The organism is Okeania sp. SIO1H4 (assembly GCF_010672695.1).
Taxonomy (GTDB): domain Bacteria; phylum Cyanobacteriota; class Cyanobacteriia; order Cyanobacteriales; family Microcoleaceae; genus Okeania; species Okeania hirsuta.
This window is the reverse complement of sequence record NZ_JAAHGB010000001.1, coordinates 57,672-115,342: the sequence shown is the minus strand read 5'-3', so window position 1 is coordinate 115,342 and position 57,671 is coordinate 57,672. Positions and strand designations below refer to the sequence as shown.

Annotated in this window: 52 protein-coding genes and 3 pseudogenes (1 of these 55 only partly in view); 24 read left to right on the top strand and 31 right to left on the bottom strand. The window is 37.2% G+C overall.

Features of this window, described 5'->3' with window-relative positions:
* Nucleotides 1-660 carry the 5' portion of a hypothetical protein gene (locus F6K06_RS00535; RefSeq protein ID WP_124144281.1) on the bottom strand. The gene continues 531 nt to the left of window position 1, outside the view, so the window shows 660 of its 1,191 coding nt (coding positions 1-660); it begins with the start codon at nucleotides 658-660; its stop codon lies off the left edge, out of view.
* Nucleotides 657-1,157, bottom strand: coding sequence for a DUF4365 domain-containing protein (locus F6K06_RS00530; RefSeq protein ID WP_287245153.1), 501 nt, complete (start codon nucleotides 1,155-1,157; stop codon nucleotides 657-659). The genes F6K06_RS00535 and F6K06_RS00530 overlap by 4 nt, the downstream gene beginning before the upstream one ends.
* 307 nt (nucleotides 1,158-1,464) lie before the next feature.
* Between F6K06_RS00530 and F6K06_RS00525 the strand changes: the two are divergent.
* Nucleotides 1,465-2,226, top strand: a pseudogene (locus tag F6K06_RS00525) (TdeIII family type II restriction endonuclease).
* A 163-nt stretch (nucleotides 2,227-2,389) separates the two neighbouring features.
* Here the strand turns inward: F6K06_RS00525 and F6K06_RS00520 are convergent.
* Together F6K06_RS00520 and F6K06_RS00515 are read right to left on the bottom strand one after the other, a co-directional pair.
* Nucleotides 2,390-3,778: a DNA cytosine methyltransferase gene (locus tag F6K06_RS00520; RefSeq protein WP_124144278.1), complete on the bottom strand. Its 1,389-nt coding sequence runs from the start codon at nucleotides 3,776-3,778 to the stop codon at nucleotides 2,390-2,392.
* A gap of 702 nt (nucleotides 3,779-4,480) precedes the next feature.
* On the bottom strand, nucleotides 4,481-6,115 hold the full coding sequence (locus F6K06_RS00515; protein ID WP_287239412.1) for a Ppx/GppA phosphatase family protein: 1,635 nt from the start codon (nucleotides 6,113-6,115) through the stop codon (nucleotides 4,481-4,483).
* A 165-nt stretch (nucleotides 6,116-6,280) separates the two neighbouring features.
* On the opposite strand from F6K06_RS00515, the gene F6K06_RS00510 reads away from it, so the two are divergent.
* Nucleotides 6,281-7,165, top strand: coding sequence for a 4-hydroxybenzoate solanesyltransferase (locus F6K06_RS00510; protein ID WP_124145537.1), 885 nt, complete (start codon nucleotides 6,281-6,283; stop codon nucleotides 7,163-7,165).
* A 67-nt stretch (nucleotides 7,166-7,232) separates the two neighbouring features.
* Here F6K06_RS00510 and F6K06_RS00505 read toward each other — a convergent pair whose 3' ends face one another.
* From F6K06_RS00505 to F6K06_RS00490, 4 genes are read right to left on the bottom strand one after another with little or no spacing between them, the layout of a single operon-like run.
* Nucleotides 7,233-7,373 (bottom strand): hypothetical protein, encoded by a 141-nt coding sequence (locus tag F6K06_RS00505; RefSeq protein ID WP_161564581.1) that lies wholly within the window; start codon nucleotides 7,371-7,373, stop codon nucleotides 7,233-7,235.
* Between the two features lie 49 nt (nucleotides 7,374-7,422).
* Nucleotides 7,423-8,412 (bottom strand): hypothetical protein, encoded by a 990-nt coding sequence (locus F6K06_RS00500; RefSeq protein WP_124145536.1) that lies wholly within the window; start codon nucleotides 8,410-8,412, stop codon nucleotides 7,423-7,425.
* A gap of 31 nt (nucleotides 8,413-8,443) precedes the next feature.
* Nucleotides 8,444-10,231 (bottom strand): hypothetical protein, encoded by a 1,788-nt coding sequence (locus F6K06_RS00495; protein WP_287239411.1) that lies wholly within the window; start codon nucleotides 10,229-10,231, stop codon nucleotides 8,444-8,446.
* Nucleotides 10,209-12,791 carry a LamG domain-containing protein gene (locus F6K06_RS00490; protein ID WP_287239409.1) on the bottom strand — a complete coding sequence of 861 codons (2,583 nt, stop codon included), beginning with the start codon at nucleotides 12,789-12,791 and terminating at the stop codon, nucleotides 10,209-10,211. Before F6K06_RS00490 ends, F6K06_RS00495 begins: the two co-directional genes overlap by 23 nt.
* A gap of 318 nt (nucleotides 12,792-13,109) precedes the next feature.
* Between F6K06_RS00490 and F6K06_RS00485 the strand changes: the two genes are divergently transcribed.
* Complete coding sequence (locus tag F6K06_RS00485) at nucleotides 13,110-14,312, top strand: RNA-guided endonuclease TnpB family protein (RefSeq protein ID WP_287239407.1); 1,203 nt, start codon at nucleotides 13,110-13,112, stop codon at nucleotides 14,310-14,312.
* Nucleotides 14,313-14,368: 56 nt separating this feature from the next.
* On the top strand, nucleotides 14,369-18,700 hold the full coding sequence (locus F6K06_RS00480; protein ID WP_287239404.1) for an SDR family NAD(P)-dependent oxidoreductase: 4,332 nt from the start codon (nucleotides 14,369-14,371) through the stop codon (nucleotides 18,698-18,700).
* 235 nt (nucleotides 18,701-18,935) lie between these two features.
* Here F6K06_RS00480 and F6K06_RS00475 read toward each other — a convergent pair whose 3' ends face one another.
* Entirely contained in the window at nucleotides 18,936-19,112 is a 177-nt protein-coding gene (locus F6K06_RS00475) for a hypothetical protein (protein ID WP_287308790.1), read from the bottom strand.
* Nucleotides 19,113-19,176: 64 nt separating this feature from the next.
* Between F6K06_RS00475 and F6K06_RS00470 the strand changes: the two genes are divergently transcribed.
* The 3 genes from F6K06_RS00470 to F6K06_RS00460 all read left to right on the top strand — a co-directional run bounded on the left by F6K06_RS00470 (nucleotide 19,177) and on the right by F6K06_RS00460 (nucleotide 25,909).
* Nucleotides 19,177-25,101, top strand: coding sequence for a non-ribosomal peptide synthetase (locus tag F6K06_RS00470; protein WP_287239401.1), 5,925 nt, complete (start codon nucleotides 19,177-19,179; stop codon nucleotides 25,099-25,101).
* Between the two features lie 93 nt (nucleotides 25,102-25,194).
* Entirely contained in the window at nucleotides 25,195-25,737 is a 543-nt protein-coding gene (locus F6K06_RS00465; RefSeq protein WP_287239399.1) for a hypothetical protein, read from the top strand.
* On the top strand, nucleotides 25,718-25,909 hold the full coding sequence (locus F6K06_RS00460; protein WP_124145531.1) for a hypothetical protein: 192 nt from the start codon (nucleotides 25,718-25,720) through the stop codon (nucleotides 25,907-25,909). The genes F6K06_RS00465 and F6K06_RS00460 overlap by 20 nt, the downstream gene beginning before the upstream one ends.
* Before the next feature lie 4 nt (nucleotides 25,910-25,913).
* On the opposite strand, the gene F6K06_RS00455 is transcribed toward F6K06_RS00460, so the two are convergent.
* From F6K06_RS00455 to F6K06_RS00435, 5 genes are all read right to left on the bottom strand, one after another.
* Nucleotides 25,914-26,081: a hypothetical protein gene (locus F6K06_RS00455; RefSeq protein WP_161564580.1), complete on the bottom strand. Its 168-nt coding sequence runs from the start codon at nucleotides 26,079-26,081 to the stop codon at nucleotides 25,914-25,916.
* Nucleotides 26,050-27,075, bottom strand: a complete 1,026-nt coding sequence (locus tag F6K06_RS00450) for an ABC transporter permease (protein WP_124145530.1) — start codon at nucleotides 27,073-27,075, stop codon at nucleotides 26,050-26,052. The genes F6K06_RS00455 and F6K06_RS00450 overlap by 32 nt, the downstream gene beginning before the upstream one ends.
* A 302-nt stretch (nucleotides 27,076-27,377) precedes the next feature.
* A complete protein-coding gene (gene folP / locus F6K06_RS00445; RefSeq protein WP_124145497.1) occupies nucleotides 27,378-28,241 on the bottom strand; it encodes a dihydropteroate synthase in 864 nt (287 codons plus the stop codon).
* Between the two features lie 558 nt (nucleotides 28,242-28,799).
* Nucleotides 28,800-29,525, bottom strand: coding sequence for a triose-phosphate isomerase (gene tpiA / locus F6K06_RS00440; protein WP_124145496.1), 726 nt, complete (start codon nucleotides 29,523-29,525; stop codon nucleotides 28,800-28,802).
* Nucleotides 29,526-29,799: 274 nt separating this feature from the next.
* Nucleotides 29,800-29,985, bottom strand: coding sequence for a PCP reductase family protein (locus F6K06_RS00435; protein ID WP_124145495.1), 186 nt, complete (start codon nucleotides 29,983-29,985; stop codon nucleotides 29,800-29,802).
* 737 nt (nucleotides 29,986-30,722) lie between these two features.
* Here F6K06_RS00435 and F6K06_RS00430 point away from each other — a divergent pair.
* Both F6K06_RS00430 and F6K06_RS00425 read left to right on the top strand, forming a co-directional pair.
* Entirely contained in the window at nucleotides 30,723-32,297 is a 1,575-nt protein-coding gene (locus F6K06_RS00430; protein ID WP_124145500.1) for a peptide ligase PGM1-related protein, read from the top strand.
* 60 nt (nucleotides 32,298-32,357) lie between these two features.
* The gene (locus F6K06_RS00425; RefSeq protein WP_124145494.1) at nucleotides 32,358-32,693 is read left to right on the top strand and encodes a hypothetical protein; all 336 of its coding nucleotides are present in this window, start codon (nucleotides 32,358-32,360) and stop codon (nucleotides 32,691-32,693) included.
* Nucleotides 32,694-32,717: 24 nt separating this feature from the next.
* On the opposite strand, the gene F6K06_RS00420 is transcribed toward F6K06_RS00425, so the two are convergent.
* The 3 genes from F6K06_RS00420 to F6K06_RS00410 all read right to left on the bottom strand — a co-directional run bounded on the left by F6K06_RS00420 (nucleotide 32,718) and on the right by F6K06_RS00410 (nucleotide 35,759).
* Nucleotides 32,718-33,296: a TIGR04376 family protein gene (locus F6K06_RS00420; RefSeq protein ID WP_124154835.1), complete on the bottom strand. Its 579-nt coding sequence runs from the start codon at nucleotides 33,294-33,296 to the stop codon at nucleotides 32,718-32,720.
* A 331-nt stretch (nucleotides 33,297-33,627) separates the two neighbouring features.
* A complete protein-coding gene (locus F6K06_RS00415) occupies nucleotides 33,628-34,995 on the bottom strand; it encodes a hypothetical protein (protein WP_124154836.1) in 1,368 nt (455 codons plus the stop codon).
* A 602-nt stretch (nucleotides 34,996-35,597) separates the two neighbouring features.
* Nucleotides 35,598-35,759 carry a hypothetical protein gene (locus F6K06_RS00410; RefSeq protein ID WP_240038994.1) on the bottom strand — a complete coding sequence of 54 codons (162 nt, stop codon included), beginning with the start codon at nucleotides 35,757-35,759 and terminating at the stop codon, nucleotides 35,598-35,600.
* A gap of 222 nt (nucleotides 35,760-35,981) precedes the next feature.
* On the opposite strand from F6K06_RS00410, the gene F6K06_RS00405 reads away from it, so the two are divergent.
* Nucleotides 35,982-36,203: a hypothetical protein gene (locus tag F6K06_RS00405; protein WP_124145490.1), complete on the top strand. Its 222-nt coding sequence runs from the start codon at nucleotides 35,982-35,984 to the stop codon at nucleotides 36,201-36,203.
* Nucleotides 36,204-36,270: 67 nt separating this feature from the next.
* A pseudogene (locus F6K06_RS00400) lies at nucleotides 36,271-36,756 on the top strand (DUF29 domain-containing protein).
* A gap of 119 nt (nucleotides 36,757-36,875) precedes the next feature.
* On the opposite strand, the gene F6K06_RS00395 reads toward F6K06_RS00400, so the two are convergent.
* Both F6K06_RS00395 and F6K06_RS00390 read right to left on the bottom strand, forming a co-directional pair.
* Entirely contained in the window at nucleotides 36,876-37,184 is a 309-nt protein-coding gene (locus F6K06_RS00395; RefSeq protein ID WP_124145489.1) for a type II toxin-antitoxin system RelE/ParE family toxin, read from the bottom strand.
* Between the two features lie 55 nt (nucleotides 37,185-37,239).
* Entirely contained in the window at nucleotides 37,240-37,452 is a 213-nt protein-coding gene (locus F6K06_RS00390) for a type II toxin-antitoxin system ParD family antitoxin (protein WP_240038993.1), read from the bottom strand.
* 272 nt (nucleotides 37,453-37,724) lie between these two features.
* On the opposite strand from F6K06_RS00390, the gene F6K06_RS00385 reads away from it, so the two are divergent.
* Entirely contained in the window at nucleotides 37,725-38,300 is a 576-nt protein-coding gene (locus F6K06_RS00385; RefSeq protein ID WP_124145488.1) for a Uma2 family endonuclease, read from the top strand.
* An 89-nt stretch (nucleotides 38,301-38,389) separates the two neighbouring features.
* Nucleotides 38,390-38,836: a DUF29 domain-containing protein gene (locus F6K06_RS00380; protein WP_124145487.1), complete on the top strand. Its 447-nt coding sequence runs from the start codon at nucleotides 38,390-38,392 to the stop codon at nucleotides 38,834-38,836.
* Between the two features lie 333 nt (nucleotides 38,837-39,169).
* Here F6K06_RS00380 and F6K06_RS00375 read toward each other — a convergent pair whose 3' ends face one another.
* The 4 genes from F6K06_RS00375 to F6K06_RS00360 all read right to left on the bottom strand — a co-directional run bounded on the left by F6K06_RS00375 (nucleotide 39,170) and on the right by F6K06_RS00360 (nucleotide 40,481).
* Nucleotides 39,170-39,361, bottom strand: coding sequence for a DUF6887 family protein (locus tag F6K06_RS00375; protein ID WP_124145486.1), 192 nt, complete (start codon nucleotides 39,359-39,361; stop codon nucleotides 39,170-39,172).
* The gene (locus tag F6K06_RS00370) at nucleotides 39,358-39,810 is read right to left on the bottom strand and encodes a hypothetical protein (protein WP_124145485.1); all 453 of its coding nucleotides are present in this window, start codon (nucleotides 39,808-39,810) and stop codon (nucleotides 39,358-39,360) included. Before F6K06_RS00370 ends, F6K06_RS00375 begins: the two co-directional genes overlap by 4 nt.
* 16 nt (nucleotides 39,811-39,826) lie before the next feature.
* Complete coding sequence (locus F6K06_RS00365) at nucleotides 39,827-40,177, bottom strand: hypothetical protein (protein ID WP_124145484.1); 351 nt, start codon at nucleotides 40,175-40,177, stop codon at nucleotides 39,827-39,829.
* Nucleotides 40,178-40,271: 94 nt separating this feature from the next.
* Nucleotides 40,272-40,481 (bottom strand): hypothetical protein, encoded by a 210-nt coding sequence (locus tag F6K06_RS00360; protein ID WP_124145483.1) that lies wholly within the window; start codon nucleotides 40,479-40,481, stop codon nucleotides 40,272-40,274.
* An 86-nt stretch (nucleotides 40,482-40,567) separates the two neighbouring features.
* Here F6K06_RS00360 and F6K06_RS00355 point away from each other — a divergent pair, with 86 nt between their 5' ends.
* Nucleotides 40,568-40,789 (top strand): hypothetical protein, encoded by a 222-nt coding sequence (locus F6K06_RS00355; RefSeq protein WP_124145481.1) that lies wholly within the window; start codon nucleotides 40,568-40,570, stop codon nucleotides 40,787-40,789.
* A gap of 171 nt (nucleotides 40,790-40,960) precedes the next feature.
* Nucleotides 40,961-41,083 carry a DUF29 family protein gene (locus F6K06_RS33665; RefSeq protein WP_205127400.1) on the top strand — a complete coding sequence of 41 codons (123 nt, stop codon included), beginning with the start codon at nucleotides 40,961-40,963 and terminating at the stop codon, nucleotides 41,081-41,083.
* A 594-nt stretch (nucleotides 41,084-41,677) separates the two neighbouring features.
* On the opposite strand, the gene F6K06_RS00350 is transcribed toward F6K06_RS33665, so the two are convergent.
* Nucleotides 41,678-41,950, bottom strand: coding sequence for a hypothetical protein (locus tag F6K06_RS00350; protein WP_124145480.1), 273 nt, complete (start codon nucleotides 41,948-41,950; stop codon nucleotides 41,678-41,680).
* Nucleotides 41,951-42,225: 275 nt separating this feature from the next.
* On the bottom strand, nucleotides 42,226-44,130 hold the full coding sequence (gene mnmG / locus F6K06_RS00345) for a tRNA uridine-5-carboxymethylaminomethyl(34) synthesis enzyme MnmG (RefSeq protein WP_287239379.1): 1,905 nt from the start codon (nucleotides 44,128-44,130) through the stop codon (nucleotides 42,226-42,228).
* Nucleotides 44,131-44,698: 568 nt separating this feature from the next.
* Here mnmG and F6K06_RS00340 point away from each other — a divergent pair.
* Nucleotides 44,699-45,625: a hypothetical protein gene (locus F6K06_RS00340; protein ID WP_287239377.1), complete on the top strand. Its 927-nt coding sequence runs from the start codon at nucleotides 44,699-44,701 to the stop codon at nucleotides 45,623-45,625.
* Complete coding sequence (locus tag F6K06_RS00335) at nucleotides 45,607-46,353, top strand: HIRAN domain-containing protein (RefSeq protein ID WP_287239375.1); 747 nt, start codon at nucleotides 45,607-45,609, stop codon at nucleotides 46,351-46,353. Before F6K06_RS00340 ends, F6K06_RS00335 begins: the two co-directional genes overlap by 19 nt.
* 87 nt (nucleotides 46,354-46,440) lie before the next feature.
* Here the strand turns inward: F6K06_RS00335 and F6K06_RS00330 are convergent, their stop codons facing one another.
* On the bottom strand, nucleotides 46,441-47,211 hold the full coding sequence (locus tag F6K06_RS00330) for a lectin-like protein (protein WP_124145476.1): 771 nt from the start codon (nucleotides 47,209-47,211) through the stop codon (nucleotides 46,441-46,443).
* A 90-nt stretch (nucleotides 47,212-47,301) separates the two neighbouring features.
* On the opposite strand from F6K06_RS00330, the gene F6K06_RS00325 reads away from it, so the two are divergent.
* The gene (locus F6K06_RS00325; protein WP_161564576.1) at nucleotides 47,302-47,472 is read left to right on the top strand and encodes a hypothetical protein; all 171 of its coding nucleotides are present in this window, start codon (nucleotides 47,302-47,304) and stop codon (nucleotides 47,470-47,472) included.
* Between the two features lie 118 nt (nucleotides 47,473-47,590).
* On the opposite strand, the gene F6K06_RS00320 is transcribed toward F6K06_RS00325, so the two are convergent.
* The 4 genes and pseudogenes from F6K06_RS00320 to F6K06_RS00305 all read right to left on the bottom strand — a co-directional run.
* Entirely contained in the window at nucleotides 47,591-49,060 is a 1,470-nt protein-coding gene (locus F6K06_RS00320) for a hypothetical protein (protein WP_287239370.1), read from the bottom strand.
* A gap of 91 nt (nucleotides 49,061-49,151) precedes the next feature.
* Nucleotides 49,152-49,679: a DUF29 family protein gene (locus F6K06_RS00315; protein WP_124145474.1), complete on the bottom strand. Its 528-nt coding sequence runs from the start codon at nucleotides 49,677-49,679 to the stop codon at nucleotides 49,152-49,154.
* Nucleotides 49,680-49,715: 36 nt separating this feature from the next.
* Complete coding sequence (locus F6K06_RS00310) at nucleotides 49,716-50,243, bottom strand: DUF29 family protein (protein WP_124145473.1); 528 nt, start codon at nucleotides 50,241-50,243, stop codon at nucleotides 49,716-49,718.
* A 128-nt stretch (nucleotides 50,244-50,371) separates the two neighbouring features.
* Nucleotides 50,372-50,545: pseudogene (locus F6K06_RS00305) on the bottom strand (UPF0175 family protein); the annotation flags it as partial.
* 354 nt (nucleotides 50,546-50,899) lie between these two features.
* Here F6K06_RS00305 and F6K06_RS00300 point away from each other — a divergent pair.
* From F6K06_RS00300 to F6K06_RS00275, 6 genes are all read left to right on the top strand, one after another.
* Nucleotides 50,900-51,115, top strand: a complete 216-nt coding sequence (locus F6K06_RS00300; RefSeq protein WP_124145472.1) for an element excision factor XisH family protein — start codon at nucleotides 50,900-50,902, stop codon at nucleotides 51,113-51,115.
* Between the two features lie 5 nt (nucleotides 51,116-51,120).
* The gene (locus F6K06_RS00295; RefSeq protein ID WP_275670390.1) at nucleotides 51,121-51,393 is read left to right on the top strand and encodes an element excision factor XisH family protein; all 273 of its coding nucleotides are present in this window, start codon (nucleotides 51,121-51,123) and stop codon (nucleotides 51,391-51,393) included.
* Complete coding sequence (locus tag F6K06_RS00290) at nucleotides 51,363-51,698, top strand: XisI protein (protein WP_124145470.1); 336 nt, start codon at nucleotides 51,363-51,365, stop codon at nucleotides 51,696-51,698. The genes F6K06_RS00295 and F6K06_RS00290 overlap by 31 nt, the downstream gene beginning before the upstream one ends.
* 190 nt (nucleotides 51,699-51,888) lie before the next feature.
* Complete coding sequence (locus F6K06_RS00285; RefSeq protein WP_240038991.1) at nucleotides 51,889-54,999, top strand: phospholipid carrier-dependent glycosyltransferase; 3,111 nt, start codon at nucleotides 51,889-51,891, stop codon at nucleotides 54,997-54,999.
* Nucleotides 55,000-55,359: 360 nt separating this feature from the next.
* A complete protein-coding gene (locus tag F6K06_RS00280; RefSeq protein WP_124145469.1) occupies nucleotides 55,360-55,599 on the top strand; it encodes a photosystem II protein, Psb35-related in 240 nt (79 codons plus the stop codon).
* A gap of 383 nt (nucleotides 55,600-55,982) precedes the next feature.
* A complete protein-coding gene (locus F6K06_RS00275; RefSeq protein WP_124145469.1) occupies nucleotides 55,983-56,222 on the top strand; it encodes a photosystem II protein, Psb35-related in 240 nt (79 codons plus the stop codon).
* Between the two features lie 450 nt (nucleotides 56,223-56,672).
* Here the strand turns inward: F6K06_RS00275 and F6K06_RS00270 are convergent, their stop codons facing one another.
* A complete protein-coding gene (locus tag F6K06_RS00270) occupies nucleotides 56,673-57,632 on the bottom strand; it encodes a DNA polymerase III subunit delta' (protein ID WP_192901137.1) in 960 nt (319 codons plus the stop codon).
* Between the last annotated feature and the right edge of the window lie 39 nt (nucleotides 57,633-57,671).

The window sequence follows — 57,671 nt, the reverse complement described above, 5'->3', positions numbered from 1 at the left end:
TACAATTTCTACTAGCTGTTCCCCCTCCTCTATATTTTCAGGAAAATTATTAGTTATCTCTAAAGCATTAAATAGTTTTTTGATAACTTGTCTTTCAAAATTATCAGACAAAGGGTCGGAAACTGGGGATATTATTTTAATAATGTAACTACCTGGTTCAGTTTGACCTATTCGTAATCTTTCCATATAGTCTGTAACTTTTTTAGACCTGCCTCCTTGAAAAAAAGGTCTAGGATTAACAACCGAAGATGAAATAGAATACATCAATTGTTTAGTTGAATCAAAAAGTCTAATTCCATCATCTAAATGAATAGTATTATCTGTTAGATCGGGATAGTCAACTCTAATTCTAATAATATCTAAATTAATATTATTGATTTCATTTATAATCTCAATTATGGGGCGATTTTCTACAATAGATAGGGTGTGCAAAACTTCACTAATCCGAATAGCATAATCTTGAAGACTAGACTGTAAAGGTAGTAAAATTTCATAGTAGTTATCTTCATTATCTTCCTCTGAATGTAGAATCCAAATAGAAGCTTTGTCAGATATTTTTATTTCCTGATTCCATCCTTTTAAATTTAGATAACTAGAAACATATTTGGGATTAATTTCTTTTAGAAAATTAGGATTTCTAATAATTTCTTTTCTGGTCATGGCGCATCTCCTGATGCTACAATTTCCATTAATTGTGATAATTTATTAACAGTAAGACGATTCTTTTGTGGAATGTTAACTCTAACTGTTGTATTATTATCGGTAGGAGGTTTTCCTCTCAAAGATATCCAATAAGCACAATATTTTAAGATAGTTTGTTCATCAGATTGTGTGAGCAAACTCTCAGGAAGGCGAGGAACTACTACCACTACTAAAATACGAGGAACTAATACATTCTCTGGAATTAACTCATTATAGTTTTTTACTTTTAAATCATATTTAATTCCTTCTGAATTTATGGGATTATCTCTTAAAAGACACTTTAATTGTAACTCAATACGAGGAGAGCGAATAGTGCCATTACCTCCTCGTTTATGGATTGACCAATCAATACTATCATCATCTACATCTGGTTTAGATAGACTATATCCAGCAACCGTTGCAACTGCTCTCAAATAAGCATTACTAAATTGCTCTTGTTGCTGTGTAATGTGCATTCTACCACATCTCCTATTATTTCTTTGCTTCCTTATTTTTTATCTCCCATCAAATTATATCCTGATAATGTCAATATTTTATTTTTGTATGTGGGTATTAGGGGCATTTGTGTTAATAAGGAAAAGGCTATAAGTGTGATTCATTAATTGATAATTGATAATTACCTCTCCCTAAAAGGGAGAGGATTGATGTTCTAAGGAAAAAATTTATTTTTTTCCCCTTGAAAGGGGAGGCTTTTAACCTCAATTATTTAATTAATAATTATTAATTATTAATTACCCGGTAAATTTAGCAGATTCATTAATAATGGAATATTTAACTAAAATCAAAATTAAAGATTTAGTACAAAATGTGATTGAGACAAAGTTAAATAGATACTGGGGTGAAACTGACTATAAGCCATTTTTTGAAGCATTATTTGGTGAAGCAGTAATTATACAAACTTCAATATTACATTCTTTTTATACATCATTTGGTATGTCTGTATATGAACCTATTGCTAAAATATTAGCTGAAAATGCTGGCTATGAAGCGCAAACTCAATATGATTTATTAGGTGAGATAGATGCTCAAACAGAAAATATGATTAATGAATTATGTCAGAGTAATACCCCTCCTGATAAAGTACGAGAAATTGAAAAAATCAAGCAATCTATTAAAGAGGCAAAACCAAGGCAAGATAAAGATTCTCGTCTAGATATTTTTATTTATAAACCAAATACAAATGAAGAGCTATACATTGATATAACTACTGCAAAACCTAACAAAAAAGAATTTGGTGCATTAAGAAGAAAAATGCTCCGTTGGTGTGGATTAAGGTTTAGTCAATAGAAACAAGCAAAGATCAAAACTTATATTGCTATTCCCTACAATCCTTATCATCCTCGCCCCTATGCTCGATGGACTGCTAATGAATGTGATGTAAAAAATGAGCTATTAATTCAAGAAAATTTTTGGAATGAATGTGCAGGGGAAGAGGTATATGAAGACTTATTAAACATTTTTAGAGAAGTTGGAGTTGAGATGAAATCAAAGATTGACCAATGGATTAAGTCAAAATCTAGGTAAAAGAGGGGTTTCAATAATTGATAATTGATAATTGATAATTACCTCTCCCTAAAACGGATTGGATTGAATAAAAGGAAAAATTTTTTTGTTTCTCCACGGCGAGTGAGAGGCTTTATACCTTGATTTTTCGGTAAGCTTTTATATTTATCATTATGAAGTTAATCTAATTAACAAAACCTAGCAACTCCAGTAAAGACTTAGCTAAATAATAAACAACTGGAATAGATACAGCATTGCCGAATTGTTTCTTAGCAATATTCTCCTTACTATGCAGTCTAAACCAACTAGGAAAACCTTGTAACTTAGCACAGTCTTTTGCAGTTATATACCTATACTTTTTCTTCTGATAAATTTCCTTGATAAATAAAGACTTATACTCCTCTGGAGTTTCCCCATTAATAGAAACCGTAGCTATACAATCTTTTGTACCTGTAGCAGTTAGGGTAGGCACAATCTCTGAATGAGGCAAAAATATTCTATATATGCCATTAATTCCTGATGAATTTTTAGAGTTGACAAATTCATAACCCTGTTCCGCAACATAACGAATAATTTTCTTCTCAACCAATCTGTTCAATTCTTGAATTTGCAAATTATCTATTAATTCAGATAAATCTGCAAAAGATAAAGGATTACCATCTTTTTTACCATACTTTTTTTTGCGTCTATTTTTGAGAATAGTTCCACAAATCAACTTTTCCCTTTTAGTTGTCTGAATAATATCCCAAGAATGAATAGTTGTATGACCATTTCTCGTATCACAAAAAACAAAAAAATCATTCAACTCATCATTTTTCTGAAATTTATTTCTAGAGACTGGAATACTACCATTAAACAAAACATCTGGTGACAATTTTGCCTTTTGAATATCAAAATTAGCCTCCAGACCATCAATAACTTGAAACAGTTTAGTTTGAATATTCAATGGTTCAGGAAAATCGAAACAATCTATATCTAAATCTTTCCTAATCCCGACAATAAAAACTCGTTCTCTATTTTGAGGCAATCCAAAATCAGCAGAATTAAGTAACTTGTAATAGACACGATAACCAATCTTTTCAAACTGCTGAATAATTAATTCAAATGACTTTTGATTAACCGGACTAATTAACCCTCGAACATTTTCAAAAATAAAAGCTTCAGGTTGATTTTCCTCCACAACTCTAATCGTATCAAACCAAAGTTTTCCTCTACGATCGTCAAAGCCTCTTAACTTTCCAGCTACAGACCAAGGTTGACAAGGAACTCCACCAACTATCAAATTTATCTGCCAAGGCAGCTTAGAAATTTTAGTAATATCTCCCAGATATTTTTCATCATTATTGATATATCCATTCAGAAAGTTTTGCTGATAAACCTTCATCGCATCAGAGTCAATTTCTGAATATCCTAAACATTTTCCTCCTAATTCTTCTAGAGGAATTCTAAATCCGCCAATGCCAGCAAATAAATCTATAAAAGTGAACCGATGTTCATGCATTTGTAAATTAATAGGTTTATCAATATTAAAAAAGCTTAATTGTTTTGAGGAATGAATAATCTGACCAGACATGAATCAATTTTTATGATTATTACTAGGATTAGCATCATAAGCAATTATCTTCAGTTGAGATTTTGAATAATTTTGATATTCCCCAGGCTAAAGCACAGGGGATTCTTAAGGAATCCAAAACTGGATTCTTAAAGGCACGATCAAACTGCCTCTACTGACTTCTTTAAGGGAAAACCCTAAAGTTGCCGCTACTTTTTTGAGGATATTAGCTGCGCCATTACAATCGGCATTAACTAACAAACCCTTTTGAGTTTGATAGAGTCCTCGTTGTCTTGATGCAGTCGCTCATGGGGGAAACCCCCAAGGTAAGGATTCAGGTATAATGGCGATCGCAGTGTGAATTCTCAGAAGAAAAATTCAAGACTCACGGTTCCCTTGACAAAAAAACAAACCTTGGTAAAGTAAAAGCATGAGTCAATCACAGCGCCCAGTAAATCGTAAACGCCTCAACCAGTTGTCAAAGGAAGAACTGGTAGAAATGTTGTTGACTCAACAAAAACTGATAGAGAATCACCGTCCAGCATGCCTTACACCTCTTACCTCCCGCGCATTCTATCGACCTCCCCACCCCGCCCCCCATCTCACCATCTCCCCATCTCCCAACACTCCCCTACTCCCCCAATCACCATCTCCCCATCTCCCCATCTCCCCATCTCCCCATCCCCCCACACTCCCCATCTCCCCACACTCCCCTGCCTAAAACTATACAGATACCATCACAGGTTCCAACTTTGCTATCAACTTCAAAGCAAACTCTTGTTCAAACGCCTCCTTCTTATAATCTAAATTCCACAACTCCAAAGCACAGTCATCTTTAGGGTTAGCTGGCCGTAACCACATATAAAATTCCTGCTTATCTTGGTTGAATTCACATTTCACGTCAGCGATCGCTCCTTTTTGTCGTCGGTCTAAAGCGATCGCTAACCGCAACAACGCACTCAACTGAGATACCATCTGTTGATATTTTTTTGGTAAATTTTGATAATTTTCGTGCTTTTTCTTCGGTAAACTCTTACGGTGATAACGAGCCAAATTAGCAATTACTTCAATCTCAATCTCACTATAACCCAATAATTCTCCATTCCTAATCAAATAATAAGAATGTTTATGGTGGGATGAATGACTCACATATAAACCACAGTTATGCAAAATTCCGGCTGCCCATAATAACTCTCGTTCATCATTCCCCCACTCATGTAGCACTCCTTTAGTTTCGTCAAATAAATTTAGTCCCCAAGAAGCAACCCGCTCGCTACATTCCAAATTGACTTGATATTTTTGAGCAATTTTTAGAGTATTACGCTGGCGAATAGAACTTTGGAAACGGAGGCGGTCGTATATCAAACTATGATTCAACATCCAGTCAACTATTACTCCCTCGCGCAAACTACGTTCGCAAACAGTTATTGACTCCATTCCCAATAAACTCATTGCCTCTTGTAATACTAAAGCACCTGCTAAAATAATTTCCGAGCGCTTCTGTGACATACCCGGTAACTCTTGCCGTTCGGAGACTGATAACTTTTTCAACTTATTAACTAACCCTTCCAACTCAGCTAAACTAAACTGATAACCTGCTAGGGAAGTTGGCGCATTGGCGAATTTTTCACAAGCATGAATATTCGCCAACGCTTCAATGGTGCCAGAAGTACCCACTAACTGTGGTTTTTCACCTTCCTGGATATTAGCTAATAACTCCTCTGTCGGACGTTCCAATAAACCCCTAACGTAAGCTCGCAGATAGGCAAATTCTATTTTGCTAATGGGGTCAGTAGTAACAAATTCTTTGGTCAAACGTACTGCACCTACCTTTGTACTGCTCAGAGTCCGTGGTGCATTACCGTCACCTAATATTAACTCTGTGGAACCCCCACCGATATCAATAATGACATGGGGTTTGTTGTTAAACTCCATTGCTGAAAGCACCCCGAGATAAATCCGGCGAGCTTCTTCTTGACCAGAGATTAAGTTAACATACAAGTCTAACTCATCAGCAATTTTATTGAGAAAAACTGTGCCATTGGGTGCTTCTCTTACAGCACTGGTAGCTACAGCAATAATTTGCTCCGCATTGGCACTTTTAGCAATTTTTTGGAAGCGCTCTAAGGTAGCGATCGCTCTATTCATAATTTCTGCTTTCAAATTACCATTTGCTTCACAGTCTCCGAGTCTTACCGTTTCTTTGTCTCGGTCAATAATTGTAAAAGCGGGTAAAGAGGGGTCTATTTTGACTACTACTAAATGTAGAGAGTTAGTACCCATATCTATCGCTGCCAAGATCCGTTCTCGGTTTTCCGATATCAAGGGTATTTTTACTAAAGGAACTGATGTAACCATATTTTATAAATGTGTTCAAATTTAACAAGTTGCCTAAATTTTAGATTAAATAATGTCATCTGTGTCATTACGATCAAAAATATGTAAAATGGCCATTTGTCCTTGACAAAATACCTTCATTTAAGGTATAAATATGTCCAGAATCTACAATCCAAAGTCATAACAATGTTGACCAAATCTCATCCTCCTCAATCAGAATCAACCTTGATGAAAGTAATCAAGCTTCTGAGATGGGATAAACCAGCCGGACGCTTAATTTTAATGATTCCTGCTCTATGGGCTATATTTTTGGCCACTGATGCCATGCCACCCTTACCATTAGTCGGAGTAATTATTGTAGGAACTCTGGCCACCAGTGCAGCAGGTTGTGTAATTAACGATTTGTGGGACAGGGATATTGACCCAGAAGTGGAGAGAACTCGCGATCGCCCCCTGGCCTCCCGTGCTTTGACTATTCAAACAGGTATTGTCATTGCTATTATTGCTTTTGCCTGTGCTGGAGTTATAGCACTTGATCTCAACCGACTCAGTTTTTGGCTATCCGTAGCAGCAATTCCGGTAATTATTTGTTATCCCCTGGCCAAGCGATTTTTTCCAGTACCTCAGTTAGTATTATCTATTGCTTGGGGTTTTGCCGTATTAATTAGTTGGAGTGCTGCAGTAGCTGAGTTGGACACTTCTACCTGGATTTTGTGGGGCGCTACTATTGTTTGGACTTTGGGTTTTGATACGGTTTATGCCATGAGCGATCGGGAGGATGACCGACTTTTAGGGGTTAATTCGAGCGCTCTATTTTTTGGTGAATATGCAGCTAATGCTGTAGCTATATTTTTCTTTTTGACTGCCGTTTTATTGGGAGTATTAGGAGTAGAAATGGAGCTACATTTTGGCTTTTGGATAGCTCTTGGTATTGCTACAGTTTTCTGGTCTATTCAATATGGAAAATTACGGCAAGAGGAAATTTTAAAACCCTACGGTCAGATATTTAGACAAAATGTTTGGATTGGTTTTATATTATTGGCTGGTATGATTACGGGTTTAATATTTTAAGGAAGGAAGAAGGAAGAGGGAAGAAGGAAGAAGGCATCCCCCCTTGTCCCCCAGGGCTGTTTCATTCTCAATAGACACGGGGACGCGGGGACGCGGGGAGGCGGAGACACGATGAAGTTGAGCGATCGCCCTCTGCAATAAACAAACTCATGGTCTCAACCGGAGTTTGATGAAGGCGATCGCTATTCACACCATAACAATGGGTCAAAAATTCGTTTTTGTCCTCTTTCTAGAATGCCAATTTCTGTATCTTTAACTTAGTTTTGTGGTAAATTCAGAAAATCCTCCATAATTTGGAAGAAATCTAAACCCCCGTGATTCTCTACTTTGTACAGATCCCCCATGATTTCAATAACCTTCTCATTCTGATTTTTCATATCTTCTGACTTATTCAAGTCTAACTCCATTGAGGGAATAATTGAGTCTTTAAAAAGTGATTTTATGTCCTCATAATCATCTCCGCTCATGTCATTTATCAACGGTAATAATACATCTATTATCTCCTTTTTCGCATCATTTGCATCTTGAGTTGGATATCTCTTTTGCTTCAAAGCTCCTACTTTAGTCTTCATTTCCGATATAGTGTCATCGTTGACTGTAGCGAGATGCTTGTTAGATTTAAAGTAATTATCACAGTGTGTCAAAACGTCTCTTAAATCTTTAGGTAAAAAGCCGATCGCTATATTTTGCCCGCCACTTTCTGGGAACAAGTTTTTTTGGTTATTTTGAAGATATGTGGAAACAGCTCTTAACTTATCACCTAAGGTGTTTCCTCTATACTTTATTCCTTTATTGTTAATAAATGTATCTACATCAGTTTCTATAGTTTTGGGATTATCGTTAATGTATGCCGTAAAAGCATCAAGAAGTAAATGAGAAGGAATAATGTGCCGTCGATGGTCTCCTACCTTGACTGGTATATCATCGCGTGTTCTCTGAGTAAATGCTGGCCGACCTTCATAATACCATATTCCTCTACTGTCTTGTAGAAATGCAAATGGTTTCTGACGAGGGACGTTATGTCCCTTTTTCTTCCACAAAGCTTGGAAAGCTTGTTTAACTATAGTTTTTTTAGTTGTATGAACTAACTGGTTTTTATGGGTTGCTCCTATTATAGCTTTTTGTTGATTAGCAAAATTCTTAGGATTTCTACTTCGTGTTTGCATAATAATTAATTCTTCAAATTCATTAACACTTTTTCGGCGTTCTTGGTATAGTAGTGGATAAGTTTTGTAGGAACCTTCCATAGAAAGTTCCTACATTCTTTTTTCGAGATGTCTATTGATTTTCCAGCAAAGATTTTAGCTCTGTAAGTTTACCTCGAATATCTGCAAGTTCACCTTGTATACTTTGATTTTTCCCTTCTAGGGAATCAAAGTAATTAACGATTTCTGCAGTTATTTGATCCGGATCTTGTTGCTTACGAATATCCCGACCAAAGCCCATTAGTGCTGGACGTTCTACATAAGTAACTCGGTGTAGCACTCGCCAAGTTTTATTAGCTTTGCCCCTCGCTTGACGCAAAGCACGAGCTTCTTCATCGTTACTAGCAAGCCATTCGGGGTCAACTACATAGTCAAAGAAATCATTAAAGTTTTTGGTACTACCTTCCAGGTAAAAACTCATAAAGCGATAGCGGTCTACCTTTTCCCCTGGCCGAATAGGGTAGTCATCGGCATCGGTAACTCCAATGCTTTCTACACCACTTAAATCCACATATAACTGAAAACCTGTGCTACGACTTTCAGTTTTAGTCATAGTTTGGGTCATCTTGACAGTAGCTTGAGCAGTTAATTCAACTGCCGCCCCAAAAAAACCAAAGTTACCCTCTAAACCTAAACCGGCGTAGAGATCGAATGAACCACCAATAGTATGTTCTGCAGTATTAGCAAAACTCTGTGCCTCTGTCCGCAACCCGCCATCAGCATCCCAAACGTAATTGTTAACTATATTACGCTTTCCAGCTCGAATTTGGATACTTTCCATTTTCCGTTGCCAACCAGCAAAACTATCTGTGGCATGGACTCTCGAATCCTGATCTTGAATTCTGGAGCTAATTTCTGCCTGTTTCTGTTGAGCAGCATCTGACTGCTCCAAAGCACCAGACCTTGCTTCCTCTTCCCGCTGTTTTTGTTCTGCTGCTTCTTGCTCTTTTCTCTCCTCCTCAGTCATATTCTCATCAGGTTTATCTTCTTCCCGCTCCAGAGATATTTCTGATGGCGCTTCTCCTTTGCTTGCTTCTCGTTCCAAGGATGCTTCATCCACAAGCAGTGCGTTAAATTGAGCAAAATATGACTCTCGCCGTTTATCTTCATTCTCAATCTTTTGTTTGAGGTCGTAAGCTTCCTGGAGACGATAGTAACTAGCGGGATATAGAGAACCATATTGATCCCGCATTTCCGGGACATGGCGGAAGAAGCGATCGCTACTAGCGCTAGAACCTGTCATCCCATCCAAGCTACCGTTCATAGTATAAGTTGGATTAATCAAGAACGTAATAGTATTAATATCTGGTGGAATACCATCCACAGGTTGCACTTGATAACCAATCATTTTCTTCGTGCGTTTGAGGCGAGTAATAAACACATCTGCTAAACTCGAAACCACCAAAGCATAACCGACATTTTTGGGTATAAAACGCTGACCTAAATGGGGAAATTGGATACCTTTTTCATAGTTACCCCGTAGTTCCAAGCGATCGGTCATAGTTATGGATGAGCTAGAGCTAATACTGGTTTGATTCAAGAAATTGTAACTGAGGTCAAGATTACCTTTGAAACCTGCTCGTATATCTGATGCTTTTGTCATCACTCCAAAACCAGCGTATGAGACGTTGCTGGCTCCCATAAACAGATTAATTGATGCCCCCAAACCAACTTCTTGGTAACGATTCCAGCTAAATGCTACATCTTCGGACATACCTAATTCTACAGAGGTTGCATTGTTGTAGTCTATCTTAACACTCAAGTTTTCGCTCGGTATTGGTGGCGCTCCTTCGATATAGCCTAGAAGAGTGGGTGCAAACTGAGCATTACCTATCCACTTAAGTTCTAAGAATATCAGCAATTTCAAAAGCACGCATCATTGCTACCATATAAGGTACAGTAACGCGACAAGTTGCTTGATACCAGTTATTGCCTAATGACACAAAGTCACTGTCAGCTCCAGAAAACGTCATCTTTTGCTCGGCACTGCGACTTGTTTTACCCCAATAGGAGAAACTGAACAATTTATTACCATTGACATTATTGGGGTTAACATGAGGATCGGTCTTAAATTCAAAAGTTTCTACATAGGTTGCTCCAGCAGTAACTGCCACCAAATCATCATTGCTGTACTTAACTACTTGAGTAGTATTATCTCCTAAAGTGCGACTCAGAGTAATCGCACTCACAAAAGCATCCCCATGTACGATTCCATCATTTCCGTAGGCAGAAAAATCAACTACTTTTCTGTCTTTAGTAATCGCCCCTAAGCGCCAATAACCTACTAAATCTACTTCTCGTCCAGTTAGCTGTAGGTACATACTGTCTTTAATTTCCTGAACAGTACGAACTTTATCCCAAATTTGTACATCAGCAATTTTGCCAACAAAAGACTTGCCAATCTCAAATTCTGGTTGCCAATTTTCTGGTGTATTGGGTAATGCTGCAAATTCTCCAGGAGTTCCTACCTGCTGACCATTTTTACAAAGAGTTAAAGTTGTACTGTTACTTGCACCATCAGAAGCAATCACACCAGCATAATGCACCCATTGATTTGTGGGGAGCGTTGCTGTATCAGTGACTTGTTTATTACTATTACCTATTCTAGCTTTCAGAGTCACAGTACCATTATTAATCAATAGTTGGAAGCATTGTTCTTTTTCCCAAACAATAATTTGTTCTCCACTACTTGTCTGTGATACATAAACCCAAGCTGAAATCGTATAACCGAAAGCAAATTCTGTAGATGGAGGCGTTAACTCAATAGCAGGAATAGCAATTTTCTGATCCCCACCATTAAACATCACACCCCGACGCTTTCTGGATTTCAATTTCAGATTGACTGCTTCCCCTGATTGCCAACTAATACCGTTAACAACAAAATTTTCTACGTCAAGCTTCTGAATAGCTAAAGTTCTATTATAGTCACTGGTATTAATAATTTGAACTTCATCCCCATCTTCCAGACCATGATTAAAAGCTGTTATTCTCAGTCTTTGATTTTCTACCCTTTCAAAAGCAGTGATGGCACCATCAAAAATTAAACCTGTTTCTGCTTCTGGCACTACTTCCCAACGACCAATGTCTCCATCAACATAGCTAGTCTCAATTTCAAAGGTATCTTCGTCAATGGCAGTAGCTACATAATGGCCATCATAACTTTGAGTATCCGTGATTTCAATAATGTCACCAGTGATTAAATCCGCTGCTTCAGGAGAGGTAATCTGAACTGTATCTTCATCTCCTCTATTTATTGCAGTAATTGTACCCTGGGGCGGTGGTGTGGAATCACCTATTCCTTTAATTTCATCCAGGGTATTTAAGGGTAACAATAGATCGCGACTATTGCTCCTGAGAATAGTCTGGGAGTCTGGGTTTTCATCAATCTCTGCCAAAGTGCCATCTGCTGCTACTGCAAAACTCAAAGCTGCAACATTTCCCTGTTTTGTGGGAATTGCCAACATGATCTTGGTGGCATTTTTCAACAACTGCATTCCTTCCCTGGTTTGCTGCTCCCGTTGGATATCGTATTTGGTGGCAGAAAAACCGTCAGCTACCTCAACGTTATTAATATCTAAAGTCCGATGAATAATCCCAGGAATAGAACGAGGTACTAATGCATTCTTGGCTTCTCGTTTCTGCTCTAATATTGTATAGTCCTTAATATCAAATAATCCCTCTTCAGAAGCGCCAATTGTTGTCAACTCTATCTTCTGAGTTTGAGAATTGTAAGCAAAAATATGCCAACGGTATTTTTCATGTTCGTTAGTTGGTAACAAGACTACGGAAAACCAGCCTTTGTCAAGATTTGTAATTAGGCTCAATTCCGTAGTTGGTTCATAAAATGGCTCGCCATCAGCATCTCGAAAGTCCAAAGAGTCAATATTTGCTAACCCACCATTTGCTTTTTTCCTCATGCTCTCAATGGGTTGATATTTTTTCCGAGAGCGTTTAAACCGCACATCTAACTTCCGCACTAGCTGATTAGTCATGCCATCGAGGACAAAACGGTCTACTAATAAAGTATTAGGAGTAGTTTCGGTGGCATTAGCTTTCGACTGACGAAAAACATAAATGTGTTCCATCCCAGAAACTAATTGTACTGGTGCAACCGCAGATTCATTCAGAGTTCTGTAGCGAGAACGCAGAATAAATTTATTGGGGTCATCTTGATGAGTTAATTCTGCGGTTTCTTTGTCTATTACGGACTGGTCATCCTCTGCTTCATCAGGAAATTCCAGTTCTTGCCAATCTTCCCATCCCGTGCGTTGGTCTTCGGGAGTATTGAGGTAAGAGTCTTCAAAGCCATCCTGCTTAATGGTGTAGAAAATCTTGCCGTTAGCATCGGTCGCAATAACTACTACTTTGCCTTCATGGGCAATAGTGTTAATGAATTCCAGCTTTTCTTGGAGTAATAGCATTAATCTGCCGTTCTAAGTATTAAAATTATTGGTTGGACTTATGGCTTTAGCGATCGCAATTGGTCCAAACTAAAACCCGATAAGAGCAAGAGTATAATCAAATAATTAAAACATCAAAAAGTTAACATTTTTTTAATTTTCTAGCCATCATCCCAGTCATATCATGTGCGGTTGAATACTTATAAAAAAACGACTTCCCCAAAATAATGCTATACTTACCAAAAAATTGGGTTTAAAGCCTCGCCCATAAGCGGGCGACTTTTTAGTTGTTTTTTTTAAATAAATATGTTATCGTGCTGTTTAGTTTAGATAGGAATTATGAAAGCTAGATTTAAGTATCGTATCTATCCAACACCGGGACAAAAATACCGATTAGCAAAGCTATTTGGTTGTGTCCGTGTGGTTTGGAATGATAGCCTAGCTTGTTGTCAAGAAAAATATAGATCGGGAGAAAAGAAACCCACAAATTCTCAACTACAAAAACAGTTTATCACTCAATCGAAAAAGACTGAAGACAGAGAATGGTTATCAGAAGTTTCTGCTATACCATTGCAGCAATCTTTAAATGATTTAAACCAAGCTTATCAAAACTTTTTCAAATCAACTAAAGGTCAACAGAAAGGTAGATCTATTAAACCTCCTAAATTTAAAAGTAGAAAGTCAAAGCAAACTGCTAGGTTGACAAAGGGAGGGTTTAAAGTTGGTCAACACAAAGTTTATTTAGCCAAGATAGGAAAGCTAAAAATAGTCTGGTCAAGAGAGTTACCTGCTGCTCCATCATCAGTAACAGTAATCAAAGATTCCGCTCATAGATATTTCTTGAGTTTTGTAGTAGAAATACAACCAGAAGTATTACCTAAAACTGATAATTCAGTAGGTATAGATTTAGGTATTAAAACCTTTGCTACATTTAGTGACGGTACAAAGATTGATGCACCAAAACCACTCAAAAAACGAATTAAGAAGTATCAAAAGTTAAGTAAGTCATTATCTCATAAAACTAAAGGCTCTAAAAGGTATGAAAAAGCCAGGATTAGAGTAGCTAAATTCCATGCCAAACTGAAAGATACAAGAGCTGATTTTCTACATAAATTATCTACTAAAATAATTCGTGAAAACCAAACAGTTGTTTTAGAAGATTTGAATGTTTCTGGCATGGTGAAAAACCGTAAATTATCCAGAGCCATATCAGATTTAGGTTGGAGACAATTTAGGACGCTGTTAGAAGGAAAAGCTGAAAAATACGGTCGTGATTTTAGAGTAATTAGCAAGTGGGAACCAACATCACAAAAGTGTTCATGTTGTGGATTCAAGGGTGGAAAGTTAGACCTTTCAGTAAGGGAGTGGGAATGTCTCAACTGTGGTACAAAACACGACCGTGATGAAAATGCAGCAATAAATATATTGGTCGCGGGCGGGCAGTCCGAGACAAAAAACGGACGCGGAGGCAAGCGTAAGACTAGCGCCAAGCTTGCAGCAGCCTGTGAGGTGTCAACCCGCCGAGGAGCTAGGGCTCGGTAGGAATCCCCGTGCCTTTAGGCCGGGGAGGATGTCAAGCAGCATAAAAACAGAAAATTATGCACGAATCAAACAACACCAAAACAGACAAATGTATCCATCAGTTATTTGAAGAGCAGGTTGATAAAGCCCCAGATGCAGATGCAGATGCATTTAAACAACAACTAGAAATAGTCGGAACCAAACAACGGCAGACATGGATTAAAGGGAAGCGAATAGAACTAGCCAACATAGAAACAGCTCTATTATCAGTCTCCGGAGTAGAACAAGCTTATGTATTAGCTCATCAAACCTTATTAGTAGCTTATGTCGTATTAGCCGGAGTCTGGAACCCGAAACAATTACACTCCCACATCCAACAGCAGTTACCCCCATACATGATCCCAAAAGCTTATGTTCCCCTGTCGAGCTTACCCTTAACTGACAAAGGAAAAGTAGACGAAGTAGCGTTGGCACGTTTTCCAGTAATTGACGATAACGTAGTACAACAATGGGAAACACAACTCAAAGCAGTGCCAGAAATAGAACAAGTAGCAGTGGTAGTGCAACAGAAAACACTAAAGTTGCCACCATTGCATATATCAGACTTGCTGCTATCAGAACAAATCACACTTCCTAATAATGCTGCAACTCCTGTAGCAGAAAAGTCAGTTCCCACAACAGAATTACAAACCCAATCAACATCAGGAAAACCAGCTATCAGTGCAGGAGAAGCAATCAAGTGGTCGCAAAATGCACCAACTACTTTAGCACAAGTATTAGAACGAGCAGCTCAAAATCAGGGGGATACAAATCTGATATATATTCAGTCAGATGGAGAAGCGATCGCTCAAACCTATAGTGAGTTGTGGGTAGAAGCTCAAAGAATATTAGGTGGGTTGAGACAGTTAGGATTGAAACCTCAAGATAAAGTAATCTTTCAGTTAGAATCAAATCAAGATTTTATCAGTGCATTTTGGGGTTGTTTGTTGGGAGGGTTTGTACCTGTACCAGTATCAGTACCCCCTAGTTATGACCAATCTCATAGTAGTCTGACAAAACTGGAAAATACTTGGCAAATGTTAGGACAACCTTTGATACTCACAGATAGGAAATTAGTATCATCTGTGCGTGGGTGGTCGCAACGTCTGAATTTAGGTAGGTCTGTGGTTGAAACTTTGGAACAGTTACGAGGTTTTGCACCAGATACAAATATTTATAAAAGTCAACCACAAGACCTAGCAGTTTTGCTGTTAACTTCTGGCAGCACTGGGATACCTAAAGCAGTAATGCAGGAAAACAGCAAGCTATTGAGTATGTCTGCTGGTACAATTGCCATGAACCAATTTTCTAGTCAGGATGTGACTTTGAATTGGATGCCGATAGATCATGTGGGAGCATTGGTATTTCTGAGTATTATGGCAGTTGACCTAGGATGTCAGCAGATTCATGTACCGACACAATTGATATTGCAAAATCCACTCAAGTGGTTAGATTTAATTGACTGTTATCAAGCTACAATTAGCTGGGCACCAAATTTTGCATTTACTATGATTGGCGATCGCGCAGAAGAGGTTAAACAACGACACTGGAATTTGTCTTCCATGAGATTTTTAGTAAATGCAGGAGAAGCAATAGTTACTAAAACTGCTAGAAACTTTCTCCAACTTTTAAATTCTTATGGTTTATCGACAACAGCTATTCATCCAGCTTTCGGAATGTGCGAGACTTGTTCGGGGATTACATGGTCTAATAGTTTTTCTCTTGAATCATCATCTGATGAAGATAAGTTTGTTGAACTTGGTCAACCAATTGCGGGTACTTGTTTGAGAATTGTTGATGCAAATCAACAAGTAGTTGGTGAAGGAGTTGTTGGCTTTTTACAGGTAAAAGGTGCATCAGTCACATCAGGTTACTATCAAAATCCAACAGCAAATAAAGAAGTTTTTACAGTAGATGGTTGGTTTAATACGGGAGATTTAGGGTTTCTCAAGAATGGAAGTTTAACTATTACCGGACGACAAAAAGATGTAATTATTATCAACGGTTTAAACTACTATAGCCATGAAATAGAATCGGTGGTAGAGGAATTACCAGAAATAGAAGTTTCTTACACCGCAGCTTGTGCTGTGCGAGAAGCTAATAGTAATACGGATAAATTAGCGATATTTTTCAATAGTGAAAAAAACGAAGATAGAGAGTTATTATTTTTATTGAAAAATATTAGAGAACAGGTGATAAAACGTATGGGAATTAATCCAGATTATTTAATTCCTCTAGACAAAGACTTAATTCCCAAAACTTCTATTGGTAAGATTAAACGAACTCAACTCAGTCAAAAATTTGCCACAGGAGAATTCAAAGAAATTTTAAAGCGGGTAGATTTAATTACCGAAAATAACAACACAATTCCTGATTGGTTTTATCAAAAAATATGGGGACGAAAACAAGAAAATTATCAACCACAAAAATTAGCAAAAATCGGAGTAATTTTAGTATTTTTAGATGAATTAGGATTAGGTCAACAGTTTTGCCAAAAGTTAGAAAAAAATTCTCACCCTTATGTGGAAATAGAATTAGGAGAAACTTTTCAAAAAGTTAGTAATAATCACTATATAATTGCTCCATATATTCAAGAAAATTATCAAAAATTGTACGAATCTTTAGCAGCAGAAAATATCAAAATTGGAGCAATTATTCACCTGTGGCATTATGATAAATATACTGGAAAAATTACTGACACAGAAATTATAGAAACAGCACAACAAACAGGTATTTACAGTCTCTTATTCCTGCTACAAACTTTCGGTAATCAAAACCAAAATTATCCACTCCGACTGTTGTATGTTGCCAATAATAGTCAGTCTCTAAATCCCCAAGAAGCAATTTCCTATCAAAAAGCAACAGTACCAGGTTTACTAAAAACTATTCCCCAGGAAAACCCCCAGTGGCAATGTCGGCATCTAGACTTACCACAAAACTCATTAGAAGTCAATAGCGATCGCATCCTTCAGGAATTAACTATTGATGCTAAAGATTCAGAAGTTGCTTATCGAGATGGAGAGCGTTGGGTATCAGCTTTGGAGAAAATTGACCTACCTTCAAAACCTAAACAACCGTTACCATTCAAAGCAGGAGGAACTTACCTTATTAGTGGAGGTTTAGGAGGAATTGGTGTTGAAATTGCTAAGTATCTCCTGGAACATTATCAGGCTAAAGTGTTGTTATTAGGGCGAACTTCTTTACCAGATAGTAAAAGTTGGGAAAGTTATTTACAGCAAGGAGGTAAACTAGCAGAGAAAATCAAAGGTTACCAACAATTACAAAAATTAGATGGTGAGGTGATTTACCAAGGGATAGATATTGCAAATCAAAAAGCAGTGCAGGAGGTAGTACAGCAAACCTTGTCTGGATGGAACACTCAACAACTGGATGGGGTGATTCATCTAGCAGGGTTGATGCAAGAGCGTTTGCTGATAGAGGAAACACCAGAAAGTTTAGCTGAGGTGTTACGGCCTAAATTATTAGGAACTTGGGTATTACATCAATTGCCAGAATTGCAACCAAAGAGTTTGTTTATCAACTTTTCCTCTATTAATGGTTTCTTTGGTGGCACAACGGTGGGAGCTTATGCAGCAGCTAATAGTTTCTTGGATGCTTTCTGTTACTATCAACGCGATCGGGGTCAGTTACAGAGCTATTGTTTAGCTTGGAGTATGTGGGATGAAATGGGGATGAGTCGGGGTTATCAGATGAAGCAGTTAACTCAAGCTAAGGGATATTTAGCTGTGGGATTATCTCAAGGTATGTCTTCACTATTAGCTAGTTTATGCTACGACCAACCATACTTAATGGTGGGTTTGGATGGTAGTAATCTTAATATCAGAAGGTTGACTTCTACTTCGGATACTCTGCAACAATTAACAGCTTACTTTACGACTAACGATAAGGGTAAACCAAATGTGAGTGTTCTGGAGCGTCAGGTACAGGATGCGGTGGGTAAACCTAGTAGTTGTGCTGTAGTGGAGTTGGCAGAAATACCTTTAACTAAGGAAGGGGAAATTGATATAGATTTACTTTCTCAGAGTAATTTGGGTCGCTCTACTCAAGAAAGAGTGAAACCTAGAAATGAGACTGAGCGTCAAATTGCTCAAATTTGGCAGGATGTGTTAGGGGTGTCCCAGGTAGGAGTTGATGATAATTTCTTTGAGCTGGGAGGTAATTCTCTATTGGCAACTCAGGTTATTTCTCGCTTGCGACAGACTTTTGAGAAGGAACTCAACTTAAAGCTTTTATTTGAGTATCCGACTATTACTGGTATAGCTCAAAACCTGGAACTGTTGCGTCAAGTTGCTCAAAATGAAACTATATTAACTTCTGAAACAGAAGAAAAGGAGAGGTTTTTGTTATAGACATCCCCAAAAATTAAAAATAAAATCGGCGTTGGTGAAGCGCGTGTATGATATTAATGTTCATTACTCAGGAGTCAGGAGGGAAGAAAGAAGAAGGAACCTCGAGTAGAAGGAGAAAGTTTTTTGTTTGCTGACGCACAACGCACCTTAACGCGGAGCGCGGAACGGACTTCTATCGCACTCTTATCGGGACATGATATCATACCTCAAATCACCAATGCCATAAAATCAATTATCATACATAAATTATCAATTGTATCATGTCCGGATAATTAGTGATGAAAAAATATTCTCTTCTTCTTTCCTCTTTTTCTTCCCTCCTGTAGGGGCGAACGGCCCTACTCGGTCCTCCTGACTCGGTCCTCCTGACTCGGTCCTCCTGACTCGGTCCTCCTCTCTCGTTATTTATCACTATTCAACCGGACATAATATTATTTCCCCCTATTCCCTTATTCCCTTTTTTATGGAGATGTCTTATGAAAATAGTTGAGTTTATATCTTATCTACAAAATCTAGGTATCAAACTTTGGATAGAACAAGAGCAACTAGGGTGTGATGCTCCAAAGGGAGTAATGACACCAGAGTTGAAACAGAATTTAATCGCCTGTAAAACAGAAATTATAGAGTTTTTGCGTCAGGGATATAAAACTCAAGAACAGTTTATTAAACCAGTTTCTAGAGATGGCAAATTACCTTTATCCTTTGCTCAGGAAAGGTTATGGTTTTTGAACCAGCTATTTCCTAATAATCCAACTTATAATTTACCAATTGTTCTGACTATAGACGGTACTTTAAATATTCTCGCCTTGGAGAAAAGTCTGAACGCAATTATCCAACGCCATGAAACTTTGCGGACTACCTTTTCCGATCTCGATGGAAAACCCGTACAGATAGTTGCTCCGGTAACTGACTTGAAACTGCCAGTGGTAGACTTGCAAAATAACTACTCGCCCCAGGAACAGTCAGAAAAAGTTCAACAGCTAATCAGACAGGAAGCAATGGCACTGTTTGACCTAGCTAAGGGACCGATGCTACGAGTTACTTTGTTGCGACTTGACTCAGAACGTTATGTGCTGCTGATAACAATGCACCACATTATGTGCGATCTGTGGTCTTTAGGGATTTTAGTTAAAGAGCTATCTAGTTTCTATGCAGCTTTTTCTCAGGGAAAAACCTCTGTTTTACCAGAACTACCTATCCAGTATGCAGACTTTGCTCACTGGCAACGAGAATGGTTTGCTGGAGAGGTGCTGGAAAAACAATTGAATTACTGGAAAAAACAACTGACTGGAGTTTCCCCAGTTCTGAAACTTCCTACAGACTACCCCCATCCTGCTAAACCTACATTTAAGGGTGGGAGCAAGTCTTTTCAAATAGGTCTAGATTTGACTAGAAAACTAAGACAGTTAAGTCAAGAGTCAGAAAGTACATTATTTATGACTCTGTTATCTGCATTTTTTGTTTTATTATCCCGTTACAGCGGTCAATTAGATTTAGTAGTAGGTTCTCCTATTGCCAATCGCAATCGAGGGGAAATTGAATCATTGATTGGTATGTTTGTCAATACCCTTGTGTTACGAGCTGACTTGTCAGATAATCCCACTTTCCAAGAATTATTAAATCAAGTAAGAGAAACTACCTTAGAAGCATACGCTCACCAGGATTTCCCATTTGAGAAGCTAGTAGAGCAGCTAAAGATAGAGAGAAATTTAAGTCATAACCCTTTAGTACAGGTGGCGATCGCTCTCCAGAATACTAAAATGGAATCTTGGAATTTACCCGGTTTAAGGGTAAGTCAAATGTTGGATTCTGATTTCACCAGATTTGATTTGGAAGTTCAGTTGATGGAAGTTTCATCAGGTTTAGAAGTTTATTGTAACTACAGCACAGATATTTTTGAGTCAGACACAATAGACCGGATGATCAAGCATTTCCAGGTTTTGTTAGAAGCAGTGGTGACTCATCCAGAACAAAGGGTATTGCAATTGCCAATAATGACACAACCAGAGCTAAACCAAATACTGGTGGAATGGAACGATACCAAAAGAGATTATCCAAAAGACAAATGTATCCATCAGTTATTTGAAGAGCAAGTAGAGAAAACACCAGATGCAGTGGCAGTAATATTTGAGGAGCAGCAACTTACCTACTTCGAGTTAAATTGTCAAGCTAATCAATTAGCACATTACCTACAAAGTTTGGGTGTCAAACCAGAAGTATTAGTGGGTATTTGTGTAGAGCGTTCAGTAGAAATGGTAATTGGTTTGTTAGGTATCCTCAAAGCAGGTGGAGCTTATGTACCATTAGACACCAGTTATCCAGCAGCACGTTTGAGTTATATCTTGGAAGATGCGGCAGTACCAATATTAGTGACAACTAAATCGGTTTTATCAGATTTGCCACAACATTCAGCTCAAGTAGTTTGTTTGGATAGTGATTTAGAAACACTCCGTTCATCTCAAGAAAATACAGTTAACGAAGTCAGAAGTCAGAAGTCAGAAGTCAGAAGTTGTTTTGGTAACGGGGATTTGAGCAGCTCTCCAAAAACGTTTCACCGATCAATGCGGGGTTTTAGACCTAATTATTTTGATAATCCTGCTATTGGAGTAACTCCTGAAAATTTGGCTTATGTAATTTATACTTCAGGTTCAACAGGACAACCAAAGGGAGTATTAATTTCCCATCAAAATGTCACCCGCTTATTCCGCACAACTGAATCAATTTACAATTTCAATGCTCACGACTGCTCGACATTATTCCATTCCTACGCTTTTGATTTCTCTGTGTGGGAACTGTGGAGCGCTCTGCTGTATGGTGGTCGCCTTGTAATTGTGCCGTACTGGGTTAGTCGTTCTCCCAGAGAATTTTACGATCTGTTAGTCCAACATCAGGTTACTGTCCTGAGTCAAACTCCATCTGCATTCGCTCAACTAATTCAAGTTGATCGAGACTATAGTGTTGATGCTCTCAAACTACGATATATCATCTTCGGGGGGGAAGCTCTACAGATAAAAACTCTTGCCCCATGGTTTGAGCGTCATGGCGATCGATTCCCTCAGTTAATCAATATGTATGGTATTACCGAGACAACAGTCCATGTCACATACCAAATATTGACCAGAGAGAACATAGAACAAGTTAGTAGTCCAATTGGAAAAGCTTTAAGCGATCTGAAAATTTATATCCTCGATCGCTATTTACAACCAGTACCCATAGGAGTAGCAGGAGAACTACATATCAGTGGTGCAGGTTTAGCACGAGGATATCTAAACAAACCAGAATTAACAGCAGAAAGATTCATACCTAACCCTTTTGAAAACAACTCAAAACTTTATAAGACGGGAGACTTAGGTAGATATTTACCCGATGGAAATATAGAATATATTGGTCGCATCGACAACCAGGTAAAAGTGCGAGGATACCGTATTGAAACGGGAGAAATAGAATCGAATCTCACTCAACATCCTAGTGTTAAACAAATAGTGGTATTAGCAAGAGAAGATAACTCTGGTAATAAAAGTCTAGTCGCTTATCTCGTGCTAGAAAGTGAAACTCCAGAACTATCGCAGACAGAATCAATAGGAAAATTGAAACATTATCTGAAACAACGGTTGCCCGAGTATATGATACCAAGTTGGTTTGTAGTCTTGCCACAACTGCCACTGACTCCCAATGGCAAAGTAGATCGTAAGGCATTACCTGTACCAAATGTAGCCAGTAGTGTGTCAACGGAGTATGTCGCTCCCCAGACAGAGACACAGAAAGTATTAGCAGAGATTTGGAAAGCAGTTTTGGGAATAGAAAAGGTAGGAATACATGATCACTTCTTTGATTTGGGTGGTCATTCTTTGATGGCAACTCAGGTTGTGTCTCGGGTGCGACAAACCTTTAATATAGAGTTACCCCTCACAAAGTTATTTGAAAATTCCGAACTGGTGAGTCTGTCTCAGGAAATAGAGGTATATTTAGCTCAAAGTCAACGTATAGAAACAGTAGCCATTCAACCAAGAGATAAAAATGAAAACCCCCCACCCTTATCATACCCACAACAAAGGCTATGGTTTATTGAAAAAATGGATTTGAGTAGCAACGCTTACAATCAGCCATTAACTCTACATCTAGTAGGTAAAGTAGATTATGTCGCTCTACAAAAAAGTATCAACCAAATTATTGCTCGCCATGAAACCCTGAGAACTACTTTCAGTGAAATCAATGGTACACCAGTACAAATAATCAAACCCCCTTTTGAACTACAACTACCCATACAAGACTTAAGTGGGTTAACACCATCTGAGCAAACTGCCAAACTCCAACAGCTACTTCAACAAGAAAATGAACAAACATTCAATCTAGAAATAAACCCTCCTATACGCGCTCAGTTGATCAAACTAGAAACAATAGAACACATACTGCAAATCACATTACATCATATAGCTAGCGACGGTTGGTCACTGACCGTATTATTCAAAGAACTCTCAGCCATTTACACTGCAACACTAGAAGACCAACCATCCCCATTACCACAACTACCAATACAATATGCTGACTTTGCAGTGTGGCAGCGGAACTACTTACAAGGTGAAACTCTTGAAACCCAACTCAACTATTGGAAGCAAAAGCTGCAAGACTTACCTCAACTACAACTACCCACAGACCATCCCCGACCCCCAGTTCAAACCTTTAATGGGGGAGGTATACCGATAAACATATCAGCAGCAGTAACATCAAAAGTTAAACAACTCAGCCAAAAACAGGGAACTACCCTATTTATGACTTTGCTCGCAGTATTCAAAGTATTACTGTTTCGTTACAGTGGTCAAGAAAGCATAGTAGTAGGGACAGCGATCGCCAACCGCAACCGTACAGAAATAGAAGGGTTGATAGGTTTCTTTGTCAACTCCCTAGTCATGTACACAGACCTGGGAGAGAACCCTAGTTTCACAGAAGTATTAAACCGAGTTAAACAAACAGCTTTAGAAGCTTATACTCACCAATATATACCCTTTGAGAAGCTAGTAGAAGAGTTGCAACCAGAAAGGTCTCTCTCCAAAAATCCCTTGTTCCAAGTAATGTTTGCGGTGCAGCAGGAGGAAATCTTCAAATCATCCTTCAATTTACCTAACTTAGAGCTAAGTTGGTATGAAGGAACTGGAGCTGAAATGACAGTGCGGATGGACTTGGAATTACATCTGTGGCTAGCAGGAGATGAAATCAAAGGATTTTGTGCATATAACCGAGATTTGTTTGAAGTTGAAACTATTAGCAGGATGCTGTCAGATTACCAAAACCTACTATCAGCAGCAGTAGAGACTCCAGAACAACCTATTAGTCAGTTGCCATTAATGACAGAATCAGAACGAGACGAAATACTGGTAGAGCGGAACAACAAGACAAAAGATGACTCCGCAGATAAATTTATCCATCAGTTATTTGAAGAACAAGCCAAGAAAACATCAGATGTATTTGCAGTAGTACCGGATAGTATCAGTGTCTCCAGAGAGTATGTTGCTCCTCAGACGCAGACACAGAAAATATTAGCAGAGATTTGGCAAGAAGTTTTGGGAATAGAAAAGGTGGGAATATATGATAATTTCTTTGATTTGGGGGGTCATTCTCTAACCGCAGTCAAATTAGTTTCTCAGATATGCAGAAATTTCAACATTAGTCTCTCAGTCAAAACTTTATTCTTACACCCAATAATTGCTGAGTTAAGTAATATCATCACAGAATTACTAAACAATAAAAGTGTCTCTCAACAGCAAAGTTCTCAATCAATTAAAAATGACGTTCAGGAAACATTAAAGGATAAATTTGTACAAACTAAAAATTCCGAGTATGTACAATTTGAATCTCGCTCTTTGTTATCTTTATTTGCCGTAGGTAAAATTCCTCCTGTCGATGCTGTAGCTTTAGGCTATTTAGGAGAATATGATGCAGAAATATTTGATTTTAGTCGAGATTATATTATTGAAAATATCTTTGAAAATCTTCCTTTTTGGGTAATGGTCAAACAGACTAATTGGGGTAGAATTGCAATAATAATTTTGCCTCAATTTATTTCTGATTTATATAGCAATCAAGATGATACAGTACAAGTAACTATTGAAGCATTAGAAATGGCTAGAATAATTGGCGCTAAATTTGTTTCTTTGACTGGCTTAATTCCTTCTGCGACTGATTATGGTTTGGCAATTAACAAGGCAATTGCTAATCGTCAGGATTTGCCAAAAATCACGACTGGACATAGAACAACTGGTGCTGCTGTTGTACTTACTATTAAGAAGATATGCGAGGAAGGTGGTCGATATTTAAGTACAGAAAAAGTAGGATTTCTTGGCTTAGGTTCTGTAGGAATGAATGTGCTGCCTTTAATGTTGAAATGCTTACCCCATCCTCAATAAATTACTCTTTGTGATGTTTATAGTAAGTGGGAACTTCTCGAGAATATTCAACAAGATTTAGTACAGAAATTTGGTTTTAAAGGTCAGATAAATTTGGCATTATCAAAAACAACAGTTCCAGAAGAAATTTACGAGTCTAGTTTAATTGTGGGAGCTACAAATGTTCCAGATGTATTAGATATTATGCAGGTTAAACCTGGTACACTAATTGTTGATGATTCTGGTCCTCATTGTTTTTCCGTAGAGGAAACTATTCAGCGTTTTCAAGAACGGGAAGATATTTTGTTTAGTGAGGGTGGAATGTTGCGATCGCCATTTCCGATCAAAACAACAGTCTATTTACCACCCTCTTTAGAAAAGATAATGAATAATGCTCAAAAAGCAGCAGTTTTTAATTCAAATCCTTTTAATATCATGGGTTGTGTTTTTTCTAGTTTACTCTCATCTCAGTTTGAGCAACTGGAACCTACTGTAGGAATTTGCGATGGAGAACAGTCTCAATTACATTACCAAATTTTGCAAGAATTAGAATTTGAAGCAGGGGATCTACATTGTGAACATTATGTACTTCCAGCAAAATCAATAGCCAATTTTAGACAGCGTTTTGGGTTTGCTTATGGAAAGTCTTATGGGTGAGGGTAGGAGACAGGAGACAGGAGACAGGAGAAATGGGAATCAGCGAGGAGGTAGGAGTAAAAATTGTCAATTTGGGATTTTTCTGCACTTTGGAGGAGGGAAAGCAGAAGGCAGAAAGCAGAAGGTAGAAGGGAAAGAAAAGTTCAAAGGGAGTTATATCATGTCCGGATAATTAGTTATAAAAAAACTTTCTCCTTCAACTCTAGTTCTTCCTCTTCCTTCTTCTTTCTTCCCTCCTGACTCCTGACTCCTGACTCCTGACTCCTAATAAATAGCTTAGTTATTTGTAGCAAACATTTATCGCGCTTGGTATTAGTACCTAATTCTCGGATCGATATAAGCATTTAAAATATCAATAAAAATACTAACTACCACAACAATTCCGGCAAAAAATACAACAATTCCCTGTACTGTAGGATAATCTCGCGAACTAATTGCTTCATATAATCTATTCGCTAAACCAGGCCAAGAAAAAGTTACTTCGGTTAATATTGCTCCTCCTAATAAAGCAGCAAAAGTCAATCCTAAAATTGTAATTACTGGAATCATGGCATTTTTGAAAGCATGAGCAAATAGTATTCTTAATTCAGGAACGCCTCTTGCTCTAGCAGCTTCTACATAATCAGATTTTAATGTTCGTTTGAGATTAATTCTGACTATTCTTTCAAAAATACCACTGAGCAAAATTCCTAACGTTAAACTCGGCAAAGCTAAATAATATATAGAGGTGAAAAAATGACTTATATTACCACTAAAAATACTATCAACTGTGTATAAACCTGTAATACTTGGAGGTGGATTTTCAGTAATAGGAAAACGAGTACCTAAAGGAAACCATTTTAACTGTACTGCAAAAATTAATTGTAAAATCATGCCAGCCCAGAAAGGTGGAACTGCATAAGTAATAATTCCAAATAAACGCCCACCAATATCTAACTTGGTATCAGGGTGAGAAGCTGCAATAGAACCAACAGTAATACCAACAATTAGAGCGATCGCCATACTAAATACTGCTAATTCTACAGTGGCAGGAAAATAATTTTGAATAATTTGCCACACTGACTCCCCGCGAGTGGTCATTGATGTACCAAGGTCAAAACTGAGTAATTTTCCTAGATAATTAAGATACTGTTCCAGTAGTGAGCCATCTAAACCAAGTTCTACTCTTAGAGCTTCTTTTGTTGCTGTTGATACTTTTGGTCCAAGAATAGCATCTACAGGGTCTCCCGGTGTTGCTCTTAATAACAAGAAAACTAATGTACTAATAGTCCATAACATAAGTGGGGCTAATAGCAAACGTATTAATATATAAGAATAGAGGGCTTTAGAGCGAGACATTATTTAAAGTTATATAGTTCGGGATAATTAGTTATCATATTGCTAAGGAGTCAGGAGTCAGGAGTCAGGAGTCAGGAATCAGGAGGTACGAAGAAAGAAAGGATTTGAACTATTAAATTTTTAAATTCATATTCAACAGAACATCTGTACTAAGAGGAAATAATTTTGCGATTACTGTATACCGGATTTTATATTAAAAGTTAATTGATAATAGTTAAACTGTACAGGCGTTAACGATAGTTATGTGAAGCAAACGGCCGTTTGCCCCTACTCCTGACTTCTAAATTCTGAATTCTGAATTCTTAATTGTTTAATCCTTTTTCTTCCTTCCTAAAAATAACATCTGCAACTCGAGAAACTTCAGACATTTCTTTCACATCGTGAACTCGTAAAATATCTACAGATTCAGCTATTGCTGCCACACAACCTGCCGCAGTTCCCCAAACTCTTTGTTTAGCATCAGGTTGATTTAAGATTTTACCAATAAAACTTTTACGAGATAACCCTACTAAAATCGGACAATTTAAACTTTTAAACCTTGATAAATTACGGATAATTTCTAAATTTTGTTCGTAATTTTTAGCAAAGCCAAGACCAGGGTCAATAATAATTTTATCCCGTTCAATTCCCGCTGTTATAGCCGCCTCTATTCGACTCTCTAAAAATTGATATATTTCCCCAATTAAATCTTGATAATCTGTCAATTTTTGCATTGTTTTTGGCGTACCCTTAATGTGCATTAATACAATGGGTACTTTAAGAGTAGCAACCACCGAAAACATATCTTGGTCATAAGTACCCCCAGAAATATCATTAATTAAATTAGCACCAACTTCCACAGCTTTTTGTGCAACTACTGCCCTAGTTGTATCAACAGAAATTGGGATTTCAGCACAAATATTTTGCTGATTTCTTAATAACTTAATTATTGGTAAAACCCGATTAAATTCCTCCTCCAGAGACACAACTTCAGCCCCTGGTCGAGTAGATTGACCACCAATATCAATCATATCAGCGCCAGATTCTACCATTTTTTTTGCTTGTTTTAAAGATGTTTCTAATGTATTAAAATCACCACCATCACTAAAACTATCTGGCGTTACATTCAAAATACCCATAATATAGGTACGTTTTCCCCAAGCAAAATTTTGATAGTAATTGTGCATTTTAATGATGTTTAATAATTAATGCAGTAACAGTTAAATAATTTATCTTTTCTGTGGCAGTTTTATAGCAGTCGAAGGAAAGGTTAGGACAGTTCAAAAGTTTAAAACTCAGACAAAGTAAGACTTTTCCTTCTTCCTTCTTTGTTCTTCCTTCTGCTAAAATACCGCACCGTCTACACAGTACTGAAAATTGTTTGGGGTTATGAGACACAAAGTGGCCGATTGTTGACTATTCATAAGAATTAGACCTTCTGCCTTCAGCATAGCTGCCTTCTTCAAGAGAATTGATTTTAGGATAATTTAAGCAAAAGGGAAGAAAAAAATTGTCAACTATAACTGTTAGTAGAGCAAAAACTAGGTTGAATACTTAAACCAAATCTATAGATGATAGTGAGGTTTGATTATCCATAATTATTGCCACCAATTTATAGTTATGTTATAGTGCAAATTGTTTAGGAAATTTGTGAATTTATATTTCTATTTTGCTGTAACATACTCTTTTTTCCTCCCTTTTTTAATTTCTCAAAGAAGTCTAATTAATTATCAAAAATCCTTAAATTATTTATAATTAATCAGACGAGAAAAACTATCTGGCATTAAACTTGCTCCCCCAACTAAAGCACCATCAATTTCTGGTTGAGCCATAATTTCATCAACATTATTAGGTTTAACAGACCCACCGTATTGAATAGTGACATTAGAATTAGTTAACTTACTCCGAATTAAACCAATAACACGGTTAGCTTCTGTAGCTTCACAAGTATCGCCAGTACCAATTGCCCAGATAGGTTCATAAGCAATTACTAGATTTTCCTGATCCACATCAATTAAATCTGTGGCCAATTGAGAAAAGATATGTGATTCTGTTTCACCAGCCGCTCTTTGCTCCTTAGATTCTCCCACACAAAGAATAGGGGTTAAACCATTCTTCTGAGCAGCTTGTAAGCGTAAATTAACTGTTTCGTCAGTTTCACCAAAATATTGACGACGCTCACTGTGGCCAACAATTACATAACTAACTCCAATTTCCTTGAGCATTGGACCAGAAATTTCTCCTGTATATGCTCCCTCCTCTTCCCAATGAACATTTTGGGCACCCAACTTTATCCGACTCCCATGCAAATTTTTTGACATAAAATCTAGTGCAGTAAAGGGAGTGCAGAGAATTACTTCAGGTTTTTCAGGGATTTCTGTGAGTTGAGACATTAAACCCTGGAGAAACTCTTTAGCTTCTGCTTGGGTTTTGTACATTTTCCAGTTCCCAGCAATTATAATTTTTCTCACTGTTGATTTTGTAGACCTCAAACTTGACTATCTGCAACACTCCAGTCTAAGGCTTTATGAGTCCTTTTTCTAGACTTCAAAGAATAATTGTTTTCCTCATCACAATTGTGTTGATTGGAATGTTGTTATCAAACAGGATTGGGTCGCGCCACCCCGCCTAGAAATGGCGAAATATTTTTGGAGCGGAGCTCAAATCCCCTACTTCCCCTCCACCAGAGGGGTTAGGGGTGGTTTAACTTTTAACTTTTAACTTTTGACTTTTGACTTGATTATCCTACTGGCCAAATTCTAATCGAGCTTGCTCAACTATTTCTGCTGTGACGACTTCTTGCTCTGCTTCTCTGGCCAAATCTTCAATTCGCTTTCTGGCCTGAGTTCGCACAAAATAGGGAATGTTTTTTAATTTAATTTGAGCTTCTGCGGTCCATTGTAATTCGTTATTAAAATTAGAATCAGTCATATTAAATCTTCCAGCATCGGTTTATCTGCCAGGGATTAAAATCTCTAGCTAATTAAGGAAAGTTCTCTTAGATTAGAACTCATATTACTTTATTATTTTTATTAGTCCATTTTAACTTAACTTTGTATTCTCAGAAATTCCAAACTAACTATCAGGAAAATTTTAGGGAACTGGAAATATAAAATTTACAGCACTTTTTAAGATGGTGAGGTACAGTTCAATATTCATCTCTATTCCCGACTTCCAATTTTGTACCTTTCTCCTGCCTTATTATACCAATTCAAAAAAAGAATGTTACTAATAATAAGTGCGATCTAAATACTTTACAGAAAATGTCCCTTTGAGAAAAAAGAGAATTTACTAGCTCAAAACTGGTATTGAAGCCATTTGTTCTGTAAGTCGCAAATCCGACTGCTCCCCTACCTGACTCCTAAGAAATACCCTAGTTATTTGTAGCAAAAATTGATAAAATTGACATGACTCAGACTTTCTCTAGAAAAATTGCGATCTAAGTACAGAGGAATTTGAGCATGAGAATGCGATCGCATACCATGGAAAACCATTGCCCTCAATGCCTTCCCCAAAAGCTTGTCTGTTCCCTGCTATAGTTATATATAGTATGTTTCATATCAGTGAGGTACATCTGGCGGGCAAGATGCCCGCATTTTATCGTTAATATTTGTAGATCATATACCACCGAATCTCTTGTAAAACTATAAGAATAATATATAAATGTGATGACAAAACTACATATTTATGAAGCAAAACAAGCCTCAAGATTTCGAGAACTACAAAATTCTTTACGCGATCGCTGGGAAAGTATAGATTTATGTGACCATGGTGACTCCGATATTTTGATTATTCCTTCTGTGACACTAGACCAACGGGAATTGCAAAAGATAGAGGGCAGTCATAATTATGAAGAACGATATCTATTTTCTTTGATTCGTCTACGTAACCCCAGAACTAGACTAATTTACATTACTTCCGAACCTCTGCACCCGAGCATCATTGACTATTACTTACAACTATTACCAGGAATCCCATTTTCCCATGCTCGCGAGCGACTACTCCTATTTGCCACCTATGATACTTCTGCAAGACCTCTAACAGAAAAAATTTTAGAACGTCCACGCCTCATTGAGCGTATTCGTTTAGCATTGCGCCGGGATAAGTCCTACATGGTTTGTTATAACTCCACTTCACTTGAGCGAGAGCTATCCCTACAGTTAGGTATTCCTCTATTAGCATCAGACCCAGATTTGAATTTTTGGGGGACTAAAAGTGGCAGCAGGCAGATATTTACTGAGTGTAATATACCTCATCCTGATGGGAGTGAGTTAGTTTGGAATGTTGATGATTTGGCATTAGTAACAGCGCAGTTATGGGAGCGTCAACCTCACCTACAACGAATTGTGATTAAGTTGAATGAGGGATTTTCAGGGGAAGGCAATGCATTGTTAAACTTACAACCATTGCACAGAGAAGTGAATAGTGATAGGGTGACAGCAATACGCGATAGTTTTAGCACACTGCGCTTTCAGTCTGGTGATGAAACTTGGGAAAATTTTAGTCAGCGTATTTTTGAGTTAGGAGCGATCGCAGAAGCTTTTATAGAAGGAGATGTGAAACGTTCGCCAAGCGTACAAGGTCTGATTAATCCCAAAGGAAAAGTTGAAATTATTTCTACCCATGACCAAATTTTAGGTGGACCTGATGGGCAAATTTTTCTTGGTTGTCGTTTTCCTGCTGATGAAGCTTACCGATTACAGTTACAAGAATTAGGTATGAAAGTGGGAAAAAATTTAGCGGAAAAAGGTGCTTTAGATAGATTTGGTGTGGATTTTATTGCTGTATATCAAGGTGAAAATGCTACCCCAAAATGGGATTTATCTGCAATTGAAATTAACTTGCGTCGTGGTGGTACAACTCATCCATTTATGACATTAAAATTATTAACAAATGGATATTACGATCGTACTACTGCTTTATTTTATAGTCAGCAGGGACGGGCAAAATTTTACAAAGCTACTGATAATTTACAAAAAAGTCCTTATCGGGGTTTATTACCTAATGATTTGATGGATATTATTGCCTTTAATCAATTACATTTTGATAGCTGTACTGAGACCGGAACTGTATTTCACATGATGGGTTGTTTATCACAATTTGGCAAATTAGGTTTAACCAGTATTGGTAATTCTCCTGAACAAGCGGAAGAAATTTATCAAAAAGTTGTTAATGACCTAGATATTTCTTGTCAAACTTCCAGTAAGTTTGGTGTTCAACATTTCGGTTTTAGTTCTTTCTAGAGAAAAATTATTGAAGAAGGAGTCAGGAGTCAGAACTCAGGAGTCAGGAGGGAAAATTGCATGGGGATTCTAACCCCAAACAATGAGGTAATAATTAATTGGCTTGCGCTCAAAAGTCTTTTAGTAGGGGTAGGAGACAACCCACCCCTCGCCCCTCCCCCTCCCAGGAGGGGAATACAGGAGACAGGAGTCAGAACTCAGGTGGAACGGGGAATTATAGAGGAGGTAGGAAGAAAAGTTATCCCAAGATTGTTCTGTCATAATCGTCCCAAAATACTAGCATGCATGAGCTTTTTACACCAAAAAGCTTGCACTTTTTTCGACCAAAAAAGGCCAATACCAATATCAATCAATGGTTTGAAATTTAATCAGCAAGCCCTAATTATTAATTATTAATTATTAATTATTAATTAATGAATACTACTTTCCCATATTCCGCTTCATTTTTTCTAATTCTTCATCTGTTTCTAGACTTTTAAACTGTTCTTCCAATGGGTCTAATGAATTAGCAAAATTATAGAAATTGGTTTGATTCCAGCCATCGGTTTCCCAGCGTCTTTCATTCTTAGCAGTATAACGGTTAGCTTCAGCTTGAACAGCTTTTGCTCGTACTTCCTCCCGACGTTGTTTAATTTGACGATAGAGTTCTTTCGCTTGTTGGATGCGCTGCTTACATCCTTGCATCTGTCCCCAATGTTGATTACCTTGGCGTAAAAAAAATGCTTCCCTTTCTTGAGCAGCCTGAGCTAGATCGGGTCGATTAGCTGTTCGCGCTTTTTCCACTCGGTTATGCCAACGCTTCACTTCTTGCGCAGTTGAAAGAATATCTTGCTCTGATTTTTTTTCTTGGCGCTGTAGTTGCGCTATTAGACGCAAAGTGTCTTCTTCTTGTTTGCGTAGTTGCTCTTCGAGTGCCTGAAGTTCTAAATGAGGATTATTCCGCAGAAACTCTTCAAGCCGATTTTCTAGAAATTCGCTGAAATCGTCAAATAAACCCATAGTTAAGATTACATAAAATTAAGAGTATTAGGCAGTGGAAAATTTAACTTTTAATTAGCTATCAGCATTTCAGCTTTCAGCTTTCAGCACGCTAACAGCTTGAGTTTAAATCCCCGACTTCTAGCTTGTCGTTTAATTTCTAAGAGGGGTAGCGTATCCCCTTCTCAAAAGCTTATTGCTAAACGCCGATAAGCTGTTTACTGAGCATTCCGGACCGAAACGAAACGCTTTTTAACTTATAGAACTTGAAATTATAGCAGGGAACAGTGGGAAAAACATTGTCTAGCATAAGCCATAACCACTATGGCTATTGCGATACTAACAGCTATCACTAAAACTGTTGCCCTACAAAAACAGAACGAACTTCACCATTACGGCGAATTACAGCTTCTTGGTTTGCCACATTAACAAGAGTCCAACCACTACCACCAATATTCTCGCCTACATATATCCGACGCGCTACACCCTCAATTTCAAATAAAGCAGCCGAACGTTCCCCTAACTCCAAAATACCCACTAAGGTATTAATAGGAATCTGAACTTGACTTTCTGCCACTGCTTTCGTCGCAGGTATTTCTGCTGGCGGTGGAGGTAATTGTAATGGTTGTGTTGGCGCTTGTGACTCTTCTGATTTTGCTTCTGTTTCAGATTGAGTTTCTGCTTCTGGTTTAGTTTCAGGTTGGGACTGGGATGATGCTTCCGGTTGGCTTGTTGCTTCCGGTTTTGTTGCTACTTCTTGTGTTGGTTTAGCTTTCTCTTCTACTTTTGCCGTTTCTGCTTTTGCCGTTTCTGGTTTAGCTTTCTCCTCTACTTTTGCCGTTTCTGCTTTTGCCGTTTTTGTTGCTTCCGACCTTTCTGTAACGTTTTCAGCAGCATCTGCGGAGGCAGAAGCATTAGATGCAGATGCTGCTGATAGCTTTGGGGAAGATTCGGTAGACTTTGGTGCTACTGCTACTGCTGAAGGTACAACACTTGGCACTGGAGGAATTACCACCACTTTAGTTTCTGGAATAGTTATAGGTGCTTTTGCTACTTGTGCCTCCATGAGATCAACCAGTCGGTTGAGCGGTAATAGTAAGCTAGTGTTTGTTGGTTGGTTTGCAGGTACTGGTATTGTTGGTAAATTGTTGCTTGGTGGGGCGGGTGGTATACCAGGAATTTGTTGTTGTTGTTTGCGAGTTGCTTCTTTTTGTTCAATCATTTGGAGCGATCGCTCTATATATTCAGCAAATTCTTGATCTGCTACTGCTCTAGGACTTAATGTTTCTGATGATTCATTTAGCTTTTCTACATAACCTAAATAACCCAAAATTTTATCGAGTCCTCCCCTAGTTACTAACCACAAAGAAAGGGTGACTAATATAGAGGCAAAAGCTGCCCCTAAAAGTAGTTTATCTAACGATTTGCTTTGTTTTTTTTCTGCTTCTAATTTAGCTAATTTTGCCTTTTCTTCTTTGTCAATTTCTTGAGGTTGAGTATTATTTTGAGGCAGAACAATTTGAGGAACCTTAATTTGCGTTAAAGAGACAACTTCTGGTCTAGCTACTTGAGTCGGTAAGCGACTACCACCATCCAATACTCGGTCAATATCACGGAACATATCGTCCATCAAATTCTCAGCAAGATTATCTACCGAAATAGGCTCTTTAAATCTTGTTTTTTCTGAATTTTCTTCAGTTTTTTGGTAGTTCGTGGTCATATTCTTTTTTTACTCCCTATCCTCAATAATTTTTGATTTAAGAGTTTGTTTAATTTTGATTCGGATATTTTAGTTTACCAATATTATCTAGTAACTGTGTCTCATAATGAGATTAATTATAGACATTTTAACTATAGTTTATAAGTTATTCAGCATTTAAGCTATATATCTTAAATTTTGGAAAAGGGAACAGGGAATACTGGAGCTGGCAAGAAGGAATATAGAATCTAAATTAGTCTACTACATAACTCTACTATCATTATTTTGAGTTTTTGTCAATAATTATTTGACTTTTTGGCCAAATTTCAGATTTATTTGTAGCAGTGTTGGTTGTTTAGAAATTTGGTACAGCAATCTTTGTCAGCGTTCAATAATTAACAATTAATCATTACCTATCCTGAAAATTATAGGATTAGCGAACATATTTTTTTTACTTCTTTAAAAAACAGGATTAAAATCTTAATTATTCTGTAAATTATGCTCATCTAGTGAATATTTATAGAGAGATATTATTGATTTTTTTTTGTAAAAAAACTAAGATAGATATTGAGAAAATAATAGATAAAAAATAGAGGTCTATTGAACCAGACATGATATTACTTTTAAGTTGCTACAGGCAAGCGACCTTCAACTCTCTGATATTGCTTGGTTAAGAGCCAGGTTTGACTGTCTTCGTAGGTATCACTAGAAAAAGATAGTTGATAATTTTCAGCGGGATTATAAATATAGCTTTGACCTGAAGTATTGGCGATTAAAATTAACACTTGAGGGGGAAAAGCAGTGCGGTCAATCCAAAGTTCGGTAAACTGTAAATTGAGAGCTAGGTCTGTCTGAGTTTCTGTTTCTGGTAGGTCTTCGACTTGTTGGAAGCGTTGTCGTAATTTTGTTAATATAGTTTCATCGCTACTTTCTACATCGTAAGCGCTGCTATCTACGGCACGAACGATTATATTTGGCTCTTGTCCGTTGTCTGGATAGTATAGGTTATGGAAACACTAGAAGAGGCTCTTATAATAGTCAACCAACTTTCCATCGAACAAAGAGAAATGTTATTAGAAATTGTTAAAAATCAAATGATTGAAGCTAGTCGAGAGGAAATAGCTCAAGAAGCAAAAGAAGCGATCGCCTCTTTTCATAGAGGAGAATTACAATCTCAGTCTATAGAAAATATTATCACTGAGTTACAAGCAACTTTAACAGAAGATTAATAAGAAAAATTGTTTTCACCCCCAAATTTAAACGGTCATTTCGTAAATTTGTGAATAGATATAAAACATGGTTAATCAAATTACCGATCTAAAATTACTGTATGAAGTAGATGATTTATTGTGGTTAGAAAAAACAATCAAACTACTAAATAATCGTCAATTAGAAAACCTAGATTATGAAAACTTAATTGAGGAATTAGAAGCCTTGGGTAGAAGTGAAAAAAGTGCTGCTCAAAGTTTCGTTATTTTAATTATTCAACATTTACTACTTTATCAATATTGGGAGGAAGAAAGAGCTAATAACTCTAGGCATTGGCGTGGATAAATTTTTGCTTTTCGGACTCAATTAGAATTAAAAATCACAACAAACATTCCCCCCTTACCAAGGGGGGTTAGGGGGGATTCCTCTCTAAGGAATCATTTAGCTGAACGACTTGACTATCTTTATAGTAAAGCTAGAAAAAGCGCTCAAATTAAATCAGAACTTCAATTACCAGAAATTAACCCTTATTCTCTTGAACATATATTGGATGAAGATTGGCTACCAGAGTAATTATTTAACATCTCCTTCTTTATCAATATGAGCATCAGTTACATACATAATTTTTTCCCATTTCATATAATCAACTAAAAGGTAAACCCACGCGGGCAAGATGCCTGCACTGGCAACATTTAATTGTCAATATCTGTACTTCCAAATAAAGACTCTAAATTACGATATCCACTAACTATTCTCACGATTTCTATTTCTACCTCAGTTACTTGATAAAAAATAATATAACCATCTAAGGGCATACCACTAAAATAAGGCGTAATCTGAGCATAACTTCGCCCCATCTTAGGAAAGTTAATTAAGTTTTTACACTTATCATCAAAGCGTTTAATAAAACGTTCGCCTGCTTCTAAACTAAAGTTACTAAAATAATCAGAAATCTCATCTAGATCGCGAATAGCTGCTTGAGATAAACTATATTTATTCACTTAAATTTTCCTCTCGCAACCGCTGAAATTTTTGCTTTAATTGTGCAATAACAATTTATCCATCAACTTTTTCACCCTTTTCTAATTGTTCTAAACCTACTTTAACTTGAGCGCGAGTTTCATCAAGCCATTGTTGATAATCTTGTTCTTGTTTTTCTAATAGTTTTAACGCCACATCAATCGCCTGTTGAATATTGGTATACCTTCCCTTAGTAATTTGGGATTGAATAAATTTTTCTTGTTCGGGACTTAAGATAATATTCATCATCCAATTTAAAAAATAAACTATATTTAATTCTATCCTTAAATTAATATTGTTAGTTGGTGGTGCGTTAATGAAATGTAACGCACACTACAAAAATCTTTAACTTTTAACTCCAACAATTGGATAATCGGCTATAATAAATATTCTTAACTTCTTGGTTAAGATGTAGAAATATTAGACTCTCTTCAAACATTATCTGGAGAGGATATTTTACCAGGATTTATATTAGATATGACAATAATTTGGTAGTTAACTCTGAGGAATAAATAACCAAAATGACAAATTTGACTATCGAGCTTAACTCAGTAATTGAGATGACAGAAGAACAATTTTTTCAACTATGTCAAAAAAACCCGGATTTAAGATTTGAAAAAAATGCTAAAGGAGATTTAATTATTATCTCGCCGACGGGAGGAGAAACTGGAAGTTATAACGCTGCATTAACTTCTAAAATTTGGATTTGGAATGATCAAAGAAAGCTAGGTATAGTTTTCGACTCATCCACAGGTTTTAAACTCCCAAATGGCTCTAACCGTTCTCCCGATGCTTCCTGGATACCTATAGAAAAATGGAATAATTTAACTCCCGAACAAAGAACTAAATTTTTACCTCTTTGCCCTGATTTTTTAATCGAATTAATGTCACCTTCCGACAGCTTATCTAAAACTAGAGAAAAAATGAAAGAATATCTGGAAAATGGAATGCAGTTAGGTTGGTTAATTAATCCTAAAAATCGGCAAGTAGAAATTTATCGCGTTGGTAAAGATGTGGAAATATTAGACTCTCCTGAAGTATTATCTGGTGAAGATGTTTTGCCTGGATTTATATTAGATATGACAAGAATTTGGTAGTTAAAATTGTAAATTTATCGACATATACTGAAAAATTATCGAAATTTTTGTTGCGCGATCGCTAAATTTTTCACAAATAGACACAAAATATGATTAATCAAATTACCGCTCTAAAATTACTGTATGAAGAAGATTATTTCCTGTGGTTAGAAGAAACGATCAAACTACTGAATAATCGTCAATTAGAAAACCTAGATTATGAAAACTTAATTGAGGAATTAGAAGCATTGGGTAGAAGTGAAAAAAGTACTGTTGAAAGTTTCGTTACTTTAATTATTCAACATTTACTATTTTATCAATATTGGTCAGAAGAAAGAGCTAATAACTCCAGGCATTGGCATGGAGAAATTTTAACTTTTCGGACTCAATTAGAATACAAACTCACAATAAATTTACGAAATCATTTAGCTGAACGACTTGACTATCTTTATGGCAAAGCTAGAAAAATTGCTCAAGCTAAATCGAGACTTCAATTACCAGAAATTAACCCTTATTCTCTGGAACAAATATTGGATGAAGATTGGCTACCAGAGTAGTTATTTAACTTTCCTGGCGGGAAGTCCCGCGCTCTCCCGCAGGGGAGCGGAGGGATGGGAAAGCCTGGGCTCGGATTCGGACACCTTCATAAGCTAAACGTTCATATGCCCTTGACAAGCTAGGAGCATTTTGTTATTATGCCATGTCAACACAGGGGGAGGACATCACCTCTGTCTAAACAGCAGTCAGGGTTTCCCAGACTGAAGAATCCCTATGGGTCCGGTAAGGGCAACGTCGGGAGTATGTCAACATCTCTTCTTCTATCAATACGATTACACCACATTGTAGGGAGGTTCCATGGAACCTCCCTACAGGGTTATCGTTCGGACGATTTATGGTTTTTGTTTTTTGATTTCTGCTAAAATTTCTGGTGATCTCTCTAAATCTTCGTTAGATAACTTACGTCCTGGTTTAGATGTCAGGCGATCGGCTAAAGCATAAAACGCCTCGGTATCGTCTCGATGAGCTAATACATAAGCTCGTAATTCTGATTCATTCATGGTTTGAAAATTAGGATGATTCATAGAATTTTTACCTCATCATTTCTGTCAAACTGTAAATTGAGAGCTAGGTCTCCCTGAGTTTCTGTTTCTGGTAAATCTTCAACTTGTTGGAAGCGTTGTTGTAATTTAGTTAATATAGTTTCATCGCTACTTTCTACATCGTAAGCACTGCTATCTACCGCACGAATGATTATATTTGGCTCCTGTCCGTTGTCTGGGTAGCATAAGAATGTGCCGTCGATGATTTGGGTAACGTTGCTGGCTATTTGTAACAGGGTGTCTCCAGAGACTCTGGTTTTGGTATCGGCTAATTCATGGAGGGGATTTTTATTGGTTCCCAAACATTCTATGTCTAATACTTCCCATTCTGTACTGGCAAGTTTTGAGCCGAGTAATTGCAGAATATCCGCGAGATTGACTGTTAAGGTATTGTTATTTGGTTGGCGATCGCTGATGGTGATTCCACGCATATTTCCTCCTTGGGTTCTAGTCTGGTTGTTCTAAGGGTTCGGCAGCACCTCTGACAAAGCCAGAAGTAGTACCTATTTTGGGGTCGTTGATATAGAAACGGTGTTGATGAGGCGGTACTGGATGTTCAGGACGTATCCTGCCACTGCGGGGAAAAGTGGGACTGGTAAAGTCGATGTCGCGGACGGGATTACCGCTAGCGTCATATTCCCGTCTTTGATAAATTCTGTTGTTAATGGTATCCCACCGCAGCACTGAATGAGGGCCTATTGCTTTGGTATCGAGTCCAGAAATTCTGGACGGTCGATGACTTTTGTAAACTGGGGTTCCATCTGCATATTTGGCGTAAATTTCTGGTTGTGAGGGCATCAAGCATTAGGAAGTTTTGAGATTAAAAAAAGGCAAAAACATAGGAGTTGGGCAACTAGGAAGTCGCCTCATGTTAATACCCCAGGGGAAACCTTTATCCACGAACGGCGCGGATTACTTTTGCTGCCGAGTGGGCGATCGCGCAAATAATGATGGAAGTACCAATGGCACTACCAATTATCAAACCAACTTCTTGATTTTCGATTGCCAAGTCGGTAATTTTATCTATTAAATTAATGGGTCTAGTTTCCTGGACTTCGGTATAAGTTGTCTGTTTTTGGTTTTCTGGAAAGTTATTTTTCATGATTATTCTCCCCCCTACTAAAATATAACCAAACTAAGTTATAATTTAGGGAAAATAATAGTAATTAAACTAGGATAGTATAGATTATGGCAACACTGGAAGAGGCTCTTATAATTGTTAACGAACTTTCCATTGAACAAAGAGAAATGTTATTAGAAATTGTTAAAAATCAAATGATTGAAGCTAGTCGAGAGGAAATAGCTCAAGAAGCAAAAGAAGCGATCGCCTCTTTTCATAGAGGAGAATTACAATCTCAGTCTATAGAAAATATTATCGCTGAGTTACAAGCAACTTTAACAGAAGATTAATGAGAGAAATTGTTTTCACCCCAAAATTTAAACGGTCATTTCGATAAATTATTGAAATTTTTGTTGAGCGATCGCTAACTTTTTCACAAATACATACAAAACATGGTTAATAAAATTACCGATCTAAAATTACTGTATGAAGAAGATTATTTCCTGTGATTAGAAGAAACAATCAAACTACTAAATAATCGTCAATTAGAAAACCTAGATTATGAGAACTTAATTGAAGAGTTAGAAGCATTCGGTAGAAGTGAAAAAAGTGCTGTTGAAAGTTTGGTGACTTTAATTATTTAACATTTACTACTTTATCAATATTGGGAGGAAGAAAGAGCTAATAACTCTAGGCATTGGCGTGGATAAATTTTTGCTTTTCGGACTCAATTAGAATACAAACTCACAACAAACATTCCCCCCTTACGAAGCTAGGGTGCATTGTTCTCTACGGAATTATTTAGCTGAACGACTTAATTATCTTTATGGCAAAGCTAGAAAAATTGCTCAAGCAAAATCAGAACTTCAGTTACCATAAATTAACCCTTATTCTCTGGAACAGATATTGCCTGATTTACAAGATTATATTCAGTTATTTAAAAGGTTAGGAATTAACAACTAAAATTACTTAAAGAAAATAGTTCAAGCTGTAAAGGATTTTCTTTTGGAGTTGTATTAATATTTTTTTCAGTAATATTAATTAAATGTTGACCGAGCAAATACATAAATTTGGGTGGAATACTTTCGCCGATTTATTCTCTGATTAAACTATCTGATGCTTGCTTAATTTTTTTGTTTTTCCAAATCAAAGGTCCCCATTGATAATTAAAATCTGAAATAGTATGTAATTTGGAAGCTTCAGCTAAAGAGAGTACGCGATTTTGTGTGGGATGAATATTACGATCTGAGCGCAGTATCCAGGATATGATAATGCCAAAAATCGTCTATCTCAGTCGTTGGTAAAACTTCAGCATTAGGACATAAAAACATCAAGGTCAGAAATTGTTTATAAAGTTCGGCAACTCGATCCGCTTTTTCTAAAGTCCAACCCTTGTCCTCCTTGGGATGAGTGATTTTGAAAATAATTGGTTCTAAATCCAATTTAGCTAACTTTTGCTGGAACTCCTCCAGATTAGTAGCAGATTTTGCGATGGCAGGTAAATGGTTCATTAAATACCTCCAAAATAAAAATAAAGGTAAAATTCTAGTGACCAATTATATATATGCTGTCCTAAAATGAATAATGTATTAGAATATCTTTATAATTATCCAAAAGAAACAAGGATTACAGGAGAGTCTAGTAGGGTGTGTTAGGGTTTGCGCAGCACTCCGCAGGAAAGCGTAACGCACCGCCTCTTCCATAATATTCGGTGCGTTACATTTCATTTTCATGTCACGCAGTGAAACGCACCCTACAAAAGCTTCTAACTTTTGACTTTTGACTTTTAACTTTTAACTTCCACAAGTCGATATTGCACTTCCAAATAAACCAACAAAGCATTAATATCTGCTGGATTTACTCCCCCAATTCGAGAAGCTTGCCCAATAGTTAAAGGCTGAACTTTTGACAATTTTTCCCGCGCTTCCATCGACAATGTATCAATAGCAAAATAATCTAAATTAGCAGGTAACTTCCGATTTTCTTGCCGACTTATTTGGTCGATTTGATTTTGTTGTCTTTGCAAATAACCGGAATATTTAATATCAATTTCTGCTCCTTCTTTTTCCACTAATTTTAAATCTAAATTCCCCAAATTATACTTTTCTAAATCTACATAATGGAAACCAGGTCGGCGTAACAAATCTGCCAAAGTAATCGAACCTTTAATTCTTGTCTGAGTATCGGCAACAATATTAATAGCTACTTCTTCTAATTCTTTAATTCGAGTTGATTTTAACCGAGCTTTTTCCCCATTAATATTAGTTCGCTTCCTCTCAAATAACTCCCACCGACGGTCATCTATTAAACCAATTTCTCGACCCAAAGGAGTTAGTCTTTGGTCAGCATTATCAGACCGTAAAATTAAACGATATTCCGAACGACTTGTCAACATTCTATAGGGTTCTCGCAAATCTTTGGTACATAGATCGTCCATCAAAGTACCAATATAACTTTGTTCCCTGGGAAAGATAATCATCTCCTTATTCTTAACAAAATGAACCGCATTTATTCCCGCCACCAAACCTTGAGCTGCTGCCTCTTCATATCCAGTTGTACCATTAATTTGACCGGCACAAAATAACCCCTCAATTTTCTTAGTCATCAACGTCGGATAACATTGAGTCGCAGGCAAAAAATCATATTCCACCGCATAAGCAGGTCGCAACATTACACAATTTTCCAAACCAGGCAAACTCCGCAACATTTGTAGTTGCAATTTCTCTGGCAAACCAGTAGAAAACCCCTGAATATAAAGTTCAGGAATATCGCGACCTTCCGGTTCAATAAATATTTGATGACTACTTTTATCAGCAAACCGCACAATTTTATCCTCAATACTCGGACAATAACGCGGACCCTTCGCATCCACCCACCCACCATAAACTGGAGACAAATGCAAATTATCGCGAATTAATTTGTGAGTTTCTGGAGTGGTGCGGGTGAGATAACAACACATCTGTTCCCGTTCCACCCAAACTTCCGGGTCGAAACTAAACCAACGCACTTTTTCATCCCCTGGTTGCGGTTCCAGATATGTGTAGTCAACGGAACGTTTATCAACTCTAGCAGGAGTACCCGTTTTCAGGCGTCCGGTTTCAAAACCAAGTTTATTCAGGGTTTCAGTCAAACCGATAGCAGGAAATTCTCCGGCACGGCCTGCGGGCATTGATTTATTGCCTACCCAAATAACTCCACCGAGGAAAGTTCCGGTGGTGAGGATGATAGCTTTACATTTGAAGGCGACACCGAAGTAAGTTTCTACTCCAATAATTTCGTCGTTGTCTCCCAAAACCAAATCTGTCACCATGCTTTCCCGAACTCGGAGGTTTTCTTGGTTTTCCACAATATTACGCATAACGGCAGAATATTCTCGTTTATCGGTTTGAGCGCGTAACGCCCAAACAGCAGGTCCGCGAGAAGAGTTGAGAATGCGTTTTTGTAGGTAAGTGCGGTCTGCCATTTTGCCTATTTCCCCACCCAAAGCATCGACTTCGTGAGTAAGTTGAGATTTTGCAGGGCCGCCAACAGCGGGGTTGCATGGTTGCCAGGCAATTTTATCAAGGTTGAGAGTAAGTAGGAGGGTATTGCAACCGAGGCGTGCGGAAGCAAGGGCAGCTTCGCAACCGGAGTGTCCGGCGCCAACTACGATAATGTCGTATTCTTCTTGGAAATCGAAATTTTTGGTCATTTTATTAGTTAAAAGTTATTTGTTAGAGCAAATTCCAGGTATTATGAAGTGCGAGCATCTTGCCCGCGTGCCCGATATTAAAAATTAAATGTTCCCAGTGCGATTTTTCGGGAACCGTGCATCTTACTCGCTTCAGGGTGTACCTCAGTTTACAAAAATGTTCTAAGCAATATTTTTTAATTTGAGTATTAAAATATTGCCCAAAATCACTTGAGTTATTGTTTAAGTTTATAGTATAACATTTATTACCAATAATGACTTACAGAAATGATTTTGTTTTCTATTAGACATCTCCATAAAAGAGATAATAGGTAGTATAGAATGGTAAATAGGGGGAAGTAATTAATAATTTATCGATAAGAATTGATTTGACTTTTTATTTTTTAAGATGTCTATTAATAAATAATCAAAATACAGAAACAAGCTTTTATTGACATTGAAAATTAGTTAGATACTACTTATGCAAAGCTACTATCTATAGAGTTGAAAAAATATTGTACAATATTATTGAGCCTTATCTATACCGTCTCAGCATAAATTATATTACATTAAAAATAACTAAATAATCATGTCCGATTTATTTAAAATCATTGAAGTTTCAGAAGATTCAATCTCAGAAAATGAACAATTAGGAACTAAGGAAAAATATTGGTATTGCGAGGATGAAATTAACTACTTATATAAACAAGCTAGACCTAATACTGGGGAAGCTTGGTCTGAAAAAATAGCATCAGAATTATGTGAGTTACTAAACTTACCTCATGCCCATTATGAACTAGCAATTTGGAAAGGTAATTTAGGTACAATTTCTCCTTCCTTTGTACCACAAAATAAAACTCTTATTCTTGGCAACCAAATTTTAGTAAAAATAGACAAAAGTTATCCCGAATTTAGTCCTAATAATTATAGAATTTCTGAACATACTCTTGATATTGTAGTTGAGGCGATCGCCAATAATCCTATGCCTATTAAATTACCTTTAAACTGGAAACCTCCTCAAGGTATTGAAACAGCAATAGAAACTTTTGTTGGTTACTTATTATTAGATGCTTGGATAGGTAACACCGATAGGCATCACGAAAATTGGGGATTTATTATGAATAATTCAGTACATTTAGCACCAACATTTGACCACGCATCTAGTCTAGGTAGAGAATTACTAGATTCCAAAAAGAAGAATATAATCAATAGTAAAGCTGTTAAAAATTATTTAGCAAAATCAAAATCGGCAATGTATGATAAAATAGGAGATAACAAACCTATGTTGACACTAGATGTATTTAAAAATGCAGCACAAATATATCCCAAAGCTGCTCTAATTTGGCTTGAAAATTTAGCGAATATATCAGCAAAAGATACTTTATCGTTATTTGAACGAATACCTAAAAATTATATTTCTGAAATTTCTATTGAATTTGCTCAAGAAATTCTGAAAATTAATCAAAATAGACTTTTACAAATAAGAGAAAATTTGCAATGCAAAAATTATTCTTAGCTTGGCAAGACTCCGTTACTCGTAGTTGGTTTCCTGTAGGTTCTTTAACTTATAAAAATAATTGGTATGAATTTGTTTATCTTAGAGGTGCAGAAGAAGCTAAAAATAAATGTGGTTTTTCTGGCATCTGGTCTTTAAATGAATTTGATAAAGTTTATCGCTCTCAGGAATTATTACCTGTATTTTCTCATAGAATTATGAAGAAAACCAGACCAGATTATCCAGATTTTATTAGCTGGCAAAATCTCTCAGAAACAGAAGACGAACCTATGGTTTTATTGTCTCGTAGCGGAGGTAAAAAAGTAACAGATAATTATGAAATTTTTCCTTATCCAGAACAAGATGAAAATGGTGTTTATCATCTATATTTCTTTAGTCACGGTTTGCGATATATGGCATCTGAAACTATTGAAAAAATCAAAAAATTAGAAGTAGGAGAAACTTTGTTTTTAATGCACGATGCGCAAAACAATTTTGACCGAGATGCTTTAATGTTACGCACCAAAGATTTTTACCTTTTAGGTTTTTGCCCTCGATATTTATTAAATGATGTTTTTCCCCTACTGAAAAAGTATCCTGATGCAGTTAAAGTAATATTAGAACGGGTAAATCTACCACCAGCGCCATTACAAATGAGATTGCTTTGTCATTTAATAGTCAAACATGATGATTTTCAACCTTTTTCTAGTGAAATGTATGAATCTTTAGCTGTACCAATTTTGAGTTAAATTTAAGTATCAAGTGAGGGCGAATGCCATTCGCCCATACATATCGGGTTTTCAAGGTGAAGCGTGCGTAAGTCCTGGAAATGATATTTATTTCTTTTTCTCTAACTTACACTGCCATGACCGATATAAACCTAAACCACTAAAAACAAATAAACTCAGTACTCCCGTTGGTTCATAAACTGGAACAGTTGCCAGTCCTCCATACTCAATATAATAACCTGATACCTGCCAATCATCATTGCTAGCTAAATCATTCCAAAAACCAGTGAAGCTAATTTGGGCAAAATCTTCACCATCATCAGTGTTGGGAGTATTATTAGGCTCTAATATAGACCAATTTGCATAACTATTATTAACAACTGAACCTTGAGGTGCAGCACTACCTTGCCAAAACTGCATTCCTGCTTCTGGACCTGTAACCCATTTCCATACTCCCTCTTCGCTAGCATCACTTGCACCGATCCATCCTTCACTAACTTGATCTAAATCATTAGTAGCAATAGAATTAACAAAATCACTTTCTGCTGCTGAAGTGATGGTTACTAGATAACCTTGAAAACCATTAAAGTATTTATTTTCTGCTGCAATTTTTGCTTCTTGCCAAGTCAACCTTTCTGGGACAGATACATATTCATAATAATGTCCTGTATCTGAAAAAAAAAGAGCTGCTGAAGCTGTTTTGCTAATTCCTAAGCTGATTAAAATTGCACCAATAGTAGCAAAAGATAATTTTTTGATCATGGTATTTACAACTAATCTACAAAAATAAGTAGGTGGCCATAAAGCAATCCCAATCGGGTTTTCACTGTTCTGAATCTTCATCACTATATGGATAATTAAACCTACCTGCTTAATCATTACATTTTTATTTAATGATCGTAAGTAACTTTACGAATGTTTCATAAAAATGTTAAACTTGTAAGTAATTTTACATAAATCAACCAAACTATGAAAAGAGAAGTAAATACTAATAATATAGTAGTGCATCAAGAAAGTGTGGGGATGTTAACGAAGTCAGAAGTCAGAAGTTATTTTTGTAACGGGGATTTGAGCAAACCTCCAAAAACCCGATCGCCAGTTAAGGCGGGGTTGCGCGACCCAATTATTTTGATAAGATGAATATGGTCCCTAAATCATGGAAATAATTATGGGATGTCCTCTATTTGGTCATCACAAACCCCCATTAATAAAGATATAAAATGATTTCTCTAGGGTTCCCTCTACCTTGTTTATTCAACTATTCCTGAGCAACCTCATCCTCTGAACTTTTCGGAAAATTTCCCTGCTGATAAGCGGTAATTTGCTCGTCACTCAACAAGTCCATAAAATCTGCTAACTCACTATAAGTAACACATCGAACTTCTGGTAAACCACAGACAGACTCAGCAAACCGAAACATTGCGTTCCAGTAAGCACCGTTATTCCAAGCTGAAAAATGATGCCCAATATCTATAGGAGCACGGTTGCCATTATAGTTTTTCTGGAAATATTTCATGTAAGTTTTCAGAGTATCCTCCTCATAACGTTTCGCATTACGAGGGTTTGGTTTTGCCTTAGAATGCAAATAATAAAAGTTATAATCCATTGACAGAACATTTTTTCCACGAGAATTAGTCAGACTAGCTAACGGAAAGTTCCAAATACCATTTTCCTTTCGCGGCCAATAGTTAGATAATGCTACTTTGCTGGTGTCATAGCGGAAACCATTTTTGGCTAAAACTTTATACAAACCCGGACTTCGAGCTAATAGTGGTGCGCGAAAACCTTCGATGGCAGTGCGATCAAATACTAGAGAACCTGGCAATTCATTAATTTTATGCGCTCCAAAGAAAAATTGCTCGAAATATTTAAACTCTTCGCTCCAGTCTTTCTCACTCCATTTGCTACCATCAAAATGACCTACTGCATGAGACCCGATCTCGTGACCTTCTTGATACGCGAGGTTAACCTGTTCAAGTCTGAGAGCAATATCTTCCGCTGTATCACCCCAACCAATATCCGACCGACCTTTTCCTTTCCCACCGGGAGCATCGTAAAGTTTTCGTTTGTCTTTGCTGACAAAATATACTGCACTGACAAAATAAGTGAACCGCAGGTTAATGCCTTTTTTCTCCATTTCTTGGGCAAAGTTGCGCGATCTTTTCCAAGCGTCTAGGGAACTGGAACCATCAAAAGCTAACATCACAAATTGGGGCGGTTTATCTATTTTGCTAACTATACCTTCATCTTGCATCAATTTGTAGAGGAAACGTGCATTCCAAAGGTTCAACTGACAGCTATTTCCACCGTTAGCTTTGACACAAGCAGTGATTAATTCTTGAGGAAAAGGACCCATGACTTGGTTATTTTCGACGCAATAACCGATAATTTTGTTGAGGGTAGCTCCCTCCGGACATCTTCTGTTTCCATAAGCTTGGAGAAATAATTTTTCTGACCATTGGTTACTATTGCAACTGCCACCACCTCCCCATTCTCGACATTTTTTAATCATTGTTTTAGTGAATGGTCCAAGAGCGTATTCGCCGTTAGTATAGAAGTATCCACCTTTGTCGTTAATGGGCTTTTTTTCAAACTTTAATGTCTCTAATTTAGAATTGTTAGTGGGTGTAGGGTTGTCGGAAATATTTGATGTGTTGCTACAGGCAGATATTAAGATTAAAATACTGTAGATAAAAAGGCTATGGTATGATTTTTGTTTTTTTAGCACTTTGATATTTTTCACTCCTCTAATGTAAGCATTAAGCGGTCAGCTATCAGCTATTAGCTTTATAGAATTAAAAGTATGAGTAATAGATACCCTACTTATTCTTTCTACCAAATTTCCAATCTTCTCCACCGGGTAATAAAGTCAAATTATCGTCAATAACAGCTAACAAATCATTAGAAGAATAACTGTAAGTTAAGGCTAAAAAACTCTTAGCAGTTGTGATTACAGAATTTATATCCACCATTTCCTCCAGTTGAAACGGACTGTAAGCACCATTTTCAACCTCCACGCTAGCATCACCAATAGCAAATTCAATCGCCTCTTCTAATATCTCATCCCATTCTTCTTCTTTAATGTAATAAGAAGTTTTATTTTCCTTTAAATTTAAGCTTTTAATTTTTCTAATTGAAGCCCGAATTGATGCTGCCCAGGAATTAGTTAATCGTTTTTCCACCTGATTTTTCATTAAGTGAATTAACACCACAGTTAAATAATAATCTATCTTGAAAAGTATGTCTTTTTTACTCATGGCATCCAGTTCGTCAATAATTGCTAAGGCATCGTGATTTCTACCTTCCATAATGCAAGTCCTTAAATCAATTAACTCTTGAGTTGTCATTAGTTATTTTTCTCCTAAAATTAACAATTAAAGATGCTACTTATTTCTTCTGCCAAACTTCCAATCTTCCCCACCTGGTAATAATGCTAAATTATCGTCAATAACAGCTAACAAATCTTTAGCAGAACAACTGTAAGTTAAGGCTAAAAAACTCTTAGCAGTTGCGATTACAGAATTTTTATCTACCATTTCCTCCAGTTTAAATGGACTGTAAGCGCCATTTTCTACCTCCGTGCTTGCATCACGAATAGCACGTTCTATAGCATTTTCTAACATCTCCTCCCATTCATTTTCTTTGATAAAATAAGAAGTTTGATTTGGCTTCAAATTTAAGTCTTGAATTTCAATAATTGCATTGCGGACGGACGCTGCCCAGGAATTAGTTAAACGTCCTTCTACCTGATTTTTAATTAAGTGAATTAACATCACAATTAAATAGGATTTGATTTTTCTGATGATGTCTTTTTTACTCATGGCATCCAGTTCGTCAACAATTGCTAAGGCATCGTGATTTCTACCTTCCATAATGCAAGTCCTTAAATCAATTAATTCTTGAGTTGTCATCAGTTATTTTCCTATAAATTATTGGTGCTTAAAAGGGGAGTATGGGAGTATTTTGTAGCATGGGAAAAATTAAATACACAGTTCTAACAGAAGTAAATAACAAATCGGCGAAGTATCCGAAACAACTATCATAACCTCTTTGATTTTCCCTCTTTTTCTAGTTGTTTGTGGGTTTGGCGATCGCTGATAAAATCCTCTTCATCGTAATCTAAATCTACTCCTTTAGACTTAAGAAATTTATCTGCTTCTAAAGGGGTTGAAAATTCCAATAATTCTCGCAATTCACCGCTACTAATAGAACCTTCGCGATAAGCTTATACCACAATTATTTCGATTAGCTTACGTTCTAAATTTCCCCATTTTTCCTTTAGGAAAGAGGCAAGTTCGTCTGGTAAGAAAATCTGAATTTGCTGCATGAGTATTTCCTCTAGTTATTAACTTATCATATCATAAATGATGACTGGTAACTGATAACTGAAATGGTGTTATTCTCAAGAAATTTTCTGGTATAATACCAGCAACAGTCTCAAATAGTAACAGGAAATTATCTATGTCTCTGACAGTTGCAGACTTGGAAAAAGTCCAAAAAAAACTAACAGAAACTCATCAATAAACCCGGTTTATATATAAAAACTACCCTCAGTATTTCTTTATTTATGCCAGCTAGAGATGCTTACCATAACAACTTAATTAATGCTTTAGTCAAAGATAATTGGAGCATAACTGATGACCCTTACGTTATCAAGTGGGGTCCCATTTCAGTTATCAGTTATCAGTTATCAGTATCTCTGGCACTCAGCATCGGGATTGAAAGACTAAAGCTGATTTTTTTCATTCCCTTGAAAGGAGAAACTTTAGACCTTGTTTTTTAGGAAAAATAGCAGTAGAATTGAAAAGTTTTGCAAGTCCTTCCCCAATGAACGATCTAGAAAATGCGGTTGGTCAGTATATCGTTTACCACGATGTACTCAAAAAAACAAACCCAGAAAGAATCCTCTACTTAGCAGTAGATGAAGAAGCTTATGAGGGTATATTTAGCGAACCCATCGGCAAACTAATGCTAGAAAACCAACGCTTAAATTTAGTAGCTTTCCACAAATTAGAGGAGGTAATTATTGAATGGATACCATCAGTAAATATCAACAAATAATCGAGAAAATAATCGGCGAATACGCTAAATTGCGCTATTCTGATAGCGAAGTAGAAAGAAAAACGGTTTTTGACCGAGAACAAAACCATTATCTATTAATGATTGTGGGAGTAGAAGGTCATAAAATGGTTCATGGTTGCATAGTTCATCTGGAAATTAGAGAGGATAAAATTTGGATTCATCGCGACGGAATTGAAGATGGTATAGCAGGAGAATTGTTAGCAGAAGGGGTTCCTAAAGACAAAATTGTTTTAGGATTTTATACTCCCGAAAAACGTAAGATAACCGATTTTGCAGTTTGTTAATTTGAAGAGCGTTTTCGCTGGTGCAAATTCCGGTAGTAGACTGATACAACTAATGGGTGTACATTAGGGGTGGTTTATATAAACCTTAGAGTAAGCATTAAAATTCTAGCTAAAACCCGCCCCCTACTATTACACCGTTTTAGATGTGTCAGTCCATTACAATTTTTGCTGATAACTGATACCTGAAATTATGATTTCCCAAGAAAAAAAAGAACCTAAAATTAATCACATCCTTACCCTAACTATTCTATGGTTATTGGGAGCGGTGAGCGATCGCCTCTGGTTTGCTTTTGATAAGTCTGTACCTGCTTGGGATCAAGCTGACTATCTCACGGGTTCCCTGACTTACTGGCGTGCTTTTCAAAATGTGCAACTGTTTTCTGGGGAATGGTGGCAGCATTTTTGGGAACTTTCGCCGAAGGTTCCGCCGTTGACTTATATTCTTACTGTTCCATTTCAAGTTACTTTTGGTAGGGGTGCTGACCAAGCAACATTAGTAAATCTATTTTTTAGTGTTATTTTACTAGCTTCAGTTTATAGTTTGGGTAAAAAATTATTTAATCAAAAAGTTGGTTTTTGGGCAGCAGTTTTATGTATATTATTTCCAGGATTATATAGATATCGTTTACAGTATTTACTCGACTATCCTCTCACGGCAATGGTGACTTTAAGTTTCTGTTGTTTAACGTTTTGGTATTGGGATAGGGAACAGGGAATAGGGAATAGGGAACAGAGAAGAGGCAACAGGCAACAGGCAACAGGCAACAGGGAAAATCAAACGGGAAAAATTGACAAAGAAAAATTTAATTTTAATTCTGAAAAAACGTCTATTTTCGATAAATTATTGTCAAAAATATCTGCTATAGGGAACAGGGAACAGGGAACAGGGAACAGGGAAAATCAAACGGGAAAAATTGACAAAGAAAAATTTAATTTTAATTCTGAAAAAACCTCTATCTTCGATAAATTACTGTCAAAAATATCTGCTATAGGGAACAGGGAACAGGGAATGGAAAATAGGGAATGGAAAATAGGGAAAATTGACAAAACAAAGTTTGATTTTAGTTCTGAAAAAACCTCGATCTTTGATAAATTGCTGTCAAAAATATCTGCCATTGCAAATCATTTACTTATATCTTTAACTCTAAAAGATTGGCTTTTGGCGACTGCTTTTGGCTTGGCTTTTGGCGCTGCAATTTTAGTTAAACAAACTACAATATTTTTTCTCTTCATTCCGTTACTTTCGATAGGGGTAAATATTCTCAGAAAACGGCAGTGGCAAAAGTTAATTCAACTAATTTTTTCTCTGTGTTTATCTGTGGCAGTTTTTTACCCTTGGGCGAGAACAAATTGGCTATTAATGTTAACTGCTGGTAAGCGTGCAACTGTTGATTCTGCTATAGCTGAAGGCGACCCCAATTTATTGAGTTTGGATGCTTGGCTTTATTATTGGAAACTGCTGCCTTATCATATTTCTTTGCCTCTGTTAATTATTCCCATTGGCGGATTATTTTTTTACTTTATTCGGTCGTTCAAAAAACAGGATAAATTCTCATCAAATTACCTTCACTCTTGCCGATGGTTAGCTATATTTTTAATTGGCGGATATCTAATTTGCTCCCTCAATATCAATAAAGATTTCCGCTACACTTTGCCATTATTGCCAGTTTTATCAATTTTATTAGCCTTTGGTTTAATGCAGTTTCCGAGAAAAGTAGGAAAACAAATTCGGTGGTTTACTATTGGTTTAGCTATTATTTTAATGGTGTTAAATCTCTGGCCTGTAGGTGGAATTTTCTTCAGAAAAATTTCTGCCTGGTTGAGTCCTGGCGGTGTTTATTATGCACATTTAGGTAAAGAATGGCCTCATCAAAAAGTAATTGCTGAAATTATCAAAACTGACCCCTATTTACGGTCAACTTTAGGGGTTTTACCTTCCACTCCAGAAATTAATCAACATAACTTAAATTATTACGGTGCTTTGCAAAATTTACAGGTTTACGGTAGGCAAGTAGGAACTAATTTAAAACAAGTACCTCAAGATGTGCGATCGCTTTCTTGGTTTGTCACGAAAACTAATGACCAAGGTTCGGTAAAAAGAATTAAAAAAGCTCAAGCTGCTATTGTTAATACCATCGAACAAAACCCTAATTTCCAACTACAAAAAAGTTGGTTGTTGCCAGATAATAGCAACTTAAATCTTTATCATAATCAGTTTTTGCCTGTAGAAGTTCATCCTCTAACTAAACCACAGGAAAAAATCAAACTAGACTATGTAATTTTATCGCCAAAAATTCGACCTGGAGTGCCAATACCTATTACCTATAAATGGTCTGGTTCTTGGCAAGAATTACAGTCCGGTTTAGTGTTGTTAACTTATCGCCGAGAAAATATAGCAATTCCCACAGTTACGAAGTACATTTATAATCCCCCTAAATCCCCCTTAGAAAGGGGGACTTTGAACGTTCCACCCTTAGAAAGGGGGGCAAAGGGGGGATATAAAACTGTATCTCATAGATTCAAGAACTGCTGTATTAATCCACCAAAATTTCAGCAATTAGTTTCTGACAATATCTCAGAAAAATCTATTACAAGTTTCATTCACGATCGCGCTATTGGAATGGGGAGTTTATACCCTGGTGTTTCTCCAGCAAATAAGTCTGAGGTCGGGTTTGAAATTATTGAAAGGATAGGAATGTTACCCCCTGCCAATATTTCATCAGGAAATTACATATTAGAAGCGACTTATCTTAACCGGAAAACTGGAGAAACTTATCCTATTCCCATACAACCCCCCGTGCGTGTCGAAGTAGACCCCCAGGCCGAAATATTACCAGCACCAGAATTAGATTTAGTGACACAGTTACGGATGTGGGGGCAAAAATTGCCTCTAGGAATAAAAGGTTTAGAAACTGTATTTGAGGAAGTGGGGCGAGTTAACCAGTACGATCCAGTCCAAGATTATACCACACAAGCAGAAAAAACTTTGTCATATCGTTTGCAGCAAGACCCCAATAATTTAGAGTTGCTCTATGGGTTGAGTTTGGCCAGGGTTTTACAACAGGATGCAGATGGAGCGATCGCTGCTTTGACTAGAGTAACTGAGTTAGATTCTCAAAACCCCTTTGCCTATGCTTATTTGGCTTTTGTTTATCTATATAACTTAAATCCCGGGCCCGCAGCAATAGCTTTGAAGTCTGCTTTGGAACTTGACCCCACTCAGCCAGAAATTAGAGCTTTAAATGGAGTTACTGCTTTGATGCAAGGGAATGTAATCAAGGCGTGGCGTTATCTGAAATAGGGAGTGGGGGAGTGGGGGAGTGGGGGAGTAGGGGAGTGTGGGAGATTGAGAAATATTTGGCAATGGCGCTGAGATAGAACATTTTTTTATACCGAATTAAACGGACTTGATGTTATCTCAAATATCCAGGTAGAGAGTTGGGAAAAGTGGGAAAAACGTTTCTCTATCTAAGCTTTAGCGTCAGTACTAAGTACTGAATACCTCATTTTTTGCCATAAGTCAAGACTCAAGAAGTGTGGATTTCTATATTTTTTTACCCACAACACCGTAATTTATCCCAACTTGACACTTACCGCAATAAATTGTTACATTTGTTTACATAAAGGTAAATAAGTGTAAAGAAAAAAAAGGAAAAAAATTATGGTTATTTTAATCTCACTATTCGTTATCGGTTGGGTCGCTGCAGCAGTAATTGGAAGCCAAGCTTATTTATTGGGCGAACAAAGTAAGCCTATCCACGAGCGCAACTGGAGTTCTAAGTCTTTTGAAAATTTATCTGAATCTTTAACAGGCAATAGATTGGACTACAATCAGCGAATTCCGGCCTATAGTATGGACGCCTATGCTAGCCAGCGCCTTGCTGATGGTTCAAATGTATAGGTAAAGATTTATGGTTTGATTTTTCCCTAACTCCTCTCTCTGAAAGTTAATTGAACTATTTTCATCCCAAGCAGATATTCTGCTGGGGTGATTTTTTTTTGATTCAGGGACTGTTTTTAACGAAGTCAGAAGTCAGAAGTCAGAAGTTATTTTTGTGACGGGGATGCGTGAGCAACTCTCTAAAAATATTTCGCCTTAAAAGACGGGGTGGCGCGACCCAATTATTTTGATTTATCAAAATGTCAATACTTAATAGGTGCGGATTTCCACATCTTTTTATCTGGTTTACCGTCACTTATGCTAACTTGACACTTACCGCAATAAATTGTTACATTTGTTTACATAAAGGTAAATAAGTGTAAAGAAAAAAAAGGAAAAAAATTATGGTTATTTTAATCTCACTATTCGTTATCGGTTGGGTCGCTGCAGCAGTAATTGGAAGCCAAGCTTATTTATTGGGCGAACAAAGTAAGCCTATCCACGAGCGCAACTGGAGTTCTAAGTCTTTTGAAAATTTATCTGAATCTTTAACAGGCAATAGATTGGACTACAATCAGCGAATTCCGGCCTATAGTATGGACGCCTATGCTAGCCAGCGCCTTGCTGATGGTTCAAATGTATAGGTAAAGATTAATGATTTGATTTTTCGCTAACTCCTCTCTCTGAAACTTAATTGAACTATTTTCATCCCAAGCAGATATTGGGGTGATTTTTTTTGATTCACAGGCTGTTTACCGCTATTGGTAGTGGACTGACACATCTAAAATGGTGCGTTACGACGGATTGTTAAATGCCTTTCACAGCCTAGATTTTAGCCGTCTAACGCACCCTACTGGATTGTTTCATCTAAAAATGTGCATTAGAAAATGGGGGAGGTGACGGGGTGATGGGGTAATGCAGTATCAGTGATACGAAAAAAGCGCTCTGCAAAGTTTTAGCTGTGCATCCATCCGTGCATCCGTGGCAAAATCCGTGTCTTGCCCTGACTTCTCTAAAGCACTATTTTAGCTGAAACTGTCCACTACAAATTTTGCTTTCTCCTGTCTCCTGACTCCTGACTCCTGACTCCTTCTTCAAACAGAACACATCGCCATGAAAGTACATTCCCAAACTAATCTAGGTTGGACATAGGAGAGTAAATATTTTCTAGCTGCCTCCAGATGTTTGAGACATTCCACTTTGTCAAGCTGCTGCTGTTGCTTGGCCCAATAACTATGCTGTAGATAATCTATCAACCATAACTGCGCCTCCATATCCAAATTTTTACTAATATCTCGCCCTACTTCTAGTGCTTGACGAATAGTCTTAATACCCTGAGTGACTGTTTCCAAAATATCCGCAGGAATTTCTTGTAGTTGTTGCCAAGCAGCGATCGCTTCTCCTGGACTACCTTGAGCCATCATCATCACTTCTTTATGCCTCAAAATTTCTTCATGGCCAGCTTTTTCCAATACGAGCTTCATATTCTCGTTGGCCAAGCGATAAAAAGGAATGCGCTGACATCGGGACACCAAGGTGGGCAATAATGAATCAACTCCCGGAGCAATTAAGATTAAAGTTGCCCGTTTGCCAGGTTCTTCCAAAGTTTTCAACAAACCATTTGCAGCACTTTCTCTCATTGTTTCAGCTTGTTGCAAGACTACTACTGACCTTGCAGTTTCTAGGGGGGGACGACCGAGAAATTCACTAATTTCCCGTACCTGTTCGAGACGAATTTGAGGTGGTGACTTGCGTTTGACTCCTGCTTCTGTTGCTTCTTTTGCTGAGAGCAGTTTTCCTTGGTGTAGATAGGTGGGTTCTACCCATAATAGGTCTGGATGGTTTCTTTTGTGAATGCGATTTTTTAGGGATGGGTTAGCAGGGGAGTGGTTATTGGAGAATAGGAGTTCAATAAAACATTGGGCAGTTAAACCTCGTCCTATTCCTGGAGTGCCTACAAATAAATAGGCAGGGGCAATACGTTGGCGAGCAACTGCTTGAGTTAATAATTCTATGGCTTGGTTTTGTCCGATAATTGAGGTAAATGAAGTCACAATGAAGAAGGAGTCAGAACTCAGAACTCAGAACTCAGG

What these genes read in the sequence shown, in the direction of transcription:
- F6K06_RS00290 (WP_124145470.1), top strand. Translation starts at nt 51,363, where the DNA reads ATGGATACCATCAGTAAATATCAACAAATAATCGAGAAAATAATCGGC.
- F6K06_RS00530 (WP_287245153.1), bottom strand. Translation starts at nt 1,157, where the DNA reads ATGCACATTACACAGCAACAAGAGCAATTTAGTAATGCTTATTTGAGA.
- F6K06_RS00430 (WP_124145500.1), top strand. Translation starts at nt 30,723, where the DNA reads ATGACAAAACTACATATTTATGAAGCAAAACAAGCCTCAAGATTTCGA.
- F6K06_RS00490 (WP_287239409.1), bottom strand. Translation starts at nt 12,791, where the DNA reads ATGCTATTACTCCAAGAAAAGCTGGAATTCATTAACACTATTGCCCAT.
- F6K06_RS00455 (WP_161564580.1), bottom strand. Translation starts at nt 26,081, where the DNA reads ATGCTTATATCGATCCGAGAATTAGGTACTAATACCAAGCGCGATAAA.
- F6K06_RS00335 (WP_287239375.1), top strand. Translation starts at nt 45,607, where the DNA reads ATGCAAAAATTATTCTTAGCTTGGCAAGACTCCGTTACTCGTAGTTGG.
- F6K06_RS00280 (WP_124145469.1), top strand. Translation starts at nt 55,360, where the DNA reads ATGGTTATTTTAATCTCACTATTCGTTATCGGTTGGGTCGCTGCAGCA.
- folP (WP_124145497.1), bottom strand. Translation starts at nt 28,241, where the DNA reads ATGCACAATTACTATCAAAATTTTGCTTGGGGAAAACGTACCTATATT.
- F6K06_RS00385 (WP_124145488.1), top strand. Translation starts at nt 37,725, where the DNA reads ATGACAAATTTGACTATCGAGCTTAACTCAGTAATTGAGATGACAGAA.
- F6K06_RS00425 (WP_124145494.1), top strand. Translation starts at nt 32,358, where the DNA reads ATGGGGATTCTAACCCCAAACAATGAGGTAATAATTAATTGGCTTGCG.
- F6K06_RS00285 (WP_240038991.1), top strand. Translation starts at nt 51,889, where the DNA reads ATGATTTCCCAAGAAAAAAAAGAACCTAAAATTAATCACATCCTTACC.
- F6K06_RS00375 (WP_124145486.1), bottom strand. Translation starts at nt 39,361, where the DNA reads ATGAATCATCCTAATTTTCAAACCATGAATGAATCAGAATTACGAGCT.
- F6K06_RS00405 (WP_124145490.1), top strand. Translation starts at nt 35,982, where the DNA reads ATGGAAACACTAGAAGAGGCTCTTATAATAGTCAACCAACTTTCCATC.
- F6K06_RS00370 (WP_124145485.1), bottom strand. Translation starts at nt 39,810, where the DNA reads ATGCGTGGAATCACCATCAGCGATCGCCAACCAAATAACAATACCTTA.
- F6K06_RS00325 (WP_161564576.1), top strand. Translation starts at nt 47,302, where the DNA reads ATGAAAAGAGAAGTAAATACTAATAATATAGTAGTGCATCAAGAAAGT.
- F6K06_RS00415 (WP_124154836.1), bottom strand. Translation starts at nt 34,995, where the DNA reads ATGACCACGAACTACCAAAAAACTGAAGAAAATTCAGAAAAAACAAGA.
- F6K06_RS00310 (WP_124145473.1), bottom strand. Translation starts at nt 50,243, where the DNA reads ATGACAACTCAAGAATTAATTGATTTAAGGACTTGCATTATGGAAGGT.
- F6K06_RS00360 (WP_124145483.1), bottom strand. Translation starts at nt 40,481, where the DNA reads ATGAAAAATAACTTTCCAGAAAACCAAAAACAGACAACTTATACCGAA.
- F6K06_RS00365 (WP_124145484.1), bottom strand. Translation starts at nt 40,177, where the DNA reads ATGCCCTCACAACCAGAAATTTACGCCAAATATGCAGATGGAACCCCA.
- F6K06_RS00520 (WP_124144278.1), bottom strand. Translation starts at nt 3,778, where the DNA reads ATGTCTGGTCAGATTATTCATTCCTCAAAACAATTAAGCTTTTTTAAT.
- F6K06_RS00460 (WP_124145531.1), top strand. Translation starts at nt 25,718, where the DNA reads ATGGAAAGTCTTATGGGTGAGGGTAGGAGACAGGAGACAGGAGACAGG.
- F6K06_RS00515 (WP_287239412.1), bottom strand. Translation starts at nt 6,115, where the DNA reads ATGGTTACATCAGTTCCTTTAGTAAAAATACCCTTGATATCGGAAAAC.
- F6K06_RS00380 (WP_124145487.1), top strand. Translation starts at nt 38,390, where the DNA reads ATGATTAATCAAATTACCGCTCTAAAATTACTGTATGAAGAAGATTAT.
- F6K06_RS00300 (WP_124145472.1), top strand. Translation starts at nt 50,900, where the DNA reads ATGCCAGCTAGAGATGCTTACCATAACAACTTAATTAATGCTTTAGTC.
- F6K06_RS00340 (WP_287239377.1), top strand. Translation starts at nt 44,699, where the DNA reads ATGTCCGATTTATTTAAAATCATTGAAGTTTCAGAAGATTCAATCTCA.
- F6K06_RS00330 (WP_124145476.1), bottom strand. Translation starts at nt 47,211, where the DNA reads ATGATTAAGCAGGTAGGTTTAATTATCCATATAGTGATGAAGATTCAG.
- F6K06_RS00500 (WP_124145536.1), bottom strand. Translation starts at nt 8,412, where the DNA reads ATGGAAGGTTCCTACAAAACTTATCCACTACTATACCAAGAACGCCGA.
- F6K06_RS00420 (WP_124154835.1), bottom strand. Translation starts at nt 33,296, where the DNA reads ATGGGTTTATTTGACGATTTCAGCGAATTTCTAGAAAATCGGCTTGAA.
- F6K06_RS00435 (WP_124145495.1), bottom strand. Translation starts at nt 29,985, where the DNA reads ATGACTGATTCTAATTTTAATAACGAATTACAATGGACCGCAGAAGCT.
- F6K06_RS00450 (WP_124145530.1), bottom strand. Translation starts at nt 27,075, where the DNA reads ATGTCTCGCTCTAAAGCCCTCTATTCTTATATATTAATACGTTTGCTA.
- F6K06_RS00315 (WP_124145474.1), bottom strand. Translation starts at nt 49,679, where the DNA reads ATGACAACTCAAGAGTTAATTGATTTAAGGACTTGCATTATGGAAGGT.
- mnmG (WP_287239379.1), bottom strand. Translation starts at nt 44,130, where the DNA reads ATGACCAAAAATTTCGATTTCCAAGAAGAATACGACATTATCGTAGTT.
- F6K06_RS00510 (WP_124145537.1), top strand. Translation starts at nt 6,281, where the DNA reads ATGTTGACCAAATCTCATCCTCCTCAATCAGAATCAACCTTGATGAAA.
- F6K06_RS00390 (WP_240038993.1), bottom strand. Translation starts at nt 37,452, where the DNA reads ATGATGAATATTATCTTAAGTCCCGAACAAGAAAAATTTATTCAATCC.
- F6K06_RS00275 (WP_124145469.1), top strand. Translation starts at nt 55,983, where the DNA reads ATGGTTATTTTAATCTCACTATTCGTTATCGGTTGGGTCGCTGCAGCA.
- F6K06_RS00480 (WP_287239404.1), top strand. Translation starts at nt 14,369, where the DNA reads ATGCACGAATCAAACAACACCAAAACAGACAAATGTATCCATCAGTTA.
- F6K06_RS00470 (WP_287239401.1), top strand. Translation starts at nt 19,177, where the DNA reads ATGAAAATAGTTGAGTTTATATCTTATCTACAAAATCTAGGTATCAAA.
- F6K06_RS00355 (WP_124145481.1), top strand. Translation starts at nt 40,568, where the DNA reads ATGGCAACACTGGAAGAGGCTCTTATAATTGTTAACGAACTTTCCATT.
- F6K06_RS00485 (WP_287239407.1), top strand. Translation starts at nt 13,110, where the DNA reads ATGAAAGCTAGATTTAAGTATCGTATCTATCCAACACCGGGACAAAAA.
- F6K06_RS00350 (WP_124145480.1), bottom strand. Translation starts at nt 41,950, where the DNA reads ATGAACCATTTACCTGCCATCGCAAAATCTGCTACTAATCTGGAGGAG.